This window comes from Curtobacterium sp. PsM8 (assembly GCF_030433875.1).
Lineage (GTDB): Bacteria > Actinomycetota > Actinomycetes > Actinomycetales > Microbacteriaceae > Curtobacterium.
This window is the reverse complement of the sequence record NZ_JARUXD010000002.1, coordinates 1-54,179: the sequence shown is the minus strand read 5'-3', so window position 1 is coordinate 54,179 and position 54,179 is coordinate 1. Positions and strand designations below refer to the sequence as shown.

At 72.1% G+C, this 54,179-nt stretch carries 62 protein-coding genes (1 of these 62 running past the window's edge); 35 read left to right on the top strand and 27 right to left on the bottom strand.

All coding sequences use genetic code 11. The features are described from left to right. On the bottom strand, positions 1-394 hold the 5' portion of the coding sequence (locus tag QCD68_RS00715) for a hypothetical protein (protein WP_301221652.1). Its footprint begins 95 nt before the window's first position; the window shows 394 of its 489 coding nt (coding positions 1-394); its start codon is at positions 392-394; its stop codon lies beyond the left edge, outside the window. A gap of 213 nt (positions 395-607) precedes the next feature. Between QCD68_RS00715 and QCD68_RS00710 the strand changes: the two genes are divergently transcribed. Genes QCD68_RS00710 through QCD68_RS00695 form a run of 4 tightly spaced genes read left to right on the top strand, consistent with a single transcriptional unit; the run spans position 608 to position 5,842 of the window. Beyond that, a complete protein-coding gene (locus QCD68_RS00710) occupies positions 608-1,246 on the top strand; it encodes a response regulator transcription factor (RefSeq protein WP_239539739.1) in 639 nt (212 codons plus the stop codon). After that, positions 1,239-2,441, top strand: coding sequence for a sensor histidine kinase (locus QCD68_RS00705; protein WP_301221651.1), 1,203 nt, complete (start codon positions 1,239-1,241; stop codon positions 2,439-2,441). The genes QCD68_RS00710 and QCD68_RS00705 overlap by 8 nt, the downstream gene beginning before the upstream one ends. A gap of 51 nt (positions 2,442-2,492) precedes the next feature. Beyond that, positions 2,493-4,565, top strand: coding sequence for a bifunctional lysylphosphatidylglycerol flippase/synthetase MprF (locus QCD68_RS00700; protein WP_301221650.1), 2,073 nt, complete (start codon positions 2,493-2,495; stop codon positions 4,563-4,565). After that, positions 4,562-5,842, top strand: coding sequence for an alpha/beta hydrolase (locus tag QCD68_RS00695; protein ID WP_301221649.1), 1,281 nt, complete (start codon positions 4,562-4,564; stop codon positions 5,840-5,842). The genes QCD68_RS00700 and QCD68_RS00695 overlap by 4 nt, the downstream gene beginning before the upstream one ends. Before the next feature lie 79 nt (positions 5,843-5,921). Here the strand turns inward: QCD68_RS00695 and QCD68_RS00690 are convergent, their stop codons facing one another. The 3 genes from QCD68_RS00690 to QCD68_RS00680 are packed head-to-tail and all read right to left on the bottom strand — an operon-like array spanning position 5,922 to position 8,669. Continuing rightward, positions 5,922-6,362 (bottom strand): hypothetical protein, encoded by a 441-nt coding sequence (locus QCD68_RS00690; protein ID WP_301221648.1) that lies wholly within the window; start codon positions 6,360-6,362, stop codon positions 5,922-5,924. Positions 6,363-6,410: 48 nt separating this feature from the next. Next, entirely contained in the window at positions 6,411-7,064 is a 654-nt protein-coding gene (locus QCD68_RS00685) for a class F sortase (RefSeq protein WP_301221647.1), read from the bottom strand. Between the two features lie 3 nt (positions 7,065-7,067). Further along, entirely contained in the window at positions 7,068-8,669 is a 1,602-nt protein-coding gene (locus QCD68_RS00680) for a tyrosine-protein phosphatase (protein WP_301221646.1), read from the bottom strand. 229 nt (positions 8,670-8,898) lie between these two features. Here QCD68_RS00680 and QCD68_RS00675 point away from each other — a divergent pair, with 229 nt between their 5' ends. The 3 genes from QCD68_RS00675 (at position 8,899) to QCD68_RS00665 (ending at position 11,725) form a co-directional block, all read left to right on the top strand. Then, a complete protein-coding gene (locus QCD68_RS00675) occupies positions 8,899-9,912 on the top strand; it encodes a LacI family DNA-binding transcriptional regulator (RefSeq protein ID WP_301221645.1) in 1,014 nt (337 codons plus the stop codon). Positions 9,913-10,052: 140 nt separating this feature from the next. After that, positions 10,053-10,718: a 2'-5' RNA ligase family protein gene (locus tag QCD68_RS00670; RefSeq protein ID WP_111076303.1), complete on the top strand. Its 666-nt coding sequence runs from the start codon at positions 10,053-10,055 to the stop codon at positions 10,716-10,718. After that, positions 10,715-11,725, top strand: a complete 1,011-nt coding sequence (locus tag QCD68_RS00665) for a LacI family DNA-binding transcriptional regulator (RefSeq protein WP_301221644.1) — start codon at positions 10,715-10,717, stop codon at positions 11,723-11,725. The genes QCD68_RS00670 and QCD68_RS00665 overlap by 4 nt, the downstream gene beginning before the upstream one ends. Here QCD68_RS00665 and QCD68_RS00660 read toward each other — a convergent pair. Next, complete coding sequence (locus QCD68_RS00660; protein WP_111076305.1) at positions 11,722-13,623, bottom strand: ABC transporter ATP-binding protein; 1,902 nt, start codon at positions 13,621-13,623, stop codon at positions 11,722-11,724. The two genes, QCD68_RS00665 and QCD68_RS00660, sit on opposite strands and share 4 nt — an antisense overlap. A gap of 168 nt (positions 13,624-13,791) precedes the next feature. On the opposite strand from QCD68_RS00660, the gene QCD68_RS00655 reads away from it, so the two are divergent. Next, positions 13,792-13,956 carry a ketopantoate reductase C-terminal domain-containing protein gene (locus QCD68_RS00655; protein ID WP_301221643.1) on the top strand — a complete coding sequence of 55 codons (165 nt, stop codon included), beginning with the start codon at positions 13,792-13,794 and terminating at the stop codon, positions 13,954-13,956. Between the two features lie 19 nt (positions 13,957-13,975). Here the strand turns inward: QCD68_RS00655 and QCD68_RS00650 are convergent, their stop codons facing one another. Continuing rightward, complete coding sequence (locus QCD68_RS00650) at positions 13,976-14,446, bottom strand: MarR family winged helix-turn-helix transcriptional regulator (protein WP_301221642.1); 471 nt, start codon at positions 14,444-14,446, stop codon at positions 13,976-13,978. Positions 14,447-14,573: 127 nt separating this feature from the next. Between QCD68_RS00650 and QCD68_RS00645 the strand changes: the two genes are divergently transcribed. Beyond that, positions 14,574-15,458: a cyclase family protein gene (locus QCD68_RS00645; protein WP_301221641.1), complete on the top strand. Its 885-nt coding sequence runs from the start codon at positions 14,574-14,576 to the stop codon at positions 15,456-15,458. On the opposite strand, the gene QCD68_RS00640 is transcribed toward QCD68_RS00645, so the two are convergent. Then, on the bottom strand, positions 15,436-16,197 hold the full coding sequence (locus QCD68_RS00640; protein ID WP_301221640.1) for a DUF2750 domain-containing protein: 762 nt from the start codon (positions 16,195-16,197) through the stop codon (positions 15,436-15,438). The two genes, QCD68_RS00645 and QCD68_RS00640, sit on opposite strands and share 23 nt — an antisense overlap. A gap of 9 nt (positions 16,198-16,206) precedes the next feature. Continuing rightward, positions 16,207-17,079 carry an inositol monophosphatase family protein gene (locus QCD68_RS00635; protein ID WP_301221639.1) on the bottom strand — a complete coding sequence of 291 codons (873 nt, stop codon included), beginning with the start codon at positions 17,077-17,079 and terminating at the stop codon, positions 16,207-16,209. A gap of 230 nt (positions 17,080-17,309) precedes the next feature. On the opposite strand from QCD68_RS00635, the gene QCD68_RS00630 reads away from it, so the two are divergent. The 3 genes from QCD68_RS00630 (at position 17,310) to QCD68_RS00620 (ending at position 20,541) form a co-directional block, all read left to right on the top strand. Further along, entirely contained in the window at positions 17,310-18,251 is a 942-nt protein-coding gene (locus QCD68_RS00630; protein ID WP_301221638.1) for a carbohydrate ABC transporter permease, read from the top strand. Continuing rightward, positions 18,251-19,081 (top strand): carbohydrate ABC transporter permease, encoded by an 831-nt coding sequence (locus QCD68_RS00625; RefSeq protein WP_111076309.1) that lies wholly within the window; start codon positions 18,251-18,253, stop codon positions 19,079-19,081. Before QCD68_RS00630 ends, QCD68_RS00625 begins: the two co-directional genes overlap by 1 nt. Positions 19,082-19,218: 137 nt before the next feature. Continuing rightward, entirely contained in the window at positions 19,219-20,541 is a 1,323-nt protein-coding gene (locus QCD68_RS00620; RefSeq protein ID WP_301221637.1) for an extracellular solute-binding protein, read from the top strand. Positions 20,542-20,597: 56 nt separating this feature from the next. Here the strand turns inward: QCD68_RS00620 and QCD68_RS00615 are convergent, their stop codons facing one another. Further along, entirely contained in the window at positions 20,598-21,395 is a 798-nt protein-coding gene (locus QCD68_RS00615; protein ID WP_301221636.1) for a helix-turn-helix transcriptional regulator, read from the bottom strand. A gap of 222 nt (positions 21,396-21,617) precedes the next feature. Between QCD68_RS00615 and QCD68_RS00610 the strand changes: the two genes are divergently transcribed. The 5 genes from QCD68_RS00610 to QCD68_RS00590 are packed head-to-tail and all read left to right on the top strand — an operon-like array spanning position 21,618 to position 25,969. Then, a complete protein-coding gene (locus QCD68_RS00610) occupies positions 21,618-22,724 on the top strand; it encodes a FecCD family ABC transporter permease (protein ID WP_301221635.1) in 1,107 nt (368 codons plus the stop codon). Positions 22,725-22,760: 36 nt separating this feature from the next. Further along, positions 22,761-23,789, top strand: coding sequence for an ABC transporter substrate-binding protein (locus tag QCD68_RS00605; RefSeq protein ID WP_301221634.1), 1,029 nt, complete (start codon positions 22,761-22,763; stop codon positions 23,787-23,789). Further along, positions 23,786-24,589 carry an ABC transporter ATP-binding protein gene (locus QCD68_RS00600; RefSeq protein WP_301221633.1) on the top strand — a complete coding sequence of 268 codons (804 nt, stop codon included), beginning with the start codon at positions 23,786-23,788 and terminating at the stop codon, positions 24,587-24,589. The genes QCD68_RS00605 and QCD68_RS00600 overlap by 4 nt, the downstream gene beginning before the upstream one ends. Beyond that, entirely contained in the window at positions 24,586-25,395 is an 810-nt protein-coding gene (locus QCD68_RS00595; RefSeq protein WP_301221632.1) for a class I SAM-dependent methyltransferase, read from the top strand. Before QCD68_RS00600 ends, QCD68_RS00595 begins: the two co-directional genes overlap by 4 nt. 25 nt (positions 25,396-25,420) lie before the next feature. Then, positions 25,421-25,969, top strand: a complete 549-nt coding sequence (locus QCD68_RS00590; protein WP_301221631.1) for a GNAT family N-acetyltransferase — start codon at positions 25,421-25,423, stop codon at positions 25,967-25,969. A 63-nt stretch (positions 25,970-26,032) separates the two neighbouring features. Here QCD68_RS00590 and QCD68_RS00585 read toward each other — a convergent pair whose 3' ends face one another. From QCD68_RS00585 to QCD68_RS00555, 7 genes are all read right to left on the bottom strand, one after another. Then, positions 26,033-27,013 (bottom strand): phosphotransferase enzyme family protein, encoded by a 981-nt coding sequence (locus QCD68_RS00585; RefSeq protein WP_301221630.1) that lies wholly within the window; start codon positions 27,011-27,013, stop codon positions 26,033-26,035. Positions 27,014-27,151: 138 nt separating this feature from the next. Continuing rightward, the gene (locus QCD68_RS00580; RefSeq protein ID WP_290155529.1) at positions 27,152-27,565 is read right to left on the bottom strand and encodes a hypothetical protein; all 414 of its coding nucleotides are present in this window, start codon (positions 27,563-27,565) and stop codon (positions 27,152-27,154) included. A gap of 196 nt (positions 27,566-27,761) precedes the next feature. Beyond that, positions 27,762-28,142 carry a GNAT family N-acetyltransferase gene (locus QCD68_RS00575; RefSeq protein WP_301221629.1) on the bottom strand — a complete coding sequence of 127 codons (381 nt, stop codon included), beginning with the start codon at positions 28,140-28,142 and terminating at the stop codon, positions 27,762-27,764. A 255-nt stretch (positions 28,143-28,397) separates the two neighbouring features. Next, positions 28,398-28,841 carry a barstar family protein gene (locus QCD68_RS00570; RefSeq protein ID WP_290155532.1) on the bottom strand — a complete coding sequence of 148 codons (444 nt, stop codon included), beginning with the start codon at positions 28,839-28,841 and terminating at the stop codon, positions 28,398-28,400. Positions 28,842-28,866: 25 nt separating this feature from the next. Continuing rightward, positions 28,867-29,442, bottom strand: coding sequence for a DUF6518 family protein (locus QCD68_RS00565; protein ID WP_301221628.1), 576 nt, complete (start codon positions 29,440-29,442; stop codon positions 28,867-28,869). Positions 29,443-29,515: 73 nt separating this feature from the next. Continuing rightward, entirely contained in the window at positions 29,516-29,914 is a 399-nt protein-coding gene (locus QCD68_RS00560) for a hypothetical protein (RefSeq protein WP_301221627.1), read from the bottom strand. Further along, on the bottom strand, positions 29,911-30,867 hold the full coding sequence (locus tag QCD68_RS00555) for an alpha/beta fold hydrolase (RefSeq protein WP_301221626.1): 957 nt from the start codon (positions 30,865-30,867) through the stop codon (positions 29,911-29,913). Before QCD68_RS00555 ends, QCD68_RS00560 begins: the two co-directional genes overlap by 4 nt. Before the next feature lie 107 nt (positions 30,868-30,974). Here QCD68_RS00555 and QCD68_RS00550 point away from each other — a divergent pair, with 107 nt between their 5' ends. Further along, positions 30,975-32,177 (top strand): FAD-binding domain-containing protein, encoded by a 1,203-nt coding sequence (locus QCD68_RS00550; RefSeq protein WP_301221625.1) that lies wholly within the window; start codon positions 30,975-30,977, stop codon positions 32,175-32,177. A gap of 80 nt (positions 32,178-32,257) precedes the next feature. On the opposite strand, the gene QCD68_RS00545 is transcribed toward QCD68_RS00550, so the two are convergent. From QCD68_RS00545 to QCD68_RS00535, 3 genes are read right to left on the bottom strand one after another with little or no spacing between them, the layout of a single operon-like run. Then, a complete protein-coding gene (locus QCD68_RS00545; protein ID WP_301221624.1) occupies positions 32,258-32,782 on the bottom strand; it encodes a hypothetical protein in 525 nt (174 codons plus the stop codon). After that, positions 32,779-33,273: an ASCH domain-containing protein gene (locus QCD68_RS00540; protein WP_301221623.1), complete on the bottom strand. Its 495-nt coding sequence runs from the start codon at positions 33,271-33,273 to the stop codon at positions 32,779-32,781. The genes QCD68_RS00545 and QCD68_RS00540 overlap by 4 nt, the downstream gene beginning before the upstream one ends. 44 nt (positions 33,274-33,317) lie before the next feature. Then, a complete protein-coding gene (locus tag QCD68_RS00535) occupies positions 33,318-34,202 on the bottom strand; it encodes an alpha/beta hydrolase (protein WP_301221622.1) in 885 nt (294 codons plus the stop codon). A gap of 150 nt (positions 34,203-34,352) precedes the next feature. On the opposite strand from QCD68_RS00535, the gene QCD68_RS00530 reads away from it, so the two are divergent. The 5 genes from QCD68_RS00530 to QCD68_RS00510 all read left to right on the top strand — a co-directional run bounded on the left by QCD68_RS00530 (position 34,353) and on the right by QCD68_RS00510 (position 36,106). Continuing rightward, a complete protein-coding gene (locus tag QCD68_RS00530; protein WP_221849282.1) occupies positions 34,353-34,967 on the top strand; it encodes a TetR/AcrR family transcriptional regulator in 615 nt (204 codons plus the stop codon). Beyond that, a complete protein-coding gene (locus QCD68_RS00525) occupies positions 34,964-35,311 on the top strand; it encodes a DMT family transporter (protein WP_111074151.1) in 348 nt (115 codons plus the stop codon). The genes QCD68_RS00530 and QCD68_RS00525 overlap by 4 nt, the downstream gene beginning before the upstream one ends. Further along, on the top strand, positions 35,311-35,625 hold the full coding sequence (locus tag QCD68_RS00520) for a DMT family transporter (protein WP_301221621.1): 315 nt from the start codon (positions 35,311-35,313) through the stop codon (positions 35,623-35,625). The genes QCD68_RS00525 and QCD68_RS00520 overlap by 1 nt, the downstream gene beginning before the upstream one ends. 162 nt (positions 35,626-35,787) lie before the next feature. Continuing rightward, positions 35,788-35,946 (top strand): hypothetical protein, encoded by a 159-nt coding sequence (locus QCD68_RS00515; protein ID WP_301221620.1) that lies wholly within the window; start codon positions 35,788-35,790, stop codon positions 35,944-35,946. Further along, entirely contained in the window at positions 35,939-36,106 is a 168-nt protein-coding gene (locus QCD68_RS00510) for a hypothetical protein (protein WP_253465667.1), read from the top strand. Before QCD68_RS00515 ends, QCD68_RS00510 begins: the two co-directional genes overlap by 8 nt. Here the strand turns inward: QCD68_RS00510 and QCD68_RS00505 are convergent. Both QCD68_RS00505 and QCD68_RS00500 read right to left on the bottom strand, forming a co-directional pair. After that, positions 36,103-36,789, bottom strand: a complete 687-nt coding sequence (locus QCD68_RS00505; RefSeq protein WP_301221619.1) for an NAD(P)-dependent oxidoreductase — start codon at positions 36,787-36,789, stop codon at positions 36,103-36,105. The genes QCD68_RS00510 and QCD68_RS00505 overlap by 4 nt on opposite strands. Beyond that, positions 36,789-37,865 (bottom strand): zinc-binding alcohol dehydrogenase family protein, encoded by a 1,077-nt coding sequence (locus QCD68_RS00500; protein ID WP_301221618.1) that lies wholly within the window; start codon positions 37,863-37,865, stop codon positions 36,789-36,791. Before QCD68_RS00500 ends, QCD68_RS00505 begins: the two co-directional genes overlap by 1 nt. A gap of 91 nt (positions 37,866-37,956) precedes the next feature. Between QCD68_RS00500 and QCD68_RS00495 the strand changes: the two genes are divergently transcribed. From QCD68_RS00495 to QCD68_RS00455, 9 genes are all read left to right on the top strand, one after another. Then, positions 37,957-38,535, top strand: a complete 579-nt coding sequence (locus tag QCD68_RS00495; RefSeq protein WP_301221617.1) for a TetR/AcrR family transcriptional regulator — start codon at positions 37,957-37,959, stop codon at positions 38,533-38,535. Positions 38,536-38,574: 39 nt separating this feature from the next. Beyond that, on the top strand, positions 38,575-39,612 hold the full coding sequence (locus tag QCD68_RS00490) for a zinc-binding dehydrogenase (protein ID WP_301221616.1): 1,038 nt from the start codon (positions 38,575-38,577) through the stop codon (positions 39,610-39,612). Between the two features lie 347 nt (positions 39,613-39,959). Then, a complete protein-coding gene (locus QCD68_RS00485; RefSeq protein WP_301221615.1) occupies positions 39,960-40,145 on the top strand; it encodes a hypothetical protein in 186 nt (61 codons plus the stop codon). Then, entirely contained in the window at positions 40,142-40,597 is a 456-nt protein-coding gene (locus QCD68_RS00480; protein WP_301221614.1) for a hypothetical protein, read from the top strand. Before QCD68_RS00485 ends, QCD68_RS00480 begins: the two co-directional genes overlap by 4 nt. Before the next feature lie 56 nt (positions 40,598-40,653). Then, on the top strand, positions 40,654-41,364 hold the full coding sequence (locus QCD68_RS00475) for a GntR family transcriptional regulator (protein WP_253465647.1): 711 nt from the start codon (positions 40,654-40,656) through the stop codon (positions 41,362-41,364). Then, entirely contained in the window at positions 41,361-42,401 is a 1,041-nt protein-coding gene (locus QCD68_RS00470; RefSeq protein ID WP_301221613.1) for an ADP-ribosylglycohydrolase family protein, read from the top strand. Before QCD68_RS00475 ends, QCD68_RS00470 begins: the two co-directional genes overlap by 4 nt. An 89-nt stretch (positions 42,402-42,490) precedes the next feature. Then, positions 42,491-43,999 (top strand): purine-cytosine permease family protein, encoded by a 1,509-nt coding sequence (locus QCD68_RS00465; RefSeq protein ID WP_253465641.1) that lies wholly within the window; start codon positions 42,491-42,493, stop codon positions 43,997-43,999. After that, positions 43,996-44,916 carry a PfkB family carbohydrate kinase gene (locus tag QCD68_RS00460; RefSeq protein WP_253465639.1) on the top strand — a complete coding sequence of 307 codons (921 nt, stop codon included), beginning with the start codon at positions 43,996-43,998 and terminating at the stop codon, positions 44,914-44,916. The genes QCD68_RS00465 and QCD68_RS00460 overlap by 4 nt, the downstream gene beginning before the upstream one ends. An 81-nt stretch (positions 44,917-44,997) precedes the next feature. Further along, the gene (locus tag QCD68_RS00455; protein ID WP_111074140.1) at positions 44,998-45,282 is read left to right on the top strand and encodes a hypothetical protein; all 285 of its coding nucleotides are present in this window, start codon (positions 44,998-45,000) and stop codon (positions 45,280-45,282) included. 32 nt (positions 45,283-45,314) lie between these two features. On the opposite strand, the gene QCD68_RS00450 is transcribed toward QCD68_RS00455, so the two are convergent. The 6 genes from QCD68_RS00450 to QCD68_RS00425 form a co-directional block, all read right to left on the bottom strand. Further along, complete coding sequence (locus QCD68_RS00450; RefSeq protein WP_253465636.1) at positions 45,315-45,800, bottom strand: hypothetical protein; 486 nt, start codon at positions 45,798-45,800, stop codon at positions 45,315-45,317. Between the two features lie 7 nt (positions 45,801-45,807). Next, on the bottom strand, positions 45,808-46,332 hold the full coding sequence (locus QCD68_RS00445) for a hypothetical protein (protein ID WP_301221612.1): 525 nt from the start codon (positions 46,330-46,332) through the stop codon (positions 45,808-45,810). Then, positions 46,329-46,817, bottom strand: a complete 489-nt coding sequence (locus QCD68_RS00440; protein WP_253465630.1) for a hypothetical protein — start codon at positions 46,815-46,817, stop codon at positions 46,329-46,331. Before QCD68_RS00440 ends, QCD68_RS00445 begins: the two co-directional genes overlap by 4 nt. Next, entirely contained in the window at positions 46,814-47,212 is a 399-nt protein-coding gene (locus QCD68_RS00435) for a hypothetical protein (protein ID WP_253465628.1), read from the bottom strand. The genes QCD68_RS00440 and QCD68_RS00435 overlap by 4 nt, the downstream gene beginning before the upstream one ends. 110 nt (positions 47,213-47,322) lie before the next feature. Further along, positions 47,323-49,287, bottom strand: coding sequence for an alpha/beta hydrolase (locus QCD68_RS00430; RefSeq protein ID WP_253465625.1), 1,965 nt, complete (start codon positions 49,285-49,287; stop codon positions 47,323-47,325). Positions 49,288-49,441: 154 nt separating this feature from the next. Beyond that, on the bottom strand, positions 49,442-49,900 hold the full coding sequence (locus QCD68_RS00425; protein WP_301221611.1) for a hypothetical protein: 459 nt from the start codon (positions 49,898-49,900) through the stop codon (positions 49,442-49,444). Between the two features lie 234 nt (positions 49,901-50,134). Between QCD68_RS00425 and QCD68_RS00420 the strand changes: the two genes are divergently transcribed. The 3 genes from QCD68_RS00420 (at position 50,135) to QCD68_RS00410 (ending at position 54,060) form a co-directional block, all read left to right on the top strand. Then, positions 50,135-50,680, top strand: coding sequence for a hypothetical protein (locus QCD68_RS00420; protein WP_301221610.1), 546 nt, complete (start codon positions 50,135-50,137; stop codon positions 50,678-50,680). A 214-nt stretch (positions 50,681-50,894) separates the two neighbouring features. Then, positions 50,895-51,947: a BLUF domain-containing protein gene (locus QCD68_RS00415; protein ID WP_301221609.1), complete on the top strand. Its 1,053-nt coding sequence runs from the start codon at positions 50,895-50,897 to the stop codon at positions 51,945-51,947. A 346-nt stretch (positions 51,948-52,293) separates the two neighbouring features. Then, entirely contained in the window at positions 52,294-54,060 is a 1,767-nt protein-coding gene (locus QCD68_RS00410; RefSeq protein ID WP_301221608.1) for a hypothetical protein, read from the top strand. The last annotated feature ends 119 nt before the right edge of the window (positions 54,061-54,179 follow it).

The following is a 54,179-nucleotide window of genomic DNA, read 5'->3' as shown; positions in this document are numbered from 1 at the left end:
TGGAGGTCGTCGGCCCCCCGACACCTCGCAAGCCGAGGAGCGGATCCGAGCCCCGGCTCTTGTACGGCTCGGTCGTGATGCCCTCGGCTTCCCACAGCTTCCTCAGAACAGCGATGGCCTGGACCGGATCACCGCTCGCCCCTTCCACATTCTTGATGTAGGTGTACGCCGCACCGTCTCCGCCGGTCCCCTTGTTGCACTGCTCCACCGCCGGTCCGCTGTACACCTGCCAGTCGCCGTCGACCGCCGCCGCCGACCGGTCGACGATGTCCTCGACCGACCGCCGAGCCTCGTCCGTACTGACGCTCCTGGCGACTTCCGACCCTGTCGGACCGACGCCGCTGCACCCCGTCAGGGCGAGGACCGCGGTCATCACACCGACGACGACGATCACCGGACCGGTTCGTTCCCCCCGTGGACGCACGGTCAGCAACCCGTCCCGAGATCGACGTCGGAAGCGGTCTGCCCCGTCGGTTCGTCGCCGGTCATCGTGTCCCCCTGCCCTGTGGTCGCGTCGTCGACGTCCCACAGTGATCGCCGTCCTCCGGTCAAGCCAACCAGTGCGATCGGTCGTCCGCACCCCTGATCGCCGCCCCCGCATGCCAAGATGACCGCCGTGACCACCGTCGTGATCGTCGATGACGAGACGCTCGTCCGGTACGGCTTCGAACTCATCCTGGGTGCCGCGCCGGACATCGACGTGGTCGCAACCACGGGTGACGTCGACGCCGTGCAGGTGGTCCGCGAGCACGCTCCCGACGTGGTGCTGCTCGACGTGCGGATGCCGCGGATCGACGGGCTCGAGGTCCTCCGCCAGCTGCAGACCCTCCCGGAGCCCCCCGCGGTCGCGATGCTCACGACGTTCGACACCGACGAGTACGTCGGCCGTGCGATGGACCTCGGCGCCGCCGGGTTCCTGCTCAAGGACACCGACCCGGAGGGGCTCGCCGAGTACATCCGCGTGCTGGCCCGCGGGGGAGTCGTCCTGGCGCCGGGGGTGGACCGCCGGTCGCTGTTCGCGGCCCGGTCCTCGGCCGCGACCCCGCCGCCGTCCCTGTCGGACCGCGAGCGTGCGGTCCTGCGGCTGATCGCCGACGGCGCGAGCAACCCGGACATCGGCCAGCGCCTCGGCGTCAGCACGGGCACCGTGAAGGAGGACGTCCGCGCCCTCCTGGCGGCGTTCGCCGTCCCGACACGGGTCCAGCTCGCACTGCGTGCGGCCGAGGCAGGACTGCTGGATGGCTGAGCGTCCCCGTCTGGCCCGCGTCGGTCGGGTGCTCGCGGCGACGGACGGGAGGCTCGACCACCTCGTCGAGGTCGCCCTGCGCTGGGTGCGCACCCACCGGGCACCCTGGTGGCTGGTCGACCTGCTGTTCGTCGCGGCTGCGGTCGCCGACGCGGTGCTCGACATCTCGGGAGCGACGACCGTCGACACGGTGCTCTCCCTGCTCGCCGCGGCCGGACTGCTGATCCGCCGGCGCTTCCCGGTGCTGGCGTTCGCCCTGACGGTTCCCGCGCTGTTCGTCGGTTCCGCGGTGGTCGCGGGCAGCATCGCGCTGTTCACGCTGGGGGAGCGCACGGACCGCCGCTGGCTCATGCTCCTGGCGGCGCTGGTGCAGTTCGTGGGGTTCAGTGGGTTCGTCGGGCCGGCGCAGGCCCCGGCGGAGATCGTCGTCTCGGTCGTCTACGCGCTGCTGTTCGCCCTCGGGCCGCTCGCGGTGGGGCTGCTCGTGCGGACGCGCGAGCGGCTGACCGAACAGCTGACGGCGGCGCGTCTGGCCCGGGAGGACGAACGCCGCCAGGCCGCGGCCGTCGCACTCTCGCGGGAGCGGGCACTGCTGGCACGGGAGATGCACGACGTCGTCGCCCACCAGGTCACCCTGATCGCCGTGCAGGCCGGGGCGATGCAGATGGCCGGACGCGACGAGGCCGAGCGCGGGTTCGCCCGGACGATCCGGCAGCTGTGCGTCGTGACCCTGCAGGAGCTGCGCGGCATGGTCCAGGTGCTGCGTGCCTCCGGCGGGACCGACCGGCAGATCGCCCCGCAGCCGGTGCTCGCCGACCTGCCCCGACTGGTCGCCGAGAGCGGCCTCGACACCCGCTGCGACGTGGACCTGCCCGACACCCTCGAGCAGCCGCTGCAGCGTGCCGTGTACCGGTTCGTGCAGGAGGGCCTGACCAACGCCCGCAAGCACGCCCCCGGCGCCCTGGTCCGGGTGAGCGGGCGACTGCACGGCGACGAGGTCCTGGTCGACGTCGTCAACGGCCCGGCCCGGTCGGACCGCCTGGAGCTGCCCGGGTCCGGCCTCGGGCTGATCGGGCTGGGGGAGCGGGCGTCCCTGCTCGGCGGCAGCATGCAGTCCGGACCGCAGCCCGACGACGGGTTCGCGCTGCACCTGCAGCTGCCGGTCGCGCACGTCTCGGCGGCCCGGAAGCCCTGACGGAGACCCCCGGGAACGGCCCGACCCGGGTCCTCCGGTCGACGGACCCGGATGGCCGATCGGCCATCGGAGTTCACGCTGCGGGTCGATGACGCGGAGCGCTCGTTCCGCTGCAATCAGAACGTGGCACCCTCAGCGCTCGTCGGACGGCTCCGACACCTCCCGGTCTCCGTCGCCGTGGCGGTGACCGCGGTCGTCCTCGTCATCACCGCGCGCATCGCGCACGCCGAACCGGACTTCCCGCACCACCCGCCCGTCGCCTGCCTGGCGCTCCTCGGCGTGGTGCTGACGGTGGTACTCGCCGAACGGTCTCTCGGATCGGTCCGGACCCTCGTGATCGGCGTGCTGGCGCCGACGCTGGGTGTGCTCGGGACCCTGCTCACCGTCACCGTCGGGTCCGCGCTCGGCGAGGCGCACGCCGAACTGGCGGTCGGCCAGCCGCTCTTCGCCCCGTCGACCGTCGCGACCGCGCTGCTCGGCGCCGCCTCCGCGGCGATGCCGGCCCAGCGCCGGTGGCGCACCCGGGCCGCGCTCTGGACCGTCGTCCTGACGCTGGTGCTCTTCGCCGGCCACGGCTCGGACCTGGCCCGTGCCCTGGCGACCCTGCTCGGGACCGCAGCGGGCGCGTTCGTGGTGCGCCGCGCCTCCCGTCCTGGAGGCCCGTCCACCCATGACACCGTCAGCGCACGCACGTGGGTGGTCGCGACCCTCATCGCGCTCGGCGCCGGCACGCTGGTCACGCCCGTCGTGCCGGACCCGGACGGCGTGCTGTCCGTCTTCGCCGACGCCATGAGCGACCACGCGGTCGTCGTGGTCGGGTTCCTGCTGCTCGCCTCGGCGTGGCTGGTGCAGCGCGGCCGCCGGGTCGGCGTGTACCTGGCGGTCGGCGTGCTCATCACGCTGACCGCCGTGCTGGCCGACGTGTTCCTCATCGAACCGATGACCGACGACGCCGTGCAGGGGCGGGGGATCGGACTCGACGCGATCGAGTGGCAGGTCACCCTGCTCGGCGCCTGGCTCGTGCCCGCGATCGTGCTGCTGGCGGTGCTCGCCCTCCGCGGCACCCTGGTCCGTGGACGGTTCCGGGCCGCTGCGGACGGACGGGACGCCTTCGTCGGGATGCTCCGCGACGGCGACGCCGGCACCCTCGGCCACATGGGCACCTGGCGCGGCAACGCGACCTGGACACACCCGGGCGGTCGCGGCGCCGTGGCCTACCGGGTCTGCGGCGACGTGGCGCTGACGGTCTCGGACCCGGCGTGCTGCGTCGACGACCGTGCCGAGGTGGTGTCCGCGTTCGCGGCCTTCTGCGAACGGAACGGCTGGGTGCCGGCGTTCACGAGCGTGCACGAGCCGGTGCGGCAGATCCTCGCTGCCGAGGGCTGGACGTCCCTGCCCGTCGGTGTGGAGTCCGTGCTCGACGTGACGTCGTTCGACCTGCGCGGCAAGAAGCGGCAGGACCTCCGGACGGCCTCGAACCGCGCCGACCGCGAGGGCGTGCGCGACGAGTGGACGACCTTCGACGCCCTCGACGCCGAGCAGCGGGCCCAGGTCGAGACGATCTGCACCCGCTGGGCGACCGACCGGCGACTGCCCGAGATGGGGTTCACCCTCGGTGGCTTCCACGAACTCGACGACCCGGACGTGCGGCTCATGCTGGCCGTGGCTGCCGACGGGCACGTCACCGCGGTCACCAGCTGGCTGCCGGTGTACGAACGCGGCGCGCTCGCCGGGTACACGCTCGACGTCATGCGCCGCGGCGAGGACGGGATGCCCGGCGTGATGGAGTTCCTCATCGCCCGCACCGCCCTCCGCGCCCGCGACGCCGGACTGCGCATGATCAGCCTCTCCGGCACGCCGCTGGCCGCCCACGCCGGCGCCGGGTCGCTCGTCACCCGCGGATCGCTGCTCGTCGCCCGGCTGCTGGAACCCGTGTACGGCTTCAGGTCCCTGCAGCGCTTCAAGGAGAAGTTCGGAGCGCGGCACGAGACACTCTGGATCGTGGTCCCGACTCCGCTGCACGTGCCGCGCGTCGCCCGCGCCCTGGCCGGTGCGTACGTGCCGGGTCTGCGACCGAAGCACCTCTGGGCGCTGCGCCAGGCACACCGCGCGGCGGCCCGGTGAGCCCGACCGAGTGGCTGCTCGCCACCCAGCTGCAGGCCCCGTCGAAGCTCGTCCCCCTGGACGTCGGGTTCACCCTGCTGACGGTCGCCGTCTTCCTGCCGGCCCTCGGCGCGCTGCGCTCACGGGCAGCCTGGCGTCGAGCCGGACTCCGCGCCGCCGTCGCCGCGGGCGCAGCCGTGGTCGTGCTCGTCGTCTGCTGGGTGCTCAGCGACCTGATGAACGTGTTCGGCGTCGCGCTCAGTCCGATCACCCGGATGTGGGTCGCCGTGGCTGCCGCCGCGCTCGGCATCGCGGTCGTCGGGCTGGTGCAGGGCGGTGGCTGGCGTCGCGTGCTGGCCGCGGTGCTCGTGCCGGCCGCGCTGCTGGTGCCCGCCCTCGGGGTGAACGTCGAGTTCGCGATGTACCCGACGCTCGGCACCGTGGTGCAGAAGGACCCCTACCCGGAGCTCGACCTCGCCGCCGCTCCCGCTGCCGCGCCGCCCGCCGTCGGCGAGGTCCGCACGATCGACATCCCGGGGCAGCGCTCCGGCTTCGACGCCCGACCGGCCGTCGTGTACCTGCCGCCGGCCGCCCTGGTCCGGGATCCCCGGAAGCTGCCCGTCGTGCTCGCGTTCTCCGGGCAGCCCGGCGCCCCGAGCGACCTGTTCACCGCCGGACAGCTGGACAAGGCACTCGACGCCTACGCCGCAGCGCACCAGGGCCGCGCCCCGATCGTCGTCTCCGTCGACCAGCTGTCGGCGCCCGGGCTGAACACGATGTGCGTCGACTCCGAGCTCGGGAAGGCCCGGACCTACGTCACCGAGGACGTCCCGCGCTGGCTCACCGCACACCTGCCGGTCACCACCGACCGGCACGCCTGGGGCCTCGCCGGGTTCTCACAGGGGGCGACCTGCGCGATGCAGTTCGTCACCGCGCAGCCCGACCGGTTCGGACCCGTGCTCGCGGTCTCGAGTGAACTGCACCCGATCGACCAGAACCCGCAGCACAGTGCCGACCGGGCCTTCGGCGGTTCCGTCGCAGCGTGGAAGGCCGCCGGTCCGATCGCGCAGATGCGGGCGAACGGGCTCGGCGGGCACGCGCTCTGGCTGACGGCGGGGTCCTCCGACCGCGAGTTCAGCGACAACGCCCAGGTGCTCGCACGGGCAGCGCGGGCCGCGGGAGCCCACGCCACCGTGGCGCTCGCACCGGGCAGCGGGCACGACTGGAACACCGTGCAGTGGTCGTTCCGCACCGAGCTGCCGCAGGTGGCCGACGTGCTGTTCGCGGCAATGCGCTGACCTGGACGGTGGGTCCCCGACGGCGTGACCGGCGGGGCGGGCGGTGCCACGGGCCTCCCGGCAGGGGCAGGCGGACCGGTCAGCCGACACCTTCGCTGACGACCCGCCAGCCGTCGGCGTGGTGGCGCAGGCAGAGGCCCCACGTGTCCGCCCCCGGCTCCATGCCGGTGAGACCGGTCTCGCGTGTCCCGAACTCGAAGCACTGCTGCCGGTCGGCCGCTGCCGTCGTGCGCTGCAGGGCGGACCAGGCGTCCATCGTCGGGTCGCCCTCGCCGGTCCACTGCTGCCACAGGCTGGCCGGGCACCAGTCCGTGTCGTCCGGGGCGGAGAGGGCCCGCATGCCGTGGCAGTCGCGGCGGACCGCGGCGTCGAGGAACGCCCGGGCGACCGTCCGGGCCGAGGCGCTGGACGACGGCAGGGGCGCCTGCGGGCCGGAGCGGCCGGGCGCACCGACGACGATCACGCCACCGACGACGACGGCGAGGACCAGGCCGGTGGTGATCAGGGGGACGCGACGCACGGGGTCATCTTCCTGGGCGGTGCTGCGCGTCAGCGTCGAGGAAGGGCATCACGCCCGCACGGCCTCGACCACCACGTTGCTGACCGACCGCTCACCGTCCGCACGCTGCAGGCACGTGATCACGACGAGCCGCCCCGGCGTGTTCGCCCAGACCTCGGCGTCGGCGTGGATGTCCCCTTTGCCGACCGTCTCGGTGCGGCTGACGCGGTAGCGGACGTCGTCGACGGTGATCGCCGCCCCCGTCGCGATGCGCGGGCGCCCCGCCGCGACGTCGATGAGCGCGTTCCCGGGCCCGACACCGCCGCCGCGCAGGGAGTGCATCGCGACGAACACGGTGCCGTGGGCCGCGTCGGTGGGGGCGACGCCGAGGTTCCGCACCCAGTACGCCGAGGTGAAGCCGGGAGGCTCGACCACGTCGTCGACGACGCTCAGGGCACCGAGGGGCACGTCCAGACCGACGGACGGGGCCGCGAAGCGGCCGACCCCGGAGGGCGTCGCGGACGCGCTCGGGGCGGGGGCGGGGCCGTCCACCTGCACGGGGTGGCCGGCGAGGTCGAGGGTGGGCGGGCCTCCCGTCTGGCGGGTGTGGGGGAGCGTCAGGCCGACGATCGCGGTGACGACCATCCCCGCCGCCAGCACGCCGGCGGCGGCGCCGAGGACGGATCCCCGGCGCCACCGCTTCGTCGTGTGTCGTGTCGTCACGACTCAGCGGCCGCTGCGGAACTGGCCGTTGCTGACCCGGCCGTTGCGGACCCGGCCGCGCAGGCGGAGCACGCCGAGGCCGGCGAGGAGGGCCGATCCGAGACCGCCGAGCAGGACCCACGGCAGGACGCCGCCGTCGGCGGGGCTGGCCACGACCGTGCCGCCCGTGGCGACGGACGGACCCGCTGCCGAGGAGGACCGGACCGGGACGGTCGCCACGGTCGTCCCCCCGCGGGTCGTGGTGGTCCCGGTCGCCGAGCGGGCGACCAGGACGACGCGTGCCGCGGTGGTGACGGCGGTCCCCCGCGCGTCGGCCAGGAACAGCGTGTGCGCCCCGGCGGCCAGGTCGGCCGGCAGGACGACGGAGGCCGAGACGGTCCCGGCTGCCGTCGCGGTGACCGTGCCGATCACCCGCGGGGTGGAGTGCACGACGACCGAGTAGACCGCACCCGGGGTGAGTCCGGCGCTCGTGATCGTCACGGCGGAGCCGGGCGCGAACGGGCCGTGGGCGGCGGGGCCGTTCGCGACGACGGACAGGGCAGGCTGCCGCACGGTGACGCGGTACTGCTTCGTCGTCGTGCCGTCCGCCGCGGTCACCGTGACGACGGCGCTGCGACCGGTGACGGCCACCGAGGAGGTCGCTGCCGAGTTCGTCGTCGTGACGTGCACGTCGGCGGCGGTCAGCGCGGTGAGGGGTGCGGTGACGGTCGCGCCGGTCGGGGTCGCGGCAGCGGCGAGCGGCACGGTGACGCCCCCGACGGTGACGGCCGAGGCCGAGGCGTCGTCGGAGACGAGGAACCGGGCGCGGAGGGCCGCGACCTCGGCCGGGGTGACGCCGATGGTCTTGGACAGGTACGAGTCCATGCCCGCGTACTTCGTCGCCACGTCGTGCTCGAAGGTGCCCTGCAGCAGCTGCGGGGTGGCCCACGTGACGCCGAGCTGGGTGTTCGAGAGCAGGTAGTCGTGCAGGACGTCCGCGCTGTCGACGCCCAGGACCCGGTCGAGCAGGTCGATGACGGTGCCGGTGCGGTCCATGCCGTGGGAGCAGTGGAGCAGCACGGTGCCGGTCGTGTGCGTCGCCAGGATCTGGAGCACCTGGGCGTAGGCGCTGATCATCGGGCCACGGTCCGCAGCGTCGACGTAGCCCTTGTCGGTGAGGTCGTGGTACATCACGGTGTCGTCCGGGTAGTCGCCGTCGGCGCCGAACATCGAGATGTCGACGACCTTCGCGCCCGGGATCGTCACGTCGGGCTTCGCCGCCACCTGACCGGGCGTGCGGAGGTCGACGACGAGGTCCACGTGGTACTTGCCCGCGAGCGTCTGGGCGCCGGCGGCCGTGACCTTGTCGAGCGACTCGGAGCGGATCAGCCGCGTCGCGTCGACACGGCGTCCGTCGAGCCCGGTGAAGGCGCCGAGCTCGCGGCCGTTCACCATGCCGGGGACGTCGGTGACGGGGTGGTCCTGCGCGGTGAACGCGGGCTGCAGGCCGGTGTCGGCGCTCGCCGTGGTGGTCGAGAGGCAGACGGAGCCGAGGACGGCGGCGGCAGCGGTGGCGATGGACGCGGCTCGGAACAGCGCGTGTGCTCGGGCGGGACGGTTGGGCACGGGGCTCCTCGTTCGGGTACGGGTACGTGTCCGCCTGCGACCAGGGGGTCGGCGACACGGCGGGTACCGAGAACGATCGGGGTCCGTCCGGGCCGTTCGGTGAACAGTGCGCGACGGCAGACTTTCTGCGCGGTGAGCCAGCGCTCAGGATGGCCATCGGCGCTGCTCCTCGTCGAGGGGTGCGCTGTGCCCGCTACCGTGAGGGGATGACCACACGACGGGCCCGGGCATGAGCCACGCCGTCCCGACGATCCTCGACGTCGCCGCTGCCGCCGGCGTCTCGAAGTCCGTCGTCTCGCGGGCGCTCGCCGGGGCCTACGGGGTCGCGCCGGCGACGGTCGAGCGGGTGAAGCAGGCCGCCCGCGACCTCGGGTACGTGGCGAACGCCAACGCCCGGGGCATGTCGGCGCACCGGACCCACACGGTCGGCGCGTTCGTGCGCGACGCCTCCACCCCGTTCTACGGGCACCTGCTGACCGCGTTCCAGTTGCGCGCCGCCGAGCGCGGGTACCGGGTGGTCACCGCGACCGGAGCCGGGTCGTTCTCGATCGAGGAGGAACGGCGTGCGCTCGAGACGCTCGTCGCGCTGCGGGTCGAGGGACTCATCGTCTGCAGCGGCGCCCTGCCCGTCGAGGACGTCCTGCCGTTCGCGCAGCGGATCCCCACGGTGGTCGCCGGGCGTCCGGAGCGCGACGAGTCGGTCAGCAGCGTCTACTGCGACGAGCACGGTGGCGGGACGGCGCTGGCGGACCGGGTGGCGGACCTCGGCCACGAGCGGGTCGCGGTCTTCACGGTCGCCCGGTCGGGGTCGCTGACGCAGTCGGCCCGGACGGATGCGATGGCCCGGCAGCTGGGCGCGCGGGGTGTCGACGTGGTGCTGGTCCGCCTGGAGGACCACGGCGACGACCCGCGCCGGCTGGACTCCGCCGTGGACCACGTGGTGGCGGTCGGGGGCGTGACGGCGATCATGGCCCCGAGCGACCACTGGGCCGTCGGTGTCCTCGAGGCGATGCGCCGCCGCGGGCTCCGGGCGCCGGAGGACCTGTCCGTCACCGGGTACGACGGCATCATGCCCTTCGCCACGGAGCTGTTCGGCATCACCTCGTGGCGGCAGCCGCTCGACGTGATCGGGTCCCTGTCGGTGGACGACGTCGTGGACCAGATCGACGGGGTGACCTCGCGGGCGACGCACACCGCCATCGACGGCACGCTCGTGCCCGGTCGGACGCTCGCTCCGCGCTGAGCAGCACGGCGGCACGGCCGCGCGGCGCCCGCTCGCGTCACCACCCGTTCACCTGCTCGTCGCCGTCCAGACGACCACGGCGGTGTGCTCCCGACCACGATGGGGAACGTTCCCTAAACGTGCTCGACCGAACGGATCCCATGTCCCAGCCCGACCCCGCCGTCTCCACCCGCCTGCCGCTCGACGCCACCGACCCGTACCGCTACGGCGTCTACCTGCGCCCCGATGCCCGCACCTGCCGCGCCGTCACGGTCGTCACCGACCAGCTCCGCGCCCAGTACGGCCTGGTGTCCGCCGGCGCGTTCCCGCCGCACGCCACCCTGGTCGGCAGCCAGCCGTTCGGCCGCGACGTCACCGAGGTCGTGCAGGCGCTGACGACCCTGCTCGCCGACCGTCCGGCGTTCGACGTCCACAACGCCGGCGTCCGTGGACAGGGCATCGGGTACGTGTACGACGTCGCCGAACGCCCCGACGGAACCCTGAACCAGGACTTCGTCCAGCTCGCCGCGGACGTCGACGCCGCGGTCGACCCCTTCCGTCGGACCATGGACTCGCCGCCGTCGAACGACTTCCTGCCGGAGAAGTGGCGCGCACACCTCTCGCTCGCGTCCCACGACCTCTACGGCCGCCCGGACCTGCGCGACGAGGTCGGTGCGTTCATCCGCGACCTCGACATCGACGTGCCGTCCGGCTTCCGCGGCGACACCGTCGTCCTCTACCGGACGGCCAGCCCGGACTGGAGCGGCCGTTGGTGGCACACGATGACCTGGGAGCACGTCCACACCTGGACCCTCACCGGTCGATGACGGTCACCCTCGCCGAGGTGGCTCAGGCGACCGGGCTGTCCCGGTCGCTCGTCTCCCTGGCCCTCCGCGGCGACGACGGGGTGTCCGTGCCGTGTCGGGAACGGGTGGTGCGCGCGGCGGACGAGCTGGGCCTCCCGGTCGGTGCCCTGGCGCGGCGACGCGCCTCCGGCGACCCGCTCGTCATCGGGGTGCTCGTCACCGACGCGGCACACCCGTTCCACGCCGAGGTGCTGGCGAGTGCGCGGGAGACCGCCGCGACCTTCGGGTTCGCCGTCCGGGTCGTCGACGCGGGTCGCGACGACGCGCGGCTGGCCGCCGGACTGGAGGCCCTGGTCGCCTCCGCCGGGACGGCCGACGGTGTCCTCGGGGTCGCGGTGGTGAGCAGTCGTCTCCCGCGGGCGCGGGTCGTGTCGGCCGCGCGGCGGGTACCGGTGGCGGTCCTCGGATCGGGGGCGGGCCTCCTGGCCGGTACCGGGATCGACACCGTGAGCGTCGACGAGGAGTCGGGCATGCGGGAACTGCTGCTGTACCTGGCGTCGCTCGGGCACGTCCGGACCTGCTTCGTGGCGGAGTCCGCGTTCCCGTCGACCACGCGGCGCGGGCGGGTGCACGCCGAGGTGTCGGGCCGACTCCAGGCGACGGCGGACCGGTGCACGGCGGACATCGACGTGCTCGTCGCCGAGCCCGGACGGGTGCGGAGCTTCCTGGACAACGGCGTGACCGCGTTCGTCGCGGCGAACGACGCGACCGCGGGACGGCTGCTGGCGGCCGTCCGCGCAGCCGGGACCGACCTGCCGGAGGTGGCCGCCGTCACCGGGTTCGACGGCACCGCGCTGGCGGAACGGTTGGACCTGACGACCGTCGGGCAGCCGTGTCGGCGGATGGGGGCACGGGTCGTCGAACTCGTCGTCGAACGGCTGCGGGGTCGGCGTGTGGTCCGACACGAGGTGCTGCCGACCGTGCTCGTGCCGCGGTGCCGGCCGCGGTCGGTGCCTTCGGAGGGCTAGACCGCGCCGATCGCTTCCTCGTCCGCCGCGGCTTCCTTCTGCACCGCGAACTGCGTCCGGTGCAGCTCCTCGTACCGTCCACCCGCGGCGAGCAGTTCCTCGTGCGTTCCGCGCTCCACGATCGAGCCGTCCTCGACCACCAGGATCAGGTCCGCGCTGCGGATGGTGGAGAGGCGGTGGGCGATCACCATCGCGGTCCGGCCCTCGAGCGCCTCGCTCAGGGCGGCCTGCACGGCGGCCTCGGACGTCGAGTCCAGGGCGGCCGTCGCCTCGTCGAGGATGACGACCCGCGGCTGCGCGAGAAGGAGCCGTGCGATGGTCATGCGCTGACGCTCACCACCGGACAGCCGGTAGCCACGCTCACCCACCATGGTGTCGAGCTGGTCCGGCAGGGACCGGATGAGCGGCTCGAGGCGGGCCCGCCGGACGGCGTCCCACACCTCGTCGTCGGTGGCCTCGGGCCGGGCGAGCCGCAGGTTCGAGCGGATGGTCTCGTGGAACAGGTGGCCGTCCTGCGTCACCATGCCCATCGTGTGCCGCATCGAGCTGAACGTGACGTCGCGGACGTCCGTGCCGGCGAGCCGGACGGCGCCGCTGTCGACGTCGTACAGGCGCGACAGGAGCTGCGCGACCGTGGACTTGCCCGCACCGGACGTGCCGACCAGGGCGACGGTCTGCCCCGGCTCGATCCGGAACGAGACCCCGTGCAGGACCTCGTCGCCACCGCGGGTGTCCAGCGTGGAGACCTCCTCGAGTGACGCCAGGGAGACCTTGTCGGCGGACGGGTAGGCGAAGCGCACGTCGTCGAACTCGACCGCGACCGGACCGTCGGGGATCGTGACGGCGTCGGGCTTCTCCTGGATGAGCGGTTCGAGGTCGAGCACCTCGAAGACGCGCTCGAAGCTGACCACGGCGCTCATGATCTCGACCCGGGCGTTCGCCAGGCTGGTCAGCGGCGCGTAGAGGCGGGTGAGCAGGAGGGCCAGGGTGACCACGTCGCCGGTGTTCAGCTGGCCGCCGAGGGCGAGGGAACCACCGACCCCGTAGACGAGCGCGAGGGCGAGCGCGGAGACCAGGGTGAGTGCGGTGACGAAGACGAACTGCAGCAGTGCGCTCCGGACCCCGATGTCGCGGACGCGGGCGGCGCGGACGCGGAACTCCTCGGCCTCTTCGTCGGGGCGGCCGAACAGCTTGACGAGGGTGGCACCCGGCGCCGAGAACCGCTCGGTCATCTGCGTGCTCATCGCCGAGTTGTGGTCGGCGGCCTCGCGGCGGAGCGCAGCCAGGCGGCTGCCCATCCGGCGTGCGGGGATGAGGAAGACCGGGAGCATGACCACCGCGAGCACCGTCACCAGCCAGGAGGTGCTGAGCATCACGACCAGGGTCAGGACCAGCGCCACGACGTTCGTGACCACGCCGGACAGCGTGCCGCTGAAGGCCTGCTGCGCGCCGATCACGTCGTTGTTGAGCCGGCTCACGAGCGCGCCCGTCCGGGTGCGGGTGAAGAAGGCGATCGGCATCTTCTGCACGTGGTTGAACACGGCGGTGCGGAGGTCCAGGATCACGCCCTCACCGATCCGCGCCGAGTACCAGCGGGTCACCAGCGACGTGGCGGCGTCGGCGACGGCCACCAGGGCGATGACGACGGCGAGCCAGACGATGGTGCCGACGGCGCCCCGGGCCGCGATGACGTCGACGACCTGGCCGGCGAGCACCGGCGTCGCGACCGCCAGGAACGCCCCCACGACGGACAGCACGATGAAGACGAGGAGCTTCGCGCGGTAGGGCACGGCGAACGTCAGGATCCGCCGCACGGACTCACGGGAGATGCCGTGCTTGCCGTCCCTGGCGGTCGAGATCTTGTAGAGCGAGCTCCAGGCCACGCCTTCCATGCTCATGACAGTTCCCTCCGTGGCCGGCCGGGGCCTGCTGCGGTGGCGGGGTGCCCCGTGGCGGGGCCCTGCAGCGGCGACGGCGACCAGGGAGTCAGGATACGGCTCGTCCGGCACGGAGCGGGCGGGCGTCGTGCGCAAGGCGGCTGGCCGGGGCCGGTCCGGACGGAGGCCGTGCCCGGGACGCCGATCCTCGCCGACCGCACCGCGGGCCTGCCGCTTGAGTGGGACGCCCGGAACGGCGTGGTGCAGCGCCTCGGACGTCGACACGGCGTCCCGACTCCGCTGTCCGACGTCGTGGTGCCGCTCCTGGCGGCTGCGAGCGACGGACCCGGTTGATCGCACCCCGCGGGAGGCGTCACCCGTCAGCCGCAGCCTCGCCCACGGCGTCGCCGGACCCGTCGACGACCGCGATGAGCAGGCCGTTCAGCTGTGCACTCTCCGCATCGGTCATCCCGTAGGCGCTGAGGTCGTTCGTGCGCATCGCGATCGTGTATGCGGTGTCGAAGGCCGCCGTGCCGGCCTCCGTGATCGCGACGGGGTTCCGCCGGCCACGGACGCGCGTGCCGACGCGGCGGACCAGATCGCGGCGCTCCATGCCGTCGAGCACCTCGGACATCGTCTGCGGACGGACGAACACCGCGCGGGCGATCTCCGCCGAGGTGCGTTGCCCGCCGCTGCTCGCCAGGGTCGAGAGCACGCCGAACTGCACCAGAGAGAGGTCCTGTTCGGCCAGCGCGGTGGTGATCTGGGTGCCGATCAGGCGTGCGACCTTCACCGCGTTCCATCCCAGGATCGCGTCCAGTCCGTCGCGTCGGTCGTCGTTCATGCGGTCCCTCCCGTGATCCTCACTAGCAGGAACCTGTTAGTAGGAGTAGGTTGCAGGTTCCTGCTTCTGCAGGTCTCCCGGTGAGTCTGCTCGCTCGCCGGGCCCACGTCGAATCGACAGGACCGCCATGACCCACACCGACCTCCCCGACCTCCCCGACAACCGTGGACGGTGGGGCGCCGACGACCAGCGCGGCACCCTGAACCTCATCGACGCCGACGCGCTGGCGCGGGCAGCCGCATGCGTCCGGACTGGCACGTGGGTGTCGCTCGCCCTCCCGACCGAACCCGCCTCGATGCTCGGCGGCCCCTTCGCGCCTCCCGCCCCGCCGTCGCCGCCCGTCCAGCAGGCACTGCTCCACACCGGCACCCCGCCGATGGGCATGTCGGAAGTGCTCGTCGTCACCCCGCACCACCCCGCGCTGACGCACATCGACGCCGTCGCACACATGCCGGTCGACGGCTCCGTGTACCCGGACCGGCCGCTCGGCGAGGCGGTCACCGCCGGAGGCGTCGCGCACGGCTCCACGGCGGCGTTCGCTGCCGGCATCGTCACCCGCGGTGTGCTCCTGGACCTGGCGCCCGGGTCGAAGCTGCCCGCCGGCCACCCGATCACCGCAGCCGACCTCCAGGCCGCGGCGGACCTTTGGGCCCTCGACGTACGGCCCGGCGACGCCCTCGTGGTCCGCAGCGGGTGGCGGTTCTCCTGGGACCACCGCGAGTCCGGCCCCGGGATGACGGTCGACGCCGTCACCTGGATGCACGAGCACGGCATCGCCCTGTACGCCGGCGACGTCAGCGACACCTTCCCGCCGGTGGACCCGAGCATCCCGATGCCGCTGCACATGATCGGGCTCGCCCGCCTCGGCATGCCCCTCATCGACAGTGCCGCCGTCGACGAACTCGCCTCCACCTGCGTCGGCCTCGGCCGCTACGACTTCCTGCTCAGCGTCGCGCCGCCCCGGGTCCCCGGACTGACCGGCGTCCCGGTCAACCCCATCGCGGTCTTCTGACCGCACCGGAGCCGTCCTGACCCGGCCCCGGTCCTCCCGGCGTTGCTCCGATCCACTGCACGCTCCGTGGGTCGTCGCAGAGCCCGTCGGCCCAGTCCACCGGGAGGAGCTCACCCGGTCCGGACGGGTCGACGAAGTCGCCGGTCCAGGCCTCGCCGGCGATCGCTTCGGCGCTGTCGTCCGTGAACAGCGCACGTTCGGCGGCCAGGTCGTAGCGGCGGCCGAGGACCGGGCCTCCCGGGCGGTCGCGGTGGAGCACGACGGCGACGTCGTCGGTCAGCGCGCGGCCGGCGACCCACTGCATGCCGTCGTTCCAGTCCGTGTCGGTCGTGAACAGGTGCTGCAGGTGCGCGAGGAACGCCTCGGTGTACGCGCGTCGTTCTGAGCCGGCGTCCTGTTCGGTCAACCGGGCCAGCACCTCCCGGGGCGTCAGGTCGTACCCGGTGGCACGAGATCCCGACCAGTTCAGTCCGACGTCGATGCCGTCCCGCTCGAGTCCCGGCAGCCATCGGTCGACGAAGTCCCGGAGCGCTATCTCCGACGGTCGGAAGCCGGAGTAGGCGGCCGCGGTGCCGATGACCCGTTCCGCCCTGGACCGTCGCGACCAGAAGGGCATCGCCCGTCGGCCGACAGCGCCGAGGGGAGCGGGAACGCCGCCGTCGTCCTTGACGGTCCACACGGACTCCGCGCGACCGACCTCGTCGAAGAAGGCCGATGCCTGGGCTGCGCTGGTGCTCACATCGGGACCCTAGACCGCGGACCGACCCTGACGGTCGAGCGGTGGCGTGATCGTGCTCGAGAGCTGCTGCACCCGCTCGACCAGGACCCGGTGGTCGACGCCACCGCCGGCCGCCACGTAGTCCTCGGCCCGGTGTGTCGGGTCGGTCGCGACGCCGGAGGTGAACCCGCGGAACCAACCGCCCGCACGCTCGAGCACGAGCGCACCCGCGGCGACGTCCCACGGGTGGGTGGCGAAGCCCATCGTGACGTCCGACCAGCCGGCGGCCACGTGCGCGAGGTTCAGCGCACCGCTGCCGGTGCTGTGGTGGTGCCGGTACCGGAGCGTGAGGTCACGGACCAGGGCGAGTGCAGCCTCCTCGCCGAGGAGTTCCAGGTCCTGCTGCACCGGGAAGCTGGTCAGCACGGTCGCAGCGTCCTCGGGCAGGGACACGGACCGGATCGGTGCGCCGTCCAGGGTCGCGCCGGCGTCGTCGGCGGCGAACAGGTGGTCGGCGACCGGGTCGTACACGGCGCCGGCGACGACGACCCCGTCGACCTCGGCGGCGATCGAGACGCACCAGTAGGCCAGCCCCCGGGCGAAGTTCGCGGTGCCGTCGATCGGGTCCACGACCCACCGGAGGGACGCGTCACCGGTGCTGCCGCCCTCCTCCCCGAGCACCACCGACCCGGGGAAGGCCCTGGTCAGCGCGGTGGTGATGGTCTCCTCCGCGGCACGGTCGTGCACCGTGACGACGTCGTGGGCGTCGCGCTTCGTGGTGATCGCCATGTCCGACCGGAACGCCTGGAGCAGCTGCGGGGCGACCGTGCGGCAGGCGGACTCGGCGGCGGCACGGAGCGCGGCGGGGGTGGGGGAGACGGCGGGCGTGGCGGGCGACGACATGGGACCGGTCTACGACGTGGCCGGTCCTGGACGGGGTACCACGCGGTGCTCCGAGCCGAACCGGAGGTGAACACCGGGGGTGCGTCGACCGCCGCCGTGGTTCGTCCGTTGAACGCGGTGTGAACGGACGGCGGCGGGTCGCTGACGTCGCTTGACCGGTTCCTCCGACCACCCGCACAGTGGACACCGTTCCCGGATAGGGAACGTTCCCTACCCGAAGGTTGCTCGACATGACGGTGTCCGTCCGGCCCGGCCTGCTCGCCGGTCCCGCCCGCCCCGCCAGGACGACCCGGTCCTGGCTGCGGTCCGATCGCCGCGTCGGCATGGCCCTGCTCCTGCCGGCGTCGGTCGTGTTCGGCGTGTTCGTCTTCTACCCGCTCGTCCGCGTCATCGTCCTCAGCACGCAGGGCACCGACATCTTCGGCCAGCCCGCCGGATCGGTCGGACTGCAGAACTACGTCCGGACCTTCACCGACCCGGCCTTCGCCCGGACGATGCTCAACACGGCGCTGTTCTGCGTCGGCGTGGTCGCCGGCCGCATCGTGTTCGGACTGCTCATCGTCGTGCCGCTCACCGCGAAGCTGCGCGGGATGCCGGTCTTCCGGGCACTGCTCACCTCGCCGATGGTCGTGTCGGTGTCAGCGGGGTCGGTCGCCTTCGCGACGATGCTCGCCCCCGGTACCGGCCTGGTGAACACCGTGATCCGGCAGCTCGGCGGTCAGGGGATCCCGTGGCTGACGGACACGCACTGGGCGCTGGCGAGCGTCGTCCTCGTCACCGTCTGGGGCTCGCTCGGGTTCACCGTGCTGCTGCTCGTCGGGGCCTTCGGGGCGATCGACCCGCAGGTCGTCGAGGCCGCACAGCTCGACGGCGCCGGCCCGGTCCGCACCTTCTGGTCGGTGTCGCTGCCGCTGGTCACGCCGACCCTGTTCTTCGTCGTGGTCACCGGCACCGTCGAGGCGCTCACCACGTTCGGCCAGATCCAGATCCTCACCTCGGGAGGCCCGGCCGACTCCTCCCGCACGCTCGTCTACGCGATCTACCAGCAGGCGTTCGGCTCGGCGAGCGCGAACTTCGGGCTGGCGGCAGCGCTCGGCGTCGTGCTGTTCCTGCTCGTCCTCGGGCTGTCCCTCGTGCAGTTCGGTGTGCTCGAGAAGCGGGTGAACTACTGATGCGACCCGTCACCGCCCGGCGCTTCCGCAGCGCCCTCGTCTACGCCTGGCTGATCGCCGCCGTCGTGGTCGTGTGCTTCCCGCTGTACTACGTGTTCGAGGGCGCCCTCACTCCGAACGAGTACCTCGACCAGGGGCTGCCCGGCCTGCTGCCCGTCCACCTGACGCTCGACAACCTGGTCCGTGCGACCCAGGTCGTGCCGCTCGGACGTCAGTTCCTCAACAGCGTGCTGGTGACGTTCTGCCAGACGGTGCTGCAGGTCGTGATCGGCATCATGACCGCCTACGCGCTGGTGTTCTGCCGACTCCGCGGCACCCGGGCGCTGTTCCTCGTCCTGCTCGCCAGCATGATGATCCCCGGCGAGACGACCCTGATCGCGAACTACCTGACCGTCTCGTCGTGGCACATCATCGACACCCTGCTCGTGGTGTTCCTGCCGTTCGTCGCGTCGGCGCTGACGATCTTCCTGTTCCGGCAGGCGTTCCTGAGCTTCCCCGACGAACTGCGTGAAGCCGCGGTGCTCGACGGCGCCGGCCACTTCCGGTTCATCCGGTCGATGCTGCTGCCGATCACCCGGCCGACCCTGGTGTCCGTCACCCTCGTCAGCGCCACGGCCGCGTGGAACGGGTTCTTCTGGCCGCTGCTCGTCACGAACTCGCCGGAGAACCGGACCGTGCAGGTCGGCATCGCCCAACTCGCCGACGCCCAGGCGTCCGACGTCGGTGTCGTCCTGGCCGGCGCCGCGATGGTCACCCTGCCGGTGCTCGTCCTGGTCCTCGTCGCCCAGCGGTTCCTGGCCGGTGGCCTGACCGCCGGCGCACTGAAGTGACCGGCGCACTGCAGTGACCGGCGCACTGCACGGCCACCGCGCAGCGGTGACCGCCGACGCGCTCACGTGACCGTCCGTCCCTCCCGTCTCCCGCCCCGCCCCAGCTCCCACCCTCACCCCGAACAGGAAGCAGCACCATGTCGTCTCGACGCTCCACCGCCGCACTCGTCCTCGGCGCCGCCACCGTGCTGGCGCTCGCCGGGTGCTCCGCCTCCGGCTCCGCCGCCTCGTCCGGTCCCGTCACCGTCGACTTCTGGCACGCCATGGCCGGCCCCGCCGCCACCGAACTCGGCTCCCTGGTGTCCGAGTACAACGCCCACAACGCCGACCACGCCACCGTCAAGGCCTCGTACCAGGGTGACTACGCGGCGGTGCAGACGAAGTACACCGCCGCCGTGCAGTCGTCGTCGACGCCGGACCTGCTCATGATGAACGACGTGTCGACCGGCTTCATGATCGACTCCGGCCAGACCGTCGCCCCCACCAGCCTGGGGAAGGTCGACACCTCGGCGATGGCCCCGGCCGCCAAGCGCTACTACAGCGGGAAGGACGGACTGGCAGCGATGCCGTTCTCGGTGTCCGTCCCCGTCCTGTACCTCGACAAGGCGCTCGTCGAGCGGGCCGGACTCGACCCGAAGTCCCCGCCGACAACCCTCGACCAGGTCGCGACCTGGGCCGAGGCGATCCACAAGGCGACCGGCGCCTACGGCTTCAGCATGAACATGGCCGACTCGTGGATGCTCGAGGAGCTCTCGGCCTCCGGCGGCAAGCCCTTCTGCTCGCCGGACAACGGCCGCGGGTCCACGAAGGTCGACGGGGTCAGCCTGACCTCCGACACCCAGGTCGGCTTCATGACCCGGCTGCAGTCGCTGTACCAGGACGGTGTCGCGCTGAACCCGGGCACCGACTCCTCCGCCATGAACTCCGCCTTCGCCAGCGGCAAGGTCGGCATGCTGATGACCTCGTCCGGCGCCTACACGACCGTCGACCCGGACGGCTCGAAGTCCGTCGTCACGACGTTCCCCACCACCGCCTCGTCGAAGGACGCGGGCCAGGTCATCGGCGGCAACGCGCTCTGGATCTCCGGCAAGGGACACTCGTCCGCCGAGCAGCGTGCTTCGTACGACTTCGCGAAGTGGCTGCAGACGCCCGAGGTGCAGGCGAAGTGGGCGAAGGCGACCGGCTACCTGGCGATGAACACCGGAGCCGCGTCGACCAGCGTCGGCAAGCAGTCCCTCGCCGACCCGAACGTCGCGGCCATGTATAGGCAGCTGGCGGCCGACCCGTCGAGCACCGCAGCGGCGGGCTGCGTGACCGGCGCGTTCCCGACCGTCCGCGCGACCGTCATCGGCGCGTTCAACCGGGTGGTCGAGGGGGCGGACGTGCGCGCCACCATGCGGACGGCCGAGAAGCAGGCATCCGCGCAGATCGCGGACTACAACGAGGCTGCCGGCAAGTGAGCTGAGCCGTCGCGGACGGGAGGCACGGTGCGGGCCCGCACCGTGCCTCCCGTCCGTTACTGCGCGCCTTCCGGCGCCATCAGACCGTTCCGGTACGCGAACGCGATCACCTCGTTGCGTGACCCGAGGTCGAGCTTGGTCAGGATGTTGCCGACGTGGGTCTTCACGGTCGCCTCGCTGATGTACGCCTGCCGCGCGATGTCGGTGTTGGAACAGCCGTCGGCGAGGAGCCGGAAGATCTCGCGCTCACGCTTCGACAGTGTCGCGACCACCGCATGGTGCGTCACCGGGGTGATCGGGACCGGTGCGGTGTCCGGTCGACGTGCGCCGATCCTCCAGGACAGCGCTGCGGCCGCGACCGAAACGACGACCCACACCGCGATGTCACTGGCGATCCGGCCACCCCACGGGAGGCCGTTGACCGTGCCCCACCGGCCGGACAGCGAGACCGTCGGAACGGTCAGCAGCGCGCCGACACCGACCGCAGCGGCCAGGACGCCGGCGAGCAGCCGACGTCGGTGAGCGGGATCAGCAGACCGCGCGACGAGCGCGGGAAGCGGCAGGAGGACCACGTAGCCGACCCAGCTCGCCTGGCTGAACCGGGCGGGCCAGAAGAGCAGTTGCAGGGTCACCAGCAGCACCGTGCCGACGACGGCCCAGGTCGGCCGCAGGCGCGCCAGGCCGAGTGCCGCGGTGTACCCGACCATGGCCAGGACCGCGTACGGGTTCGTGGCGAAGGTGTCCTCCCGCAGGGGGACGTCCACGGTGAACTGGCCGTGTTGCGTCGCGACCCAGGCGGCGAGGAGGGCCAGGGCGACGGCCGGCACGATGGAGGCCCGCAGCAGGTTCGGCATGCTGCTCACGGTAGGACCCGTGGTCGCCTCGTGGGCCGGGTCAGGGGTGGAATCGTCCGGGAGTCGGAGTCGTCCATCGGGGGGAGTGGCCCGTGATCGGGGCCAGTGGTGGGCGCGCGACCCCCTCCGCTCTCGTCCTGGCCGTGTCCGGCTCGACGACGCGGTTGTGTCTCCTGCGCCCGGATCTGGTACTAATGAGATCCGTTCTCATCAAGGAGACCCATGTCCGAGTCGCTGCCGGCGGTCCGCCCGACGTCCTCGTCGACGCGTCCGGCCGACGCCGTCGTGCTCCTGATGCGCCGCTCACGTCGTCGCGCAGCGGCCCGGATCACCCTGCTCGTGGTGGTGCTCGCCGTCGTCGCCGTCGCCGCGATGATGATCGGTCCGGTGTCGATCGCTCCAGCGCAGGTCATCGGCATCGTGGCCGACCACGTCAGCGGCGTCCGGTCCGGTGACTGGTCCGCGTCCGCCGACCAGATCGTCTGGGGCACGCGGGCACCTCGGGTCGCGATGGGGATCATCGCCGGCGCCGTGCTGGCGGCCGGGGGAGCGGTCCTGCAGGCCCTCGTCCGGAACGGCCTGGCCGACCCGTACCTGCTCGGCATCAACTCCGGCGCCAGCACCGGCGTCGCACTCGTGGTCCTGGTCATCGGCGGAGGCAGTGCGCTCCTCTTCTCCGGCGCGGCGTTGGCCGGGGCGATCGGCGCCGTGCTGCTGGTCGTGGCCCTGGCCGGGACCGCCAGCCGTCGCGGTCCGATCCGGCTCGTGCTCGCCGGACTGGCCGTCGGCTACGCCCTCAACGCGGCGACGAGCTTCCTGGTCTTCTGGAGCGACTCCCCGGAGGCCGCCCGCTCCGTCCTGTTCTGGCTGCTGGGCTCGCTGGGGTCGGTGCAGCCGGTCGCACTCGTCGCCGCAGCAGTGTCCGCTGGCCTCGGACTCGTCGCGCTCGTCGTCATCGCACCGTTCATCGACGCGCTCGCGTCCGGTGACGACTCCGCGCGGTCCGCGGGCATCGACCCCGAACGCGCACGGCTGGCCCTGATGGTCGGTGTCTCCGCCATGGTCGGCGTCATCGTCGCCGCGGTCGGCGGTGTCGGGTTCATCGGGCTCGTCGTGCCGCACCTGGCACGTCGGCTCGTCGGCGGCCGACACCGGGCGGTCCTGCCGGTGTCGGCGTTGCTCGGCGCGGTCCTGCTCGTCGTCGCGGACACGGTCGCGCGCACCGTCTTCGCGCCCCAGGAGATCCCCGTCGGGGTCGTGACCGGTGTGCTCGGTGCGCCGTTCCTCCTGGTCCTCCTCCGCCGCACCGCCCCCACGTCCACCCCCTGACCGCCAACCGCACGGTCGACCCCCTTGGAGACCCCCTTGCGAACCCGAACCCGGCCCCGCCCCACCCCGGTCCTGACGGCGATCGGTCTGCTCGCGACCGCCGCCGTGGTCAGCCTGAGCGGCTGCGCGGCATCGTCCAGCGCCACCGAACCGACCACGAGCCCGAACGGCGCCGCGCACTTCCCGGTCACGATCGAGAACTGCGGCACCCCGGTGACGATCACCGCCGCCCCGCGCCGCAACGTGCTCGTCAACAACGACGAACTCCCGAACCTCGAGGCGCTCCATGCCGTCGACCGGATCGTCGGCATCACCGCACCGCTCGCCCCGGACCTGTACGCGAAGCAGACCTACCGCGACCTCGCCCGCCTGCACGTGCTGTCCACGAAGCAGACCTCGACCGGTGGGTCCGTCGTGTCGCAGGAGAGCCTCCTCGGAGCGAAGCCCGACCTGGTGATCGCCCCCGCGAACGCCGTCGACCGGGACGCACTGCAGGCCGCCGGCATCCCGCTCTACACACCCTCGGCGTACTGCACGGACCCCGGCCCGGAGCTGAGCCGCACGGCGACGTTCGGGCGGGTGTGGAGCGAACTGCGGACGCTCGGCACGGTCCTCGGGGAGCAGGCCCTGGCCGAGGACGCCGTCCAGGCCGGACGCAGCACCCTGGCGAAGCAGTCCGCCAGCACCGACCGCGGGACCGCTGCTGCCCTGTACGTGTCGTCCGGCGGGGGCGTCCTCTCGCCCTACGGCGGACCGAGCATGGTGACGCCGGTGTTCCACGCGGTCGGGCTGCACAACGTGTACGCGGACGCGAAGCAGCGGGTCTTCGACGCCAACGTGGAGGACATCATCTCCCGCGACCCGTCGACGATCGTGTTGCTCTACTCGAGCGGGACGGCGCAGGACACCATCGACAGCTTCCGCACGGCACCCGGCGTCTCCGGACTCTCCGCGGTCCGACACCACCGGGTCGTCGCGCTCCGCTTCCCCTTCACCGACCCGCCCTCGACCCTGTCGGTGGCCGGGCCGGCCGAGCTCGCCCGGCAGCTCGACGCGCTCGGGTGATCGAGGCGCACGCCGTCACCGTCCGCGCCGGGCGCCGGGTGCTGCTCGACGGTGTCGACCTCAGTGCGCCGACCGGCTCCGTGACGGGGATCGTGGGGCCCAACGGCAGCGGCAAGACGACGCTGCTCCGCGCACTGCTCCGAGCCGTGCCGGTCGACGACGGCCGTGTGGAGATCGACGGGCAGGACGTCCGACACCGCTCACGCCGGTGGATCGCCCAACGCGTCGCGAGCGTGGCGCAGCGGCTCGACCCGGACCCGGCGCTCACCGTGGCGGACGAGGTCGCGCTCGGCGGCCTCGCCCGAGCCGGCCTGCTGGACCGCGGAGGCGCGGGATCCGACGAGCGGGTCGCCGCAGCCCTCGACGCGGTCGCGCTGGCCCACCGAGCCGGTGATCCGTTGGCCGCGCTGTCGGGCGGCGAACTGCAGCGGGTCGGTCTCGCACGCGCGATCGCCCACGGAGCCGACCACGTCCTCCTCGACGAACCGACCAACCACCTCGATCTGCGGCACCGGCTCGAGGTCCTCGAACTCCTGCCGCGCATCGCACCGACGGTCGTCGTCGTCCTGCACGACCTCGAGGTCGCCGCACGCGTCTGCGACCACCTGGTCGTCCTCGCTGCGGGGCGCGTCGTCGGTGCCGGGCCGCCCGCCGACGTCCTCCGCCCCGCGCTCCTGGACGCCGTGTACGACGTCCACACCACCCGCCGGGACGACCCCGACGGCGACCTCCACCTGACGTTCCGCCTGCCCACCCCATCGGCCGTCTCCTCGGCCCCTCCGGAAGGACCCACCGCATGACCGACACCCCGACCACCACCCCGACCGCCACCCCGGACGACACGGCGCGGGCACGCGACCTGGCGACCCGGTGGGACGCCCAGCAGACCGCCTACATCCGACACCGGGCAGAACGCTTCGCCACGATCGCCCGCGTGGTCGCAGCCGTCTGCGCGGACACGTCCGCCCCGCGGATCCTCGACCTGGCCGGAGGCACCGGCTCGCTCGCGGAAGCAGTGCTCGCCGCCGTCCCCGGCGCCACGGCCGTGGTCGCCGACAAGGACCCGGCGCTCCTCGCGATCGCCGCGGACCTCGCCGCCGCCGACCCTCGGCTCGTGATCGCCGAGGTCGACCTCGCCGACCCGCACTGGGCCGAGCACCCGGCCATCGCCAGTGCGCCGTTCGACGCCGTCGTCAGCTCCACCGCTCTGCACTGGCTCCAGCCGGGGACCCTCGTCGACGTCCTCCGACGCACCGCGGACCTCCTGCACCCCGGCGGCGTCCTGCTCAACGGCGACCACCTGTCGTACCAGCGGGACGAGAGCACCATGGCTGCCATCGCCGCGGACGACGACGCGGCGACCCAGCGCGAGGGCTTCGCGAGCGGCGCGGACACGTGGGACGCCTGGTGGGCCGCGGTGGCGGAGACGCCCCGGTACGCCGAGGCCCTCGCGCGGCGCGACACCGTGTGGGGCGCGGAACTGCACGAGGCGCCGCCGAAGGTGACGCTCGGGTTCCACGTCGAGTCGCTCCGCAGCGCGGGCTTCGCAGAGGTCGGCACGGTCTGGCAGTACCTCGACGACCGCGTCGTGTACGGCGTCCGCTGATGGTCGAGGCGCGAGATGATGCGGTGTGATCTCGCGCCTCGACCTCCCCACCACCGTCCCCACCCGGAGTGCGGCGGTGGTGATCCGTCGCGCGACGCTCGACGACCTCGGGACGATCCTGCGCCTCCTGACGGACGACCCGATCAGCGCCGCGCGCGACGGTGCGTCCGGTGCGTCCGCCTCGTCCGGCCAGGAGGCGCTCCTCGCGTACTCGGAAGCGTTCCGGCAGATCGCGGCGGACCCCGGCAACGACCTCGTCGTCGCGGAGGACGCTGACGGTGTCGTCGTCGGCACCCTGCAGCTCACGCTGATCCCCGGACTGTCGCGTCGGGGGAGCGCGCGCTTGCTCGTCGAGTCCGTCCGGGTCGCGAGCGAGCAGCGTTCGGCCGGGTTCGGCACGGCACTGATGCGCTGGGTCACCGACCAGGCGGCGCCGGCGCTCACCGTGTCACTCGTGCAGCTGACCTCGGACGCCGCTCGGGTCGACGCCCACCGGTTCTACGAGCGACTCGGCTTCGTCGGCAGCCACGTCGGCTTCAAGTACGCGGTCGAGGGACCGGGGAACGACGCCTGACGACGGCCGTCGTGTCGGGGGCATCGCCATCTTCCGCGGAGTGGTCACGGTGACGGTGACGGCTCAGCCGCGCAGCTGTGCCGCGGCGTGCTCGAGCTGCTCGGTCGCTGCCGGACCCCACCCGTTGGGGTCATCGCCCGGGGGCACGAGGGCCAGGGAGTACCAACACACCAGGACCGGCCACCAACGAAGTTCCTCGTTCGTCAGGGCCCGGACCGCTTGGTACCCGTCGAGGAACTGCTCCCGCAAGGACACACCGACCGGTCCCCAGTCCCGGAAGAGCGTGCCGAGCATGACCGCTGATCGAGCGAGTTCCACGATGCGATGGTCACGTCGGAGTTCCTCGAAGTCGAGGACGCCGACGACCTCGGTACCGGCGCACAGGATGTTCGCGGCGCGGTAGTCGCCGTGCACGATCTGCACGGGCGGGAGTTCCGGTGGCATCCGATCGAGCAGCTGCCTGAAGACGTCGCGGGCCTGTGGGGACAGCGTGGACGGCTCGGAGGCGAGCCAGCCCGAGATCTGCGCGGTGAGCGGTGCCGGCGGGGACAGGACCTCGTGTTGCACGTTGCTCACGGGGCTCGAGCGCAACGCGTCGTGCAGTCGAGCGAGCGTCGCCCCCGCTGCACGGACCTGATCGGCGTCCTCGACATCGAGGTGCGCTCCTTCGATGACGCGTTGCAGACCCATCGAGATGCCGCCGTCCGCCACCTGCACCCCGCCCGCGAGCGTCGTCACCGGAGCAGACACCGGCAATCCCTGTGCTCCGAGCTGAGCAGTGAGGTCGGCTGCGAGCGCGAGCCGTGGGAACCGGTCGGGGACGACCGACCACTTGAGCAGGAGACGTTGGTCAGCGCTGCGGATCCATGCGAGGGCGTTGCCGTCGCTGATCACCACCCGCTCCGGCGGACCGACACGAACACCCCAGTGACGCTCGACCGCTGCGGTCACCCAGTCGCCCGCCGCCTCGGTGTCCGCGAAGCCGAAACGGTTTCGCAGCACCTCATCCGGGTCGTCCTGCTCCCACAACATCTCGATCGTCATCGATCCCCCTGCATCAACCGTCGTGCGTCGTGCGCGGTGCCCGACGTCCCTGCCGATCTTGCCCCACCGGCTCCGTGGGCCTCACTTCGCTGCGGGCGAGGTCTGGGGTCATCAACAGCGGCGCTCGAAGGGCTGGGGCTATCGAGCCGCCGGGAAGCGCCAGTCGTCGGGGTACGAGTGCGGAACGGCGACGACTTGATCGCCGTCACGGTAGACGATCCGTCCCGGCGCACGGGTGGTGAGCTGTACCCAAGGGACGTCGTAGCGGTCGAGGAGATCGAGGTACGGGACGGTCAGGGCGAGGAGTTCGACGGCGTCTGCCGCGAACCACGCTCGTGCTCCTGGGTTGCGGGTCTGGTCGTAGCAGTGAGGATCGACGGTCGTTGGATCAACGTGCGCCGCGGTCGTACGTCGGTTCGCCTCCTGGTGCCATCGGACGTCCTCAGGCGTCAGCAACCCGTTGTGGCGCAGGCCGTTGGCGAGTGCGAACACGCCAGGGAAGTGACCGTTCCGGTTGGGTACCGCGCTCTGGTACCGCACGAACTCGACCATGAAGCGAGCGTACGGCTCCACTGAGTCCGCTCACCAGGGACTGATCCGCGTTCGGGCAGCGATCGCTGCGTTCAGCCGGTTGGTTTCTGCTGCGCGCGACACGTGGTCCTTGCGCTCGAGGAGCGGGATCAGGGTCTCGATCGTCGACAGGAGGTCGGCTGGGTCACCGATCCTGCTTCGGCGCGGAACGTCGAGGTCAGAGGCGAGTTGGGCTGTCGTGCTCGAAGGGCGGGCGTCCGAGGTCGAGGGTCCAGGTGACGAAGGGCCTTCCGGCGACGCCGGGCCTGATCCGCGTGGTCGGTCGCCAGCGTCGGTGCGAGTAGAAGCTCTTGGCCCGGTCGTTCCCGTCCCACACCTCGAGCTCGGCGGTACCCGCGGGAGCGACTTCGGTGAACCGGTCGTAGAGCGCACTGCCGATACCGGAACCGAACCAGTCAGGGTCGACGTAGAGGCTCGACAGCTTGACAGGCGAGTCGTCATGATCTGCGAACTGGGCGGCGACGAAGCCGGTCAGTTGTCGGTTCTGCACAGCGACCACGCACCAGGTGTCGGTCCGGGTCAACGTGTCGACCCACATCGGGGACCGATCGCGAGCTGCGTCGACCGGATTGAGAGCATCTGCGTAGTACGCCTCACGGGATCGTTTGTGCACCCGCGCGATCTGCAGGGCGTCACCTGGTACCGCGTCGCGAACCTCGAGTGTCATCGCGCCAGTCAACCGGAACGCGGATGCCGGGTGGTGGAAACCGGTCCGCGCACATGTCGTCGTCACGGTGGACGATCCGTCTCGGCCCGCCACCGCCTTTCTCGGCGTCCTGGAAGCCGGGTCTCGTCAGGCCAGGATCGTGAGGAGCCGGTTCCCGAAGAGTGCTGCGTACCGTCCCTGCCGTCGCAGGATGTGCTGCACGTGGTCGGCGGTCCGAGGGAGCCGTTGAGCGAAACGGTCGAAACCGGAGAGGACCAGCACGAGGCCGGTCTCGGATGCGTCCCACCCGTACTCCGCCTCGGCCACGTCCGACATGCAGTCGTCGAGCGCGTCCAGGTTCTGCCCGAAGTGGCGCGGGAACTGGAGGCCCTTCGCGAAGTCCAGGTGCATCTGCTCGTCGTCACCCCACGCCCCGGCGTCCATCTCGACGACCCGGTAGCCCTCGCGTCGAAGCCACGTCTCGGCGTTGCGCAACACGGCAGCGTCTCGAAGCTCGCGGACGAAGCCGTCGCGAGCGATCTCGAAGTCCAGCCTGTTGCCGAGGACATCGTCAGTGGAGAATGCCGGCACGCTCGCACCCTAGTGCGAGACGAGGTCAGGACAGCGGCAATGCTGATGACGGCGATCGAGCGCTCCGGGAACGACGCCTGCAGATGAACGCCACACCGATGATCCCGAGCGCGAGTTCCACAGCCCACACGACGTCGTTCGTCGGGGTCCGACCACCACTGAACGCGACCCCGAACGCCGCGACCGGTTCGAGGACGAACAGCGCGGGCAGGCAGAGCGTGAGCCACCAGAGCTCCGACCGGCGACTGAGTGAGGCGATGCAGCCGACCACCGCTCCTGCCACGGCTCCCGCGGTGCAGAACAGCAGGTAGTTCGAGGCGACGTGGACCGACAGGGAGTTCGTGCGGACCTCGAGTGCCGCGTAGAAGGCCACCAGGCTGACGATGGCGAGCACCGCGCCCACCAGGGCGCCGCGTGCGGGCGACCGGACCGCGCGACCGCCGACGAACGGGACCACGAGCCACGGCGCCGCGAGGTTGCCGAGCACGTACCGCAGCGCGTCCGTGCCGTCCCCCTTGAGCACCTGGAACCCCACGCCGACCACGGCAGCGGCGAGCACCAGCGCGATCAGCCGGGGAGTCTTGGCTCGCTTCCGGATCAACTGGGACCACCCGTCACGGGTGCCTTCTCCATGGACGATCCTTCCCTTCCGTGTCCTGGTCCGCCCTCTCGTCTCAGTCGACCAGCAGGCGGACGCCGGTGCTGGTCGTGACCGTCTGGGACAGCAGGTCGGCCGACAGGCGACGGGCGAGCATGCCCCACAGGCCGTTGGACACCTCCCGCAGAGGGATGTCGTCCGCGACGTCGACGAGGCTCACCACCCAGACCACGGGCTCCTCCCCGTCCAAGTGCGCGAAGGCCAGGCGGACCACCAGATCGGTGTCGACCGACGTGGTGCCGAGGACCCGCAACGGTGTCTCGACGAGCGGCGGTGGACCCCCGATCGGGTTGAACGCTCGCACCCCTTCCGCCGGCGTCGCCAGGGTCCCCGACGGACGCACGGTCGAGGGCCCGACGTGTCCCCAGTCGTTGGGAAGGAACTCCGCCAGGTGTCGGACCTGCTCCGGCGTCACGAGCCGGACCCCGCGAACCCGTCGAGCGCCGCCGTCAGCGCCGCACTCCCGCCGGGCCCGCCGTGCCCCTCGTCCTCGACGATGGTCAGCGTGCTCGCCGGCAACCCGCGGTGCACGCGCCAGGCCGTGACGGCGGGTCCGCTGATGTCCCGCCGCCCGTGCACGAGGGCCGTCGGGACGTGCGCGATCCGGTCCAGACGTGCGAGCACGGCCTGGTCGCCCGGCAGGAACCCGTCGTTCGCCCAGTAGTGCGTGACGAGGGTGGCGAAGCCCTCGCGCAGCTCCGGACCCAGGTGGCCGCGCTCGCGGAGCGCGGGGTCGTCGAGGGAGACGTGGACGTTCTCCCACCGGTCCCAGGCCTGCGCGGCGTCCGCACGGGCCTCCCGGTCGGCGCCCGCCAGGCGACGCGCGTACGCGTCGACCACGCGCTCACCCGGGAGGCGCTGGCTGGCCTGCTCGAACGCCTCCCACTCCGCCGGGAACACGCGTCCCACACCTTCGGTGATCCAGTCGACCTCGTCGCGGCTCGTCGTCGTGACGGCCATGAGGGCCAGCGCTCGGACACGTGCGGGGTGCTGCTGTGCGTACGCGAGGGTGAGCGTCGTTCCCCACGAGATCCCGGCGACGACCCAGGCCTCGATGCCCAGGTGCTGCCGGACCGCCTCGATGTCGGCGATCAGCCGCTGGGTGGTGTGGGCGGCGAGCTGTTCGCGGGACTCGGTGACGAGGGGGCGGCTCCGGCCACTGCCGCGCTGGTCGATGCCGATCAGGCGGTACCGGGTGGGGTCGAAGTGCGTCCGGTACCAGCCGCTGCCGAGCGAGCCGCCGGGGCCGCCGTGCAGCCAGAGGGCGGGGACGCCGTCGGGGGCGCCGGACTCCTCCCAGTACAGGGACGTGCCGTCGCCGGCGTCGAGCATCCCGGAGGCGGTGGGTTCGGTCCTCGGGTAGGCCATGGCTCGACGGTAGCGGGCGGGTCAGCCGTACAGGGCCTCGGTCGGCCCGTGGCGCGGAACGCGCTGCGCCCGGCCGTACCGTCGGGGGTCGCCAGCATGATCAGGGGGTGTTCATCCCCACCAGAGCTGCCGGCCTCGACGCCCTCGACGAGTTCGTCCCCCGCGCCGGCCGTGACTACGCCCGCGACCGGAACGCGGACCTCGGCGCATCGCGGGACAACGTCTCGGGGCTGTCGCCGTACGTGCGCCACCGCCTGGTGACCGAGCACGAGGTCGTCGCAGCCGTCCTCGACCGCCACAGCCTGCCCGCCGCCGAGAAGTTCGTGCAGGAGCTCTTCTGGCGCACGTACTGGAAGGGCTGGCTCGAGCAGAATCCCGAGGTGTGGCGCCGGTACCGGCGTGCGGTCGACGAGTTCGCGACCGGGACCCTGCCGACCGGCTACGAGGACGCGGTGCACGGCCGGACCGGCATCGACGCGATGGACGCCTGGGCACGGGAGCTCATCGACACGGGCTACCTGCACAACCACACGCGCATGTGGTTCGCGAGCATCTGGGTCTTCACGCTCGGCCTGCCGTGGCAGCTCGGTGCCGACTTCTTCCACCGGCACCTGCTCGACGGCGACGGGGCTTCCAACACGCTGTCGTGGCGGTGGGTGGCAGGGCTCCAGACCCGTGGCAAGACCTACCTGGCGACGGCGTCGAACATCGCGCGGTACACGGACGGGCGGTTCTCGCCGACCGGACTCGCGACGACGGCCCGGGCGCTCGCCGAGGAGCCGCTGCCACCACGCACGCCGATCGAGTCCGACGACGTCGTGGGCGTGATCGGCGACCGGGTCGGTCTGCTGCTGCACGAGGAGGACCTCGAGCCATCGAGCCTGCTCGCCGAGCACCCCCAGCTGACCGCCCCGGTGGCGACGGCGGTCGCCGCGGACCCCGGCGCACGGTCCCCGTTCGCGGTCTCGGACCTCGTCGCGGCCTTCACGGCCACCGCCGTCGACGACGCTGCCGCACGGACGCCGGACGCGAGCGGCCGTCCGGCACAGGTGCTGGCCGACACGCTGCCGTCGACGGTCCTGCGGTGGGCGGAGTCCGAGCAGCTCGACACCGTGGTGGTGCCCTACGCACCCGTCGGGCCGGTCCACGAGCGGCTCGGCGCGCTGCGTGCCGCCCTCGCGGCGGAGGGTGTCGCCCTCGTCACCGTCCGTCGCCGCTGGGACAGCGCGTCGTGGCCCTTCGCGTCCCGCGGGTTCTTCCCGTTCCGTGAGCGCATCCCGGCGCTGGTCCGTCAGCTCGTGGTGGGCTGAGCCCGACCCACGGACGGGAGGCGCGGTGCCAGCTGGCACCGCGCCTCCCGTCCGTCTCGCCCCGGTCGTGTCGCGGCGGGTCAGTCGTGCAGGGCGTCGGCGAGGCTGAGGCGGGCGGGGAGGTCGTCGCCCTCGTCCATGCCCCGGCGGAAGTCGGTCCGACCGTCCTCGGCGACGTACACACCGGCGGCTCCGCCCGTGACGAAGAACTGCTCGGCCAGGTCTCCCTCGAGTGCGGACGGGGTCAGGTAGAGCAGGTAGGTGGTGCCCTGCCGGAGGAGCATCCCCGGGTGCGACGACCCCGCGGTGCCGTGCTGGCGGACGACGACCGTGGATCCCGCCGGGTGGTCGGCGTCGGTCTTGGCGGTGTCCACGACCCGGACGGTGGACAGTGTGGTGGGGCCGGCATTCGCGACGTCGTTCGCGACCCGTTGCTCGTCGACGGTGCCGGTGACGACGAGGGAGCTGCTGTCGGCCATGCTGCTGACCGAGTCGTACATCCGCGCCCTCGAGCCGCTCGACCCGGACGCGCAGGCGGTGACGGACACCAGGCCCACGGCGACCAGCGCCGCTGCGACGAGGGTGTGGCGCCGGAGCCAGGTCACGACTCGCTCCGGGTCGGCCCGTCGCTCGGGGTCGGCCAGACCAGCCGGAAGCGCTCGCAGACGACGGGCATGTCCGGCGCCCAGCCCCGCGGGTCCTCGGAGTGCTCCCGCCAGTACCGTTCGTGCGAGGCCCGCCAGTACGTCAGGGTCCGGTCGCCCTCACCCTCGGCTCGAGCGTGCTCGGGGTCGACCCGGTCGAACGGCACGGTCCGGACGTCCGTCGTCACGATGACCGCGCGGGGCTGCCCGGTGCCGTCGAGGACCACGCTGTGCTCACCGACCTCGGGCAGGGGTTCCGCGGTCACCTCGTAGTCCCAGAGCGACGATGCCGTGCCGTCCTTCACGCCGTTCAGGACCAACGCGAGCAGCTCGTCGGCGTGCTCGGGTGTCGCGCCGAAGCCCCAGGCCAGGGGGACCTCCACGGGCAGGTCCCGGGACTCCAGACGGCGGGCGGCCCAGAAGGCGGCCACGGCAGGCGACACTGCGTCCATGGCGCCGACCCTAGCGGTGTCGACTCGGTCGGTGCCAGAGGCCCTCAGAGCGCGGCCGCGAGGAACCGCAGCTGCTCCGGAGCCACACGCCGCCAGTACGACCAGTCGTGCGCACCCAGGGTGAAGCTCGACGTGGGCGCCGGCGTGATCCGGTGCACGAGCTGCTCGTCGCCCGGGCAGAAGGCGTCCGCGGTGCCACAGGTGATCCGGGTGTGCAGGGCTCCGAGCGCTTCGGTCCGTGTGGTCAGGTCGTGCTGGGCGAAGTCCGCGGCGCTGTCGAACGCCCCCGAGGCTGCGCGCTGCGGGGTCGGCCAGAGCGCCACCGAACTCGCTGCGACGGCCCGGACCCGCTCGGGCCCCAGGGTGCTGCCGACCAGGAGTGCCCCGTACGCCCCCATCGACCAGCCGAACAGCCCCAGCCGTCCGACGTCCAACCCGTGGTCGTGCAGCAGGGGCAGGAACTCGTCGATGAGCATCCGGTGCGGGTCTCGGCCGGAGGCCCGGGGATGCCAGTAGTCGTTGCCCCCGTCGACCGAGGCGATCGCGACCGCCGGCTCGCCCGCGGCCCGGCCTGCCGCCTGGAACCGGTCGAGGTGCATGCCGTGGTCGAAGCTGCTGCGGTGGTCGCCGCCGTACCCGTGCAGGGACACGACGACCGGCAGCGGGTCGCCCTCGCGGGAGCCGGGCGGGTAGCTGATCGTCCACCCGGTCTCGGCGCCGCCGCGGGCGGCTGAGGTGAACGAGCCTTCGAGGCGCCGACCGGGTGCGGTGGTGGGGACGACGCCCGCCGGTCCGGTCATGCCGAGCAGCCGTTCCGCCGCGGACCGTCCGGGCAGCACGCGCTGTTCGACCAGGACGGCGCCGGCAGCGGCCGCCAGGACCACCGACCCGCCGCCGATGAGCAGCGTGCGTCGCGACAGTGCGGTCATCGGACCCCTCTTCCGTTGTGGTGCGACGACGTTCCCAGGGAGTACTGGGGAAGCCCTCGCGACACGCTGCGCAACCCTTCAGCACCCGATCAGCCCGGAAGACGCTGGGAGACTCGGCCACTTGGCCAAGTCCGACGGTACGGTCGCAGCATGACCACCACCCAGGAGCACCGCAGCGTCGAGGAACGCCGTGACCAGCTCGTCGACGCCGCGCTCGCCGTGCTGCGCGACGAGGGCGTCGCCGCCGTCACCACCCGCGCCGTCACCAGTCGCGCCGGGCTGCCGCACGGCGCCTTCCACTACTGCTTCGCCACGAAACCGGCGCTCTTCCGTGCCGTCCTGGAACGCCAACTCCGCACCGCGATGGCCGCCGCCTTCGCCACCGACACCGCCGCACTCGCCCCGGAGGCCCGGATCACCGCCGGCCTCACCGCCCACCTCGACACGACCCGCGCCGACCCCGCGACCGCGCTCGCACTCGTGGAGCTGTTCGCCCTCGCACGACGTGACCCGGGCCTCCAGGACGTCGCCGACTGGGAGCAGCGCGCCTACGTAGACGCCGTGCGTGCCCACCTGGAGGCGTGGACCGACGACCGGCGCTTCCGGTGGACCGCACCCCCGGAGACCGTGGCCCGTCTGCTCGTGGCGCTCGCCGACGGCGTCAGCACCGCCTGGCTGCAGGACCGCGACGACGCCGCTGCCGCCGCGACCATCGCGCTCGCGGCCCGGACGACCGCCACCCTCGTGGACGGCAGCGCGTCGTGAAGTGGGTGTTCCTGGCCTCCGCGATCGTCGCCGAGGTCACTGCCTCCCTGGCGCTGCAGGCCGCCGTCGAGCACGCCGGTTGGTACGCGCTCGTCGTCGTCGGGTACCTGGTGGCGTTCGGGATGCTGGTCCTGGTCCTCCGCCGCGGGATGGGCATCGGGGTCGCGTACGGCATCTGGGGAGCGTCCGGGGTCGCCCTGACCGCGGTGCTGGCGGCGGTGCTGTTCGGGCAGGCGCTCACCCTCGTGATGGGGATCGGCATCACGCTCATCGCCGTCGGGGTGCTGCTCGTCGAGCTCGGCTCGCAGCGAGCGCTGGCCGCACGGAAGCGGGAGGCGCACTGATGGGATGGGTCCTGCTGGCGATCGCGATCGTCTCCGAGGTCGCCGCGACGGTCAGCCTGAAACTCGCCACTGACGGCAGGAAGCGCTACTACGTCCCGGTCGTGGCCGGGTACGTCGTCGCGTTCAGCCTGCTCGCGGTCGCCCTGACCCTGGGGCTGCCGATCGGGGTCGCGTACGGCATCTGGGCGGCGACCGGGGTGGCGCTGACGGCGGTGCTCGGGCGCGTGCTGTTCCGCGAGCCGCTGACCCGGCTGATGCTCGCCGGGATCGGACTCATCATCGTGGGGGTGCTGCTCGTCGAGCTCGGGCACTGAGGCGGAGGGTGCTGATCCGGAGGGTGCTGGTCGGGAGTGTCGGGCTGGTCCGAACCGGGTCATTGCCATATCAGTCTGTATGTCGTACACATGAGGACGTTGAAACATCAGCGTCCAGATCCCACCGGTCGGGCGCTCCACTGATCCCCGGGAGGCACGCCCGTGTTCACCACCATCACCCCGATCGCGACCCGGATCGACCCCGCCGACGTCTCCCTGCCGCCGACCCGGTCGATCAGCCTGGGCCGGTGCCGACGGCCGCCCGTGCCCCCGCGCGAGACCCTGCACCACGACAGCCGGCGGGACGGTGCCCATGCCTGACCGGCACGCGATCAGCGCCGCCCGGGCCGATCCGGCGCAGTGGCGGCGGCACGGCCTGACCCCGCCGGAGGATCTGGCGGCCATCGTGACCTCGCGGCTCTGGGAGCCGGGAGAGCCGCGGTACTCCGACTTCTTCCGCGCCGAACCGCGGCTCCGCTAGCTGCGGTCCCGCGCGACGCCCCCTGCCCGCCGGCCGGTCTTCCGGTACGCGCTGAGGCTCGTCGTGTGCACCGCCGTCGGGTCGTCCAGCAGCCGCAGGTCGTACGCGGCGCAGTCCCCGAACGTCCCGATGCCCGGCGTCCCCTCGGTCCGTTCGAGCACGCCCTTCGAGGGGCCGTCCGACCCGATGCCGGCGCGGTGCACCATCCACTCGAGGTCCATCGCCTCGTCGGCCAGGTACCGCATCACCGCCTCGTTGTCCCGGTGCTGGCCGTCGTAGCTGCGGGCGACCGTGTTCCGGATCGCCCAGAGCGTCGGCGTCAACCGTGCGTGCGGCGGCGCACTGAGGGCACCTGCCTGGTACAGGAACCGGCGCACCCCGGTCCGGCGCATCGCGGGCACCAGGCGTCGGACGAACTCCGTGTTCACCATCGCGGTCCGCTGCGCCTGCACGTCGCCGAGCAGCGAGACCACCGCGTCGACACCGTCGAGCAGCGCGTCGAGGTCGAGCTCGTCGGTCACGGATCCCTGCCGTACCTCGAGCCCCACACGCGGAGGCCCGGCCTTCGCAGGTGTGCGGGCGAGGACGCGGACGCGGTGTCCGGCTCCGAGGGCGAGGTCGGTGAGGTGGCGGCCGGTCTGCCCGGTCCCGCCGAACACCAGGATCGTGCGCTGCGACTGCATCAGGCGTCCATCCCGACGACGATCTTGGTCGCCGAGACGCCGTTCCGGAGGGTCTGCAGGGCGGTGGGGAGAGCCTCCAGTCCGTGGCCGACGACCGTCGGCTCGGGTGCCGGGCGGAACCGTCCGTCGGTCAGGGCCGCGGGCAGGAAGTCGCGGAAGACCGCTGGCCCGACCGGGGAGACGACCGGGGTTCCGCCCCAGATGGCGGTGACGTGCATGCCGCGGAGTCGTTCGATGCGCGAGCGGACGCTGGTCACCGGATCCGGGTAGGCGGATGCGATCCGCTTCGTGCCGGGGGCGGAGCGTGCGATGCGCAGAGCGTGTCCGAGGGAACCCTTCCCGATCGCGACGGTGCCGACGAGGCGCCGTCCGCCGAGTGCCGCGACGACCTGACGGTCGACGTCGGCGTCGCGGTAGTCGACGACGGCCTCGGCGCCCAGGGCGCGCACCAGGTCGTGGTTCGTCCGTCCGGCCGTCGCGACCACCGTGTAGCCGCTGGCGCGGGCGAGCTGGACGGCGTTCATGCCGACGCTCGTCGACGCGCCCCAGACCAGGACGACCTCGTCCGCGTGGGACGCCCCGACCGTCGGGAACGGCAGGCCGAGCTGGTCCGCCTCGTACAGGCCGGCGGCGGCCGTGGCGAGTGCCAGCGGCAGGACCGCGGCACGGTCGAACGCGACGTCGGCCGGGAGGCGCGTGGTGACGCGCTCGAGGACCGTCACGTACCGCTGGAACCCGCCTTCGGACGCGCGGTTCCGCGCCTTCTCCTGTCCGGCGGCGAACGCGGTCACCCGGTCGCCGATCCGGAGGTCCGTGACGTCGGAGCCGACCGCGACGACCTCGCCGGCGACGTCGCTGCCGAGGACGGTCGGGAACCGCACCCACGGCGAGACGAGGCGGCGGAGCGGGCCGGTGATGGCGTCGACGGGGTTCACCGCGACCGCGCGGACCCGGACGACGAGTTCGCCGGCGCCGGGGGTGGGCATCGGGGTCGGGCGGACCTCGAAGGGGCCGCGCGGGCCGAGCAGGAACAGTGCTTCGTTCGGCGGGGTGGTGATGGGGTCGGCGGCGGTCATTTCGGTTCCTCGTTCCTCGGTGCCAGCGTGATGACACGTGATGTCATCGTATGCCCTCATGGCACGTCGTGTCATCAGGTACGATCGACCGATGCGATGGGCTCCCGATGCACGAGGGCGACTCGAGCGCGCGGCCTTCGAACTCTTCGCCGAGCAGGGCTTCGCGGCCACGACCGTGCCGCAGATCACCGCACGTGCCGGTCTGACCACCCGGACGTTCTTCCGGCACTTCGCCGACAAGCGTGAGGTCGTCTTCGCCGGCGACGAGATCCCCACCACCGCCGCACGGCTCATCGCCGAGGCCCCGGCCGACGTCGAGCCGGTCGAGGTCATCCGCCGCGTGCTGCACCAGGTCGCCGCCGCCCGGTTCGACGACAACCACGCCCAGACCGCGGCCTGGCGTCGGATCGTCGAGAGCAACGACGAACTGCGCGACCGCGACGCCCGGAAGCGCGCCGACCTGGTGCGTGCCGCCCGGGGCGCCTTCGTCGAACGGGGCGAGACGCCGCTGCAGGCCGCCGTCCTGGCCGAGCTCGGCGTGCTCGTGTTCCAGGTGGCGTTGGACACCTGGGCCGGTGCAGAGCCGGAGTCCCGCTCGATGTCGGCGACGATCGACGAGGTCCTCGCCGCCCTGCCCCTCGCCGCCCTGCCCCTCGCCGCCCGGCCCTGATCGTCGGGCCCTGACTGCCCGGGTGGCAGGATCGGGCACATGCGCGCCGTCACCTTCGACTCCTTCTCCGCGACGCCTCTCGTCACCGACGTGCCGGAGCCCGCGTGCCCACCGCACGCCGCCGTGGTCCGGGTCGTCGCCACCGGCGTCTGCCGCAGCGACTGGCACGCCTGGCACGGTCACGACGACACCGTCGCGCTGCCGCACGTCCCCGGCCACGAGTTCGTCGGCGTCGTCGAACGCGTCGGCGACCAGGTCCGGCAGTGGCGGCCCGGCACCCGCGTGACCGCACCGTTCGTCAACGCGTGCGGCACCTGCCCGACGTGCATCGCCGGCCGCCAGAGCATCTGCCCGAACCAGACCCAGCCCGGCTTCGACCGGCCCGGGTCCTTCGCCGAACAGGTCGTCGTGCACCACGCCGACACCAACCTGGTCGCCGTGCCCGACGCCATCGACGACGCCACGGCCGCCGGGCTCGGCTGCCGCTTCGCCACCGCCTACCGGGCCGTCGTCAACCGTGCACGGACTGCGGCGGGGGAGCACGTGGTCGTCTTCGGCTGCGGGGGAGTCGGGCTGTCGGCGATCGTCGTCGCGGTCTCGCGCGGTGCCCGGGTCGTCGCGGTCGACGTCTCCGCCGAGGCACTCGCCCTCGCCCGCACCCTCGGCGCCACCACCACGGTCGATGCCCGGTCCGATGACGTCGACGAGCAGATCCGCGTCGCGACGGACGGCGGCGCCCACGTCGTCATCGAGGCACTCGGACGTGCCACCCTCGTCCGCCAGGGCATCGCCGCGCTCAGCCCGGGTGGTCGGCACGTGCAGGTCGGACTCCTGGCGGGGGCGGACGCCACCCCGCAGGTCGACCTCGGCCGGGTCATCGGACTCGAGCTCGAACTGCTCGGCAGCCACGGCATGTCCGCGCACGAGTACCCGGCGATGCTCGCCGAGATCGCCGACGGCCGGCTCGACCCTGCCCCGCTCGTCGGCCGGACCATCCCGCTCGACCAGGCGCCGGCGGCGCTCGAGGCGATGGACCGGCCGGCGACGTCGGCGGGGACGACGGTCGTCGTCCTGTAGTCGGCCCGAGGCGGACGGGAGGCACCGGACCAGCCGGGCACGGGCCTCCCGTCCGTCGAACCGTCGGCCGCGAGCATCTCGCCGGACCGCTGTCCGGGCAACGTGGTTACGATGCCGAGCATGGGGGTCGAATTCGACGACGCTGCAGCGGGGGCGCTGATCAGGGCGACGCGTTCTGCAGACGGTGCGTCCACCGGGCAGAGCGGTGCGCGGCGGTGACACCGTCACGGAGGGTCGTCGGACCCGCGGTCGCGGCCCTCGTGGTCGTGCTCCTCACCGGATGCGCACCCGGACCCGACGGACCGGCATCAGCCGGGTCGGCCAGCTCCGACGGAAACGAGCACGGCGTGAGCCATCGAGGCCCCGAACCCACCGCACGGTCCTCCGAGAACGGGATCAAGACCTGGGACCTGACGGTGCCGCCCTCGGCCGAGGCGTTCGGGATCGACACGGACGTCCCGGACGGCGCGCGGACCCGGGTCGGTGCGTACGGCTCGGAGGCCGGTGCGTGGGACCCGGTGCGGATCCCATGACCGCCAACAGCGGCGGAGTCCGTCCGCCCGTGCGCGGGCCCGACGGGGAGACCGCGGTCGCCGTGCCGGTTCGTCTCCACTGGCGTGTCCTCGCCTGGCTCACGCTCGTCGTCGACGTGCTGCTGGTGGGCCTGCCGTTCCCGATCCTGATGTTCGCCCAGGCCTCCGGTCTGTCCGCGCTCGCGAGCATCGCGTTCCCGATGCTCGTCTGGGGTCCGCTCGTGGCTGCCGTCGCCACGGTGGTCGCCCTGTGGGTGGTGCCCGCGCCGCGCGCGCCCGTGAACTCCGCCGGGATCGTGCTGGCCATCATCTCGGGGGGCGCCGGACTCCTCTGGCTCGGCGTGGGTGCGAGCTTCGGTGGTGCCTCGATCGCGTTCGGCCTGCTGCTGCTCGGGGTGACGGTGCTCCTCGTCGTGCTCGTCGTCGGTGATGGTCCGCATTCGCGTCGCTGACCGTTCGAGTTCGCACTGGCTGGCTGAACAGGTCTTGTACATGTAGTCTCCTGTCCATGCCGGTCTCATCGAAGCGACGCCTCGTCGCCGACGCCCTGCGCGACGCGATCGCCACGGGTCGGTACGCGCCGGGACAACGCCTGCCGGGCGAGCACGATCTCGCCGAGCGCTTCGCCGTCAGTCGTGGCACCGTGCGGGCAGCGCTCGCCGACCTGGCCGACGAGGAGTACATCGCCATCCACGGCGGCATCGGCTCGATCGTCACCTTCGACGGTGCCGCGCTCGACCCCCGCAGCGGGTGGGCTCGTTCGCTCGCCGCCACCGGTACCGAGATCGCCGTCCGGGTGCTGCGCATCGAGCGCGTCAGCCGACCCGGGCAGGCCGCCGAGCTCGGGCTCGACGACCCCGACTTCATCGCGGTCGACCGCGTCCGCCACGTGGTCGGTGGACCGGACGTGTCTCTCGAGCGCAGCCTGGTGCCGCCGTTCGGCAGACTGGCCCGCGCCGTCGACGAGGGGCTCGTCGACGACTCCCTCACCGCCACGATCGCCAGTGCCGGCCTGGTGCCCGCGCTCGCCGAGCAGTGGGTCGACCTCCAGCCCCTCACCGCAGACGAGGCGGCTTCCCTCCACAGGGCCGTTGGTGAACCGTTCCTCCACAGCCGACGGGTCTCCCGCACGGCCGACGGCATGTTCGTGGAGGCTGTCGACAGCCTGCTCGACCCGAGCCGGTTCCGCTTGCACATGAAGTTCGGGAGCGCGTCGTGACGACCACCGCCGAGTACGAGTACGAGCACGCGCTCGCGGCCTTCCGGGGGCTCGCAATCGGTGATGCCCTGGGCATGCCCACGCAGTCGATGTCCCTCGACCAGATCCGTGCCGACCACGGGGTGATCGACGGGTTCGTCGACGCCGGCCCCCACCAGCGGATCGCACACGGCATGCCCGCGGCGAGCATCACCGACGACACCGAGCAGGCCGTCCTCGTGGCGCAGCTGCTCGTGCAGGGCGGCGGACGACTCGACCCCGTCGACTTCGCCCAGGCGCTCATCGCCTGGGAGCGGACGATGGCGGCGAAGGGCTCGCTCGACCTCCTCGGGCCGAGCACCAAGACGGCCGTGCAACGGATCCTCGACGGGGTCCCGGCCTCCGAAGCCGGGTCGACGGGAACCACGAACGGTGCCGCGATGCGGATCACCCCGGTCGGCATCGCCACGCCCCTCGATGGGGTCGGTGAAACCGGATCAGGCGGTGTCGCGGCACTCGTCGACGCGGTGCAGGACGCCTCGCGGGTCACCCACGACACCGGCCTCGGCATCGCCGGCGCCAGCGCGATCGCCGCCGCGGTCTCCGCTGGCATCGACGGTGCGACCCGGTCCGAGGCACTCGACGTGGCGATCGCTGCCGCACGCCTCGGTGCGACCCGGGGGCACTGGGTTGCCGGCGCCTCGATCGCCGAGCGCACCGAGTGGGCACGGGGACACCTCGCCAGCGTGCCGGCCGACCAGCGGATCGACGCCGTCTCCGGGCTGATCGGCACGAGTGTCGCGTCGCAGGAGTCGGTCGTCGCGGCCCTCGCCCTCGTCGCCCTCGACCTCGACCCCTGGCAGACCGTCTGCACCGCGGCGAGCATCGGCGGCGACACCGACACCATCGCCGCCATGGCCGGAGCCGTCCTCGGCGCCGTGCACGGTGCTCCGGCCTGGTCCGACGACGCCGTGCACCAGGTCGAGACCGTCAACGACCTGCACCTCGACGAGCTCACCCAGCAGCTCCTCGTCCTCCGCGCCGCCGCCCGCCGGTAGCGCCCCACAGACCGCCGGGCGGCGGTGTCCCCCCTTCACCGTCGCCCGGCCTCACCCCTCGCACCCTTCCGATGACGTAAGAGGACCTGATGACCACCACCCCCACGGACACCGGCACCAAGTCCGGCACCCTCACCACGATCGAACAGCGCGGCATCGAGCCGGTCCCCGTCGCCGAACGCACCGGCACACCCGGCGCGCTGTTCTGGGTTTGGTTCGCCGCGAACATCTCGATCCTCGGGCTGCCCCTCGGCGCCACCCTCGTCGCGTTCCAGGGCCTCACCGTCTGGCAGGCACTGCTCGTCGCCGTCATCGGTGCCGCCGGCTCGTTCGCCGTCGTCGGGGTCATCTCGATCGCCGGTCGTCGCGGCGGAGCGCCCGGTCTGACGCTCAGTCGCGCGGTCTTCGGCGTGCGCGGCAACATCGGCCCGACCGCCGTCTCGCTCCTCAGCCGTCTGGGCTGGGAGACCGTGAACACCACCACGGCCGCGTTCGTGCTGCTCTCGCTGTTCACCATCCTGTTCGGCACCGACGGCGGCTCGAAGGCGCACCCGGTCGTCACCGTCGTCGCGATCCTGCTGTTCGTGGCCGCGACCGTGCTCATCTCCGGCCTCGGCCACGCGTTCATCGTCGCCGTGCAGAAGTGGGCGACGTGGGTCTTCGGTGCCCTCAACGTCTTCGTCGCCGTGTTCCTCGTCGCCCGCATCGACTGGGACGTCGTCGGTGCCCAGCCCGCCGGCCCCGTCGCCGCCATGGTGATCGGCATCGGCACCATCGCCGCCGGTACCGGCATCGGCTGGGCCACCGCCGGCGCCGACATCGCCCGCTACACCCGCACCAGTGTCCGCGCCGGCAAGCTCGTCGCCGCCAGCGCCGCGGGTGCCGGCATCCCGCTCGTCGTCCTGGTCGGGCTCGGCTCCCTGGTGTCCGCCGGCGACCCGACCCTCGCCCAGGCCGGTGACCCGGTCGCCGCGATCCGCGACATGCTGCCCAGCTGGATGGCCGTGCCGTACCTGATCGCGGCGTTCGGCGGGCTCCTGCTGTCGAACCACCTGTCGGTGTACTCGGCGAGCCTCACCACGCTGACCCTCGGCGTGAAGGTGCCGCGGGTGTGGGCCGTCGCGGTCGACGTCGTCATCACCACGCTCGGCGCCATGTACTTCATGCTCGTCGCCGACGGTTTCTACGCCCCGTTCATCACGTTCATCTCGGTGCTCGCCGTCCCGATCACCGCCTGGCTCGGGGTCTTCATCGCCGACATGCTCCGCCGCACCTGGTACGACCCGAGCGCGCTCCTCGACCTGCGCCGCGGTGGCCGCTACTGGTACGCGGGCGGCATCGCCTGGCGTGCCGTGACCGCCTGGGTCGTCGCGATCGTCGTCGGCTTCCTGTTCACCAACGTCCAGGTGGGCGACGCCGACCCGGTGTTCGTCGGCGCGTTCTCGGACACCTGGATCGGCGCGAACGGCCTCGGCTGGGTCGTCACCTTCATCGTCGCCGCAGCGGTCTACCTGCTCACCGGCGGCCCCCGCGGCACCCTGCACGAGCAGCCCGACCAGTCCGCGCCGCTCCCGCGCACCGAGCACACGATCCGATGAGCCGCCTCGTCTCCGTCGGCAACGTCATCGTCGACATCGTGATGCGCATCGGTGCCCTGCCGGAGCCCGGCGGCGACGTCATCGCCGACGGCTCGGAGATCACGGCCGGCGGTGGCCTCAACACGATGGTCGCCGCCCGTCGCGACGGCATGGACGTCGTCTTCGCCGGGCAGTACGGCACCGGCCCGTTCGGCGACGTCGTCCGCCAGGCGCTCGAGGAGTCCGGGGTCACCGTCGTGCAGCCCGGGCTCGCGGACGTCGACAGCGGCTACTGCGTGGCCCTCGTCGACGCCACCACCGAACGCACCTTCATCACGAGCGTCGGCGCGGAAGGGCAGCTCACCCGGGCCGACCTGGACCGTGTCGAACTGCTCGACGACGACATCGTGTTCGTCTCCGGCTACGGCCTGGCGCACCCGGTCAACGGTGCGGCCATCGCCGGCTGGCTCGGCACGGTGCCGTCGTCCGTCCGCGTGGTGTTCGACCCGTCACCCCTCGTCGACACCCTGCCGGCAGCCGTCCTGGACATAGTGTCCGCCCGCTCCGACGTGGTCAGCGCCAACAGCCGGGAGGCCCGCCTGCTGTCCCCGACGTCGGCCACCCTCGCCGAGGCTGCCGCCGCCATCGCCGCGGCAGCGCGGGGCACCGCCCTGGTGCGGGACGGTGCCGACGGCTGCTGGGTGGTCGAGTCCGGCAGCGAACCGGTCCTGGTCCCCGGGTTTCCCGTCGCCGCGGTCGACACCAACGGGGCGGGTGACGCACACGACGGCGTACTGGCGGCGGCGCTGGGTCGTGGGACGAGCCTCCAGGACGCCGTCCGCCGGGCCAACGCGGCGGCAGCACTCGCGGTGACCCGGCCCGGACCGGCGACCGCTCCGACGGCGGACGAGACGGACGCGCTGCTCGCCGGGGCGTGAACCGTGAGCGGAAGTGCGAGCAACTGGTTGCACTACCGGACCCCTGGCAGGCGGCATAGTGTGCACGGAGGGAGGGTCACCATGGACGAACGAACCGTACGCAACCGGTACACCCAGCTGCCCCCGACCGTGGACCCGGCCGCCTTCGTGGTCGAGGTCCCGGCGTTCGAGGACGACCGACCCGCTCCACCACCGATCCCGCCCGCCGCTGCGCCGGAACTGGTCGCGGCCACGGAGTTCGCCCGCGGCGCCGGCGGCCCCCGGACGATCCGACGGACGCAGATCCCGGCCGCGCTGGTGATCGCCGGCGTGCCGATCGGTGCCGTCATCGTCATCGCCGCAGTGCAGATCCTGTTCATGCGCTGACCACCCGCATCGTGGGACGGACGCGCCCCGCCTCAGTCGGAGAGGTCGAGGGCGTCGCCGGGAGCGCACTTCGAGGCACCGGTGATCCGGTAGCCGCCGTAGTACGACACGTACCCGATCGACGTGACGGGGCCGCCGAATCCCCGGAGCCCGACGGTCGGGTTCTCCCCCTTCGTCGAGAACCGCTCGACGGCGATGCCCGCGCGTTGCCACGATCCCTCGAGCTTCCGCATGTCGGCGGCGACGTCGTCGTCCGCGCTCTTCGGACGCTCCACGATGTAGACGTACCGGACGTGCTCCTCGTCATGGTCGCTGCACGATTCCACGTCAGGCCCGCGGTAGACCCGCCAGTCGCCGCCGATGTCCGACGTTGCGAGCGTCACGGAGTGGACGATCTCCTTCTTCACGACCGATGGCCGCGCGTCGGTCTGTCCGGCACTGCAGCCGGACAGGGCGACCACGGCCAGCACCACGACGAGTGCGCCACGAAGTCCTCGTGCGCGATTCCCCACGGTCACCGCGCGGTCACTCGTCCTCGAGCAGGTCGCGCACGTCACCGTCAGCGCATCTTGAGACCGCGGTGATGCTGTACCGCTCCGGGTACGCGTTGAAGGCGATCGTCAAGATCGGACCCCCCTTTCCCCGCATCCCCAGGAGGGGGTCCGCCCCGCCGCTCTTGTACGCCGTGGTGGCGATCCCCTCGCCGTCCCAGAACTCTGCCATGGCTTTCACGTCGTCGTCCGGCTCGTCACCGGTCGAGCCGGACCGTTCCATGATGTAGACGTAACGAGCTTTGTCTTCCACACCGTCCCCGCACCCTTCGATGGAGGGGCCGCTGTAGACCTTCCAGTTCCCGCCGACAGCGGCGGCCGAGCGCTCGACGACATCGACCACGGACTTCCGCACGGTTGCTGGTTCGCGGCCGCTGTCGCCTGAGGTGCTGCTGGCGCTGCAGCCCGCCAGCGTGCCCAGGCAGAGCAACGCCCCGATCGCTGCCACGGCTGCCCGTCGAGCATCCACGAGTGGTCTCCTGTTCGTCATGCCGGTCACTCCGACTTGCGTAGTTCGCTCACGTTCCCGTCAGCGCACTGGGACACCCCGGTGATGCTGTAGCCCTTCGGGAAGGCGTCGAAGCCGATGGACGTCGTCGGGCCGCCGGATCCGCGGACGCCGAGCAGTGGGTCCGCACCGCCGCTCTCGTAGTCGGAGACCTCGATACCGTCGCCCTTCCACAGCGCCTTGATCTCGTCGAGGTCCGCGGTCGGGTCGCCGCCAGGTCGGTCGACACGGTCCATGATGTACACGTAGCGCGCGCTGTCAGAAGCGCCGTCGCCGCAGGCTTCCACCGACGGACCGCTGTACACCTCCCACTTGCCGCCGATCGCAGCGGTGGAGCGCTCGACGAGATCGACGATGGACTTCTCGACGGTCGACGGCTGTCGCCTGGTCCCGCCGGAGTCGCTGCTCCCACAGCTGGTGAGGAGGAGCGTGACGGCAGCACCCGTGGCGACCGCGCAGATGACGCGTGTCCTCACTCCGCCTGGCGCAGTTCCGCGACGTCACCGTCGGAGCACTTCGAGACTCCGCTGATCGTGTAGCCCTGCGGGTACGCGTTGAACCCCACGGAGGTGACGGGACCGTCCACCCCGTTGATGCCGGTGAGGGGGTCAGCGCTCCCGCTCTCGAAGCGCTCGGTCGTGATCCCCTTGCTCTTCCAGAGATCCTCCACCTTGCGGATGTCGGCAGCCGGAGCGGCACCGTCCGCGCCGGCGCGCTCGAGGATGTACACGAAACGTGCACCCTCACCGCCACCGGGCTGCTCGCAGGCCTCAGCAGAGGGACCTCGGTAGAGCGTCCATTCGCCACCGACGACGTCGGTCGACTCCTTCACGAGGTCGACGACGGACTTCTTCGCATCCGACGGTTTCACTGTGCTGCCTCCGGGGCTGTCGCTACAACTGGTCATGGTCAGGCCCGCCGTCAGGACGAGAGCGACGCCGATGCTCGTCCTGACGGGGCCGTGGCTTCCTCGATGCACCATCACAGTGTCCACTGCGGCGTCTCCAGGATGGACCTCTGGTACTGGGTCGGGCCCTTCGGCGGGTCGGACGTGATGTCGTCGGGGTGCCCGGTCGTGGCGAAGCCGACGTTCCGCAGGGACTCGGTGCCCAGATCGAGGTACCCCCGGCCGTTGCCCGTGTGCGTGCCGTGGTCCTCCACCGGGTTCACGTCGCCCCCGTCCGTCACGATCCCGTCGGTACCGAACGGTGTGGCTCCGAAGTCGGGGTCGATCGGGTTCTGGCTGTGTTCTGGACTGAGGCGCCCCGTCCACGCCCACTGGTCGCCCTTCTCCGGCTCGATCAGCCACACGTCCTGCGCCTGTCCGGCGTAGACGTCGTCGACGTGCAGATCGGTCGCCTGGTCGATCTCGTTCGGCAGGCCGGCGGACCCGACGGTCGTGAGCGTGTTCACGTGGACGTCGCTCTGGGTCAGCGCGTAGGCCGAGGCGGTCGTCCCGTAGGAGTGCGCGACGATGTTCGTCGTCGGTACATCGCCCGAGCGCACGGCGTCCAGGCCTCGGATGGAGTCCGCGAGGTTGTCGCCGCCCTTCTGGGCGTACTCGCTGCCGAGGACGCCGAAGTCCAGTTCCCCCGAGATGACCGGCTGCGGCGGGGTGTCGTAGCCCATCCAGCTGATGACGGCTCGATCGTCGGGACCGATGTCCTTCTGCTGGTCGTAGATGTTCTGCGCCGAGTCCGTCCAGCCGACCATGCCCGTCGTGTCCGAACCCATGCCGGGCACGGCCCAGGTGACGTTGTCGGCGGTGTCGAGATCGCCGATGGAGACCGCTGCGAGCGGTGGGGCGTCGTCGGTGAGGGAGACGATGAACCGCTCTCCGGCCTTGCTGTCCCCCTGGAACTTGCTGGCGGTCTTGATCGCCTGGAGCGCTTCGAGGTTCGTCGACGCCTTCCCCCACGAGGCCCCGTTGTCGTAGGCGATCGTGTTGCGCAGGGACTCGACCTCCTGCTCGGCGGCGGTGATGCGGGCGTCGAGCACCGCGCGGTTGGCGGTGTCCCGCGCCCAGTAGTCGACCCCTTCGAGGTTCCCGATGCGGCTGAGTACCGGGATCGGGAGGGCTGTGAGGTCACGCTGGTCCGCCTTCGAGTACCCGAGCGCCGCCCAGCGCTCGGCGACCTGCGCGGGGGTGAGGTCCGGGTCGAGCAGCTCCGTGATCGCCGCCGGCAACTCCGCAGCGGCCGAGACGTCGAGCGTCGCGTTCGAGATCGACCCCTGACTGCCCGCCCGTTCGAACGCGTCGGCGATCCGATCGGCCCAGGCAGCGTCCTCGCCGTTCTCCTCGAGCAACCGGTCGAAGCCGATGAAGAAGGTCGCGGACGAGACACGCACCCACCCGCACGAGCCCGTGAAGCCGTTCCACGCGTTGCGCAGCGTCGTCTGCTTCTCCGTCGTCGCCAGGTCGAGAGCCCGGTAGTCCGTCGCGAAGGACCGCAGGTGGTCCGGGTCGGCTGAGCTCTTCCCGCCGGACGTCCCGCTGCCGGTCCGTGTCCGAGACCGCGCCGAGAACGCTGCCGAGATGCTCGGCGGCGCGATCGGTGTCTCGGACGGCTTGAAGTCGAAGCCCAGTGCGGGCGGGGGCTCGAAGAACGTGGTCGGGGACTCGGCAGCCTTGCGGTCCCGTTCGTCCTGTCGGACCTGCCACGCGGCCAGGTCCTCCTGCCGCTCACGTTCGCGCTTCGCGGCCGCGGTCGCCGCGGTCACCTGGTCGCTCAGGTCGTCGAGCACGGTCGCGAGCTTCGGCCGGTCCGCCGCTTCGATCTGCGCCGACTCCTCGAAGCGTGTGGCGTAGGCGCCCGAGAAGTCGTCGGTGCCCTTCTCGACCGCGGCCCGGCGTCCGGTGCCCTGCCCGCGCAGCTGTTCGGCAGCGGCGTCTGCCGCGCGCACGAGCGCGTCGGCGGACGCTTCGTCGTACTGGATGTCCCCCACGATGTCTTCCCCCCTGCGCACCCTCACAGGCGTGCTCGTCCGACTGTACCCACCGTGCCGCTCGTTGCCCATGGTCGAGTTCCCGGCGCGACCGAGCGGCTGGCCATTTGGCCTGATCGGGTCCGTTGCGGCTGAACGGACGGCTACCTCTCCGTCACTCCTGCTCGCGGAGCTCGCGCAGATCGCCTGGCGCACAAGTCGAAGTGCCGGTGATCGTGGAGCCCCCCGGGAGCGCATCGAAGCCGATCGTCGTGACTCGACCGCCCTTGCCGCGGACACCGAGGAACGGGTCGGAACCGCCACTCCGGTAGTCGACGGTTCGGAGTCCTTCGTCTCGCCAAAGCTCTTTGAGCTTCCGGATGTCGCTACCCGGAGCTGCCGCACCATTCGCCAGACGTTCCATGATGTAGGAATAACGCACCTCGTCGGATGCGTCCTCGCCGCAGATCTCCACTGCAGGACCGCTGTAGACCTGCCAGTCGCCGCCGATCGCGTCGGCTGACCGCTCGACGATGTCGACGATGGACTTCTTCGCCTGTGACGGCGTCATGTCCTTCCCTGCGGGTGGGCTGCTGCAACTGGTCAAGGCCATGATCGCGATGATTCCGATCATGAAGAACGAAGTGCTTCGCTGAGGGCTGGGAATCGGCCGCACGGTCAACCCCACCTCATCAACAGTCGTCCCAAGGTGTCCCCCACGATGTCTTCCCCCATCTGTGCGCCCGCCCCGGAGACGCACGTTCGACTGTACCGATCCTCTCGATCGGGGCGCACTGCCGACCGCCTGCTCGGGGCCGGTGGCTACTGTGTTGGACGTGCTTCCGGGCGCACCGGGGGAGGCACGGGGATGCAGCAGGCGGCGACCGCCACGAAGGGGCGCCGGACGCCCGAGGCCGGCCGCGTCCGCCCCCGCAGCGTCGGTGCGGCATCGATCGTCGCGCTGACGCTGGCCCTCACCGCCTGTACCGGCAGCGGGCACGTGCAGCCCGAAGCAGCCGAGGAGTCGATCGTCAGCGTCGTGGACGACACGACAGCGACGATCGGCGGCCACTGGAAGGTCTACAGCGAACCGACCGCTGAGTCCTGCACCGAAGCAGCCGACGACGGCCTGACCTACACGTACATCCTCATGCAGGACGCACCGCCGACCGATCCGGCGAAGGCCGTCGCAGCGGTCGAGCAGCTGTGGAAGGACAGGGGCATCACGACCGAGCGGTACCGGACGGGAGCCGCGGACCCGATCCTCGGCATCCGCGGACGTGGCGGCCCCGCGACGTCGATGGACTTCCTCGCCGACGCGCGACGTTTCAGCGTCGTCGGCGTCTCCGAGTGCGCCGAGGGCAGCGCGGTCGAGGAACGGAGACGGCAGAGCACGTCGTCCCCGACACCCTGACCCAGCCGGAGACACGGACAGCGCTGACCCGGTGACACGGTGACCCGATGCCGGACGGGAGGCGCGGCCCGACCCCGCACCGCGCCTCCCGTCCGGCGGTCCCGCCGCCACCGCGCCCACGCGACCCGAACACGGGGCTGGTGCCGCAGCCCGCGGAGCGCTTGACTCGTTCCGGGGGCACACCGCCCCCTTCCTCGACACAGGGAGGCCGGCGATGCGCTCGCTCGTCTACACCAGCACGCAGACCCGGCCGATCTCGGACTCGGAGCTCGCGCAGATCCTGGCCGTCGGCCGCGAGAAGAACACGCGCATGGGCGTCACCGGCATGCTCGCCCACCGGGACGCCAACTGCATCGGGATCATCGAGGGCGAGGACGACGTCGTCCACGAGCGCCTCGAGCAGATCCGCCTCGACCCGCGGCACACCAACGTCCGGGTGCTCTGCGACGACCCGGTGCAGCAGCGCTCGTTCCCGGACTGGTCGATGGCGTTCCAGCCCCTCGACCCGCTGATGCGCGAGGTCCCCGGCTTCAGCGACCTGTTCGACACGCAGCGTCCGACCGACGCGGAGGCCGGCGCCTCCCGGGCCCGCGCGCTGCTGGAGTGGTTCCGCAAGCACCCGCTCGCACCGCTGACGAGCCAGGACTCGGCAGACGCCGAAGCACCGCGCACCCGGGTCCTGAACGGTGCGATCGCGGTGCTGCACGACGCCGGCACGGTCGCGTTCTCGACCCAGGCGGTCGCCGAGCGGTGCGGCATGCGCGTCGCCGAGGTCGAGGGGCTCTTCCCGAACCGGCACGCCCTGCTGGCCGCGACCGTCGAACGCTGGAGCCTCGCCGTGTCGGCACCGCTCCTGCCGATGATCACCGAGCGCGGCACGGTCGCGTTCCTGCACGCGCTGCTCGCCGCCCACGTCGAGGAGCCGGGCCTGATGCGCCTGCTCGCCTCGATCCTCGGCGCCGCCACCGACCCGACCGTCGACGGTGCCGACTACTACCGGTCGGCGTACCTCCAGTTCCGGCAGACGATCCGGACGGCGCTCGCCGTGGACGTCCGCGACGGTCGCGAGCCGGCCACGATGGACCCGGAGCGGGGCGCGCAGCAGCTGTTGGCGCTCTACGACGGGCTCCGGCTGCAGGCGCTGCTCACGCCGGACACGGACCCGGTCGACGCGTTCGACCGCGCGGCTGCCCGGATGCGCCGCGGCTGGTCCGAGCAGTACGAGCAGCCGACGTACTGGGACATCCCGGTCGCCCCGTCCCGCTGAACGGAGCGCGCTGAACGGACCGCGCTGAGCGGACCGCGCCGCGCCCCCGTTGCTCCGCCCCGACCAACCGGTCTAGCCGTGGAGTGGGGGCGGTGGAGCGCTCCCGGTTCCGCCATGATGGTCCCCAGGGCGTGGACCGGGTATCTGCGCCCTGCTCTCTCACCCAGGGTGGTGAGCCGGCCGTCTGGTCGCCTTCGGGTGGTGATCAGGCGGCCGAACGCATTCCCCCGGACCGGCACTTGTCCGCCGTTCGTGGGACTGCGGAGCGTGCCCGACCAGGTCTAGCGTCGCGACCGTGCGGCAACGACGCCGCACCGGTCATGAATCGAGCATCATGCAACGACGGATGAGAAGTCTCGTCGCCCTCGCCGTGAGCGCCGGCGTCGTGGGGGCGCTGGTCCCGGCGATGTCGGCCCAGGCGGTCACGACGAGCGACACCCCGGACTTCGGCAGCAACGTGAAGGTCTACAGCCCCTCGACACCGACGTCGACCATCCAGGCCGACGTCGACGCCGCGTTCAACGCCCAGCTCCGCAGCCCGACTGCGCAGTTCGGCACACAGCGGTCGACGTTCCTGTTCAAGCCGGGCAACTACGGCCGGGTGTGGGCGAACCTGGGGTTCTACACCTCGGTCGCCGGCCTCGGCAAGAACCCGGACGACGTCACGATCAACGGTGCGGTCAACGTCGACTCCGGGTGGAACGCCGGTGACGAGTCGAACGCCACGCAGAACTTCTGGCGCTCGGTCGAGAACCTGGCGATCGTGCCCGAGGGCGGGACCGACCGCTGGGCGGTGTCGCAGGCAGCGCCGATGCGCCGCGTGCACATCAAGGGCAACCTGACGATGGGGCCGTCGAACCAGGACGGCGGTCAGGGCTACTCGTCGGGCGGCTACATCGCGGACAGCAAGGTCGACGGCACGGTCACGTCGGGCTCGCAGCAGCAGTGGTACACCCGCAACTCCACGCTCGGGTCGTGGCAGGGCGGCAACTGGAACATGACGTTCTCGGGCGTGCAGGGTGCTCCGGCGAACGACTTCTCGAAGAGCTACACGACGCTCGCCACCACACCGACGACCCGCGAGAAGCCGTACCTGTACATCGACTCGTCGAACAAGTACCACGTCTTCGTCCCGTCGCTCAAGCAGAACTCGAGCGGTGTCACCTGGCCGAACACCGGCGGCACTGACCTGCCGATGCGGAACTTCTACGTGGCGCACCCGGGTGACTCCGCGGCGACGATCAACAGCGCGCTGGCGCAGGGCCTCAACCTGTTCTTCACGCCCGGCACGTACCAGCTCAACGCCGCACTGAACGTCACCCGGCCGGACACCGTCGTCACGGGCATCGGCTTCCCGACGCTCGTGCCGACGGCCGGCAACGCCGTGCTGACCTCGTCCGACGTCGCCGGCGTGAACGTGTCGAACCTCGTGGTCGACGCGGGCTCGCAGAACAGCGCACAGCTGCTCCGTCTCGGCACCAGTGGGTCGCACGTCGACCACGCTGCTGACCCGCAGAGCATCCAGGACGTGTTCTTCCGCGTCGGTTCGAGCATCCAGGGCCGGGCGACGACGACGCTGCAGGTGAACGCCGACGACACCCTCGTCGACCACATCTGGGCCTGGCGCGCCGACCACGGCGGTGCGGCCACGGGCTGGACGGTCAACACCGGAGCGACCGGGGTCGAGGTGAACGGCAACGACGTCCTGGCCACCGGACTCTTCGTCGAGCACTACCAGAAGTACGAAGTGCAGTGGAACGGCAACAACGGCAAGACGATCTTCTTCCAGAACGAGATGCCGTACGACGTGCCGGACAACGCCTCGTGGCAGAGTCCGACCGGCGCCGGGTACGCCGCCTACAAGGTCGCGTCGTCGGTCACGACGCACGAGATCTGGGGCGGCGGTGTCTACTGCTTCTTCAACACGAACAAGTCGGTGCACGCCGACCGCGCGTTCGAGGTCCCGCAGACGGCCGGCGTGAAGGCACACGGGCTGGTCACGGTGTCCCTCGGTGACACCGGCACCATCTCGAGCGTCATCAACGGTGTCGGCGGTGCCGTCCCGACCCCGGCGGGCAACACCGCGCCGAACCGGGTGGCCAGCTACAACTGACCGCGGTCGCGACGCGACCACCTGACCGGCGGGGGGGGCCCGGGCCGCCGGGGGCCCGGCGCCCCGGCCGGAGGGGGGGGCGGGGGCCCCCCGCCCCCCCCCGCCCCCGCGCGGGGGGG

Coding starts and splice junctions, on each gene's coding strand:
- QCD68_RS00620 (WP_301221637.1), top strand. CDS start 19,219: ATGTCGTCTCGACGCTCCACCGCCGCACTCGTCCTCGGCGCCGCCACC.
- QCD68_RS00595 (WP_301221632.1), top strand. CDS start 24,586: ATGACCGACACCCCGACCACCACCCCGACCGCCACCCCGGACGACACG.
- QCD68_RS00575 (WP_301221629.1), bottom strand. CDS start 28,142: ATGTGGGTCGACACGTTGACCCGGACCGACACCTGGTGCGTGGTCGCT.
- QCD68_RS00650 (WP_301221642.1), bottom strand. CDS start 14,446: ATGAACGACGACCGACGCGACGGACTGGACGCGATCCTGGGATGGAAC.
- QCD68_RS00610 (WP_301221635.1), top strand. CDS start 21,618: ATGTCCGAGTCGCTGCCGGCGGTCCGCCCGACGTCCTCGTCGACGCGT.
- QCD68_RS00670 (WP_111076303.1), top strand. CDS start 10,053: ATGTCCCAGCCCGACCCCGCCGTCTCCACCCGCCTGCCGCTCGACGCC.
- QCD68_RS00710 (WP_239539739.1), top strand. CDS start 608: ATGACCGCCGTGACCACCGTCGTGATCGTCGATGACGAGACGCTCGTC.
- QCD68_RS00585 (WP_301221630.1), bottom strand. CDS start 27,013: ATGACGATCGAGATGTTGTGGGAGCAGGACGACCCGGATGAGGTGCTG.
- QCD68_RS00665 (WP_301221644.1), top strand. CDS start 10,715: ATGACGGTCACCCTCGCCGAGGTGGCTCAGGCGACCGGGCTGTCCCGG.
- QCD68_RS00630 (WP_301221638.1), top strand. CDS start 17,310: ATGACGGTGTCCGTCCGGCCCGGCCTGCTCGCCGGTCCCGCCCGCCCC.
- QCD68_RS00625 (WP_111076309.1), top strand. CDS start 18,251: ATGCGACCCGTCACCGCCCGGCGCTTCCGCAGCGCCCTCGTCTACGCC.
- QCD68_RS00540 (WP_301221623.1), bottom strand. CDS start 33,273: ATGGACGCAGTGTCGCCTGCCGTGGCCGCCTTCTGGGCCGCCCGCCGT.
- QCD68_RS00520 (WP_301221621.1), top strand. CDS start 35,311: ATGGGATGGGTCCTGCTGGCGATCGCGATCGTCTCCGAGGTCGCCGCG.
- QCD68_RS00495 (WP_301221617.1), top strand. CDS start 37,957: ATGCGATGGGCTCCCGATGCACGAGGGCGACTCGAGCGCGCGGCCTTC.
- QCD68_RS00635 (WP_301221639.1), bottom strand. CDS start 17,079: ATGTCGTCGCCCGCCACGCCCGCCGTCTCCCCCACCCCCGCCGCGCTC.
- QCD68_RS00675 (WP_301221645.1), top strand. CDS start 8,899: ATGAGCCACGCCGTCCCGACGATCCTCGACGTCGCCGCTGCCGCCGGC.
- QCD68_RS00480 (WP_301221614.1), top strand. CDS start 40,142: ATGACCGCCAACAGCGGCGGAGTCCGTCCGCCCGTGCGCGGGCCCGAC.
- QCD68_RS00465 (WP_253465641.1), top strand. CDS start 42,491: ATGACCACCACCCCCACGGACACCGGCACCAAGTCCGGCACCCTCACC.
- QCD68_RS00510 (WP_253465667.1), top strand. CDS start 35,939: ATGCCTGACCGGCACGCGATCAGCGCCGCCCGGGCCGATCCGGCGCAG.
- QCD68_RS00505 (WP_301221619.1), bottom strand. CDS start 36,789: ATGCAGTCGCAGCGCACGATCCTGGTGTTCGGCGGGACCGGGCAGACC.
- QCD68_RS00425 (WP_301221611.1), bottom strand. CDS start 49,900: ATGATCGGAATCATCGCGATCATGGCCTTGACCAGTTGCAGCAGCCCA.
- QCD68_RS00455 (WP_111074140.1), top strand. CDS start 44,998: ATGGACGAACGAACCGTACGCAACCGGTACACCCAGCTGCCCCCGACC.
- QCD68_RS00530 (WP_221849282.1), top strand. CDS start 34,353: ATGACCACCACCCAGGAGCACCGCAGCGTCGAGGAACGCCGTGACCAG.
- QCD68_RS00410 (WP_301221608.1), top strand. CDS start 52,294: ATGAGAAGTCTCGTCGCCCTCGCCGTGAGCGCCGGCGTCGTGGGGGCG.
- QCD68_RS00660 (WP_111076305.1), bottom strand. CDS start 13,623: ATGAGCATGGAAGGCGTGGCCTGGAGCTCGCTCTACAAGATCTCGACC.
- QCD68_RS00555 (WP_301221626.1), bottom strand. CDS start 30,867: ATGGCCTACCCGAGGACCGAACCCACCGCCTCCGGGATGCTCGACGCC.
- QCD68_RS00490 (WP_301221616.1), top strand. CDS start 38,575: ATGCGCGCCGTCACCTTCGACTCCTTCTCCGCGACGCCTCTCGTCACC.
- QCD68_RS00415 (WP_301221609.1), top strand. CDS start 50,895: ATGCGCTCGCTCGTCTACACCAGCACGCAGACCCGGCCGATCTCGGAC.
- QCD68_RS00535 (WP_301221622.1), bottom strand. CDS start 34,202: ATGACCGCACTGTCGCGACGCACGCTGCTCATCGGCGGCGGGTCGGTG.
- QCD68_RS00580 (WP_290155529.1), bottom strand. CDS start 27,565: ATGGTCGAGTTCGTGCGGTACCAGAGCGCGGTACCCAACCGGAACGGT.
- QCD68_RS00645 (WP_301221641.1), top strand. CDS start 14,574: ATGACCCACACCGACCTCCCCGACCTCCCCGACAACCGTGGACGGTGG.
- QCD68_RS00700 (WP_301221650.1), top strand. CDS start 2,493: ATGGCCGATCGGCCATCGGAGTTCACGCTGCGGGTCGATGACGCGGAG.
- QCD68_RS00500 (WP_301221618.1), bottom strand. CDS start 37,865: ATGACCGCCGCCGACCCCATCACCACCCCGCCGAACGAAGCACTGTTC.
- QCD68_RS00705 (WP_301221651.1), top strand. CDS start 1,239: ATGGCTGAGCGTCCCCGTCTGGCCCGCGTCGGTCGGGTGCTCGCGGCG.
- QCD68_RS00420 (WP_301221610.1), top strand. CDS start 50,135: ATGCAGCAGGCGGCGACCGCCACGAAGGGGCGCCGGACGCCCGAGGCC.
- QCD68_RS00460 (WP_253465639.1), top strand. CDS start 43,996: ATGAGCCGCCTCGTCTCCGTCGGCAACGTCATCGTCGACATCGTGATG.
- QCD68_RS00475 (WP_253465647.1), top strand. CDS start 40,654: ATGCCGGTCTCATCGAAGCGACGCCTCGTCGCCGACGCCCTGCGCGAC.
- QCD68_RS00615 (WP_301221636.1), bottom strand. CDS start 21,395: ATGCCGAACCTGCTGCGGGCCTCCATCGTGCCGGCCGTCGCCCTGGCC.